The organism is Corynebacterium sp. NML130628 (assembly GCF_001875665.1).
In the GTDB taxonomy this organism is placed as follows: domain Bacteria; phylum Actinomycetota; class Actinomycetes; order Mycobacteriales; family Mycobacteriaceae; genus Corynebacterium.
The window spans coordinates 57,489-108,448 of sequence record NZ_MLAL01000036.1 but is presented as its reverse complement, the minus strand read 5'-3'; the positions used below and the strand labels follow the sequence as shown (position 1 = coordinate 108,448).

47 protein-coding genes and 2 tRNA genes (1 of these 49 only partly in view) are annotated in these 50,960 nt (G+C 55.4%); 15 read left to right on the top strand and 34 right to left on the bottom strand.

Annotated features, from left to right (window positions below; translation table 11 throughout):
* Positions 1-721: 721 nt before the first annotated feature.
* Entirely contained in the window at positions 722-2,101 is a 1,380-nt protein-coding gene (locus tag BJP07_RS09350) for a GntP family permease (protein WP_071567199.1), read from the bottom strand.
* A gap of 191 nt (positions 2,102-2,292) precedes the next feature.
* On the opposite strand from BJP07_RS09350, the gene BJP07_RS09345 reads away from it, so the two are divergent.
* Positions 2,293-2,820 carry a gluconokinase gene (locus tag BJP07_RS09345; protein ID WP_071567198.1) on the top strand — a complete coding sequence of 176 codons (528 nt, stop codon included), beginning with the start codon at positions 2,293-2,295 and terminating at the stop codon, positions 2,818-2,820.
* A gap of 43 nt (positions 2,821-2,863) precedes the next feature.
* Here the strand turns inward: BJP07_RS09345 and tyrS are convergent, their stop codons facing one another.
* From tyrS to uvrA, 14 genes are all read right to left on the bottom strand, one after another.
* On the bottom strand, positions 2,864-4,132 hold the full coding sequence (gene tyrS, locus BJP07_RS09340) for a tyrosine--tRNA ligase (protein ID WP_071567197.1): 1,269 nt from the start codon (positions 4,130-4,132) through the stop codon (positions 2,864-2,866).
* Positions 4,133-4,174: 42 nt separating this feature from the next.
* Positions 4,175-4,351, bottom strand: a complete 177-nt coding sequence (locus tag BJP07_RS09335) for a Trm112 family protein (protein WP_071567214.1) — start codon at positions 4,349-4,351, stop codon at positions 4,175-4,177.
* Between the two features lie 101 nt (positions 4,352-4,452).
* The gene (argH, locus tag BJP07_RS09330) at positions 4,453-5,886 is read right to left on the bottom strand and encodes an argininosuccinate lyase (RefSeq protein WP_071567196.1); all 1,434 of its coding nucleotides are present in this window, start codon (positions 5,884-5,886) and stop codon (positions 4,453-4,455) included.
* Positions 5,887-5,904: 18 nt separating this feature from the next.
* Entirely contained in the window at positions 5,905-7,104 is a 1,200-nt protein-coding gene (locus BJP07_RS09325) for an argininosuccinate synthase (protein WP_071567195.1), read from the bottom strand.
* Between the two features lie 95 nt (positions 7,105-7,199).
* Entirely contained in the window at positions 7,200-7,685 is a 486-nt protein-coding gene (locus BJP07_RS09320; protein ID WP_071567194.1) for an arginine repressor, read from the bottom strand.
* Positions 7,685-8,632 (bottom strand): ornithine carbamoyltransferase, encoded by a 948-nt coding sequence (gene argF / locus BJP07_RS09315; RefSeq protein WP_071567193.1) that lies wholly within the window; start codon positions 8,630-8,632, stop codon positions 7,685-7,687. The genes BJP07_RS09320 and argF overlap by 1 nt, the downstream gene beginning before the upstream one ends.
* Positions 8,633-8,741: 109 nt before the next feature.
* Complete coding sequence (locus BJP07_RS09310) at positions 8,742-9,875, bottom strand: bifunctional ornithine acetyltransferase/N-acetylglutamate synthase (RefSeq protein ID WP_071567192.1); 1,134 nt, start codon at positions 9,873-9,875, stop codon at positions 8,742-8,744.
* 160 nt (positions 9,876-10,035) lie between these two features.
* The gene (gene pheT, locus BJP07_RS09305; protein WP_071567191.1) at positions 10,036-12,543 is read right to left on the bottom strand and encodes a phenylalanine--tRNA ligase subunit beta; all 2,508 of its coding nucleotides are present in this window, start codon (positions 12,541-12,543) and stop codon (positions 10,036-10,038) included.
* 14 nt (positions 12,544-12,557) lie between these two features.
* Positions 12,558-13,604, bottom strand: a complete 1,047-nt coding sequence (gene pheS / locus BJP07_RS09300) for a phenylalanine--tRNA ligase subunit alpha (protein WP_071567190.1) — start codon at positions 13,602-13,604, stop codon at positions 12,558-12,560.
* 91 nt (positions 13,605-13,695) lie between these two features.
* Entirely contained in the window at positions 13,696-14,517 is an 822-nt protein-coding gene (locus tag BJP07_RS09295) for an RNA methyltransferase (RefSeq protein ID WP_071567213.1), read from the bottom strand.
* Between the two features lie 88 nt (positions 14,518-14,605).
* On the bottom strand, positions 14,606-14,992 hold the full coding sequence (gene rplT / locus BJP07_RS09290; protein WP_071567189.1) for a 50S ribosomal protein L20: 387 nt from the start codon (positions 14,990-14,992) through the stop codon (positions 14,606-14,608).
* Between the two features lie 53 nt (positions 14,993-15,045).
* A complete protein-coding gene (rpmI, locus tag BJP07_RS09285) occupies positions 15,046-15,240 on the bottom strand; it encodes a 50S ribosomal protein L35 (RefSeq protein WP_070362525.1) in 195 nt (64 codons plus the stop codon).
* A gap of 31 nt (positions 15,241-15,271) precedes the next feature.
* Complete coding sequence (infC, locus tag BJP07_RS09280; protein ID WP_083428436.1) at positions 15,272-15,820, bottom strand: translation initiation factor IF-3; 549 nt, start codon at positions 15,818-15,820, stop codon at positions 15,272-15,274.
* A gap of 270 nt (positions 15,821-16,090) precedes the next feature.
* A complete protein-coding gene (gene uvrA / locus BJP07_RS09275) occupies positions 16,091-18,943 on the bottom strand; it encodes an excinuclease ABC subunit UvrA (RefSeq protein WP_071567187.1) in 2,853 nt (950 codons plus the stop codon).
* A 106-nt stretch (positions 18,944-19,049) separates the two neighbouring features.
* Between uvrA and BJP07_RS09270 the strand changes: the two genes are divergently transcribed.
* From BJP07_RS09270 to BJP07_RS09260, 3 genes are all read left to right on the top strand, one after another.
* The gene (locus BJP07_RS09270; RefSeq protein ID WP_071567212.1) at positions 19,050-19,661 is read left to right on the top strand and encodes an MBL fold metallo-hydrolase; all 612 of its coding nucleotides are present in this window, start codon (positions 19,050-19,052) and stop codon (positions 19,659-19,661) included.
* An 82-nt stretch (positions 19,662-19,743) separates the two neighbouring features.
* Positions 19,744-20,784: a DoxX family protein gene (locus BJP07_RS09265; RefSeq protein ID WP_071567186.1), complete on the top strand. Its 1,041-nt coding sequence runs from the start codon at positions 19,744-19,746 to the stop codon at positions 20,782-20,784.
* A gap of 82 nt (positions 20,785-20,866) precedes the next feature.
* Positions 20,867-23,050 (top strand): UvrD-helicase domain-containing protein, encoded by a 2,184-nt coding sequence (locus BJP07_RS09260; protein WP_083584187.1) that lies wholly within the window; start codon positions 20,867-20,869, stop codon positions 23,048-23,050.
* A gap of 47 nt (positions 23,051-23,097) precedes the next feature.
* Here the strand turns inward: BJP07_RS09260 and BJP07_RS09255 are convergent, their stop codons facing one another.
* The 7 genes from BJP07_RS09255 to BJP07_RS09225 form a co-directional block, all read right to left on the bottom strand.
* Positions 23,098-23,541 (bottom strand): universal stress protein, encoded by a 444-nt coding sequence (locus BJP07_RS09255; protein WP_071567184.1) that lies wholly within the window; start codon positions 23,539-23,541, stop codon positions 23,098-23,100.
* Positions 23,542-23,649: 108 nt separating this feature from the next.
* Positions 23,650-24,108: a universal stress protein gene (locus BJP07_RS09250; protein WP_071567183.1), complete on the bottom strand. Its 459-nt coding sequence runs from the start codon at positions 24,106-24,108 to the stop codon at positions 23,650-23,652.
* An 18-nt stretch (positions 24,109-24,126) separates the two neighbouring features.
* The gene (gene uvrB / locus BJP07_RS09245) at positions 24,127-26,226 is read right to left on the bottom strand and encodes an excinuclease ABC subunit UvrB (RefSeq protein ID WP_071567182.1); all 2,100 of its coding nucleotides are present in this window, start codon (positions 26,224-26,226) and stop codon (positions 24,127-24,129) included.
* Positions 26,227-26,269: 43 nt separating this feature from the next.
* Positions 26,270-26,872: a dephospho-CoA kinase gene (gene coaE / locus BJP07_RS09240; protein ID WP_071567181.1), complete on the bottom strand. Its 603-nt coding sequence runs from the start codon at positions 26,870-26,872 to the stop codon at positions 26,270-26,272.
* Between the two features lie 68 nt (positions 26,873-26,940).
* Entirely contained in the window at positions 26,941-28,404 is a 1,464-nt protein-coding gene (gene rpsA / locus BJP07_RS09235; protein WP_071567180.1) for a 30S ribosomal protein S1, read from the bottom strand.
* Positions 28,405-29,048: 644 nt separating this feature from the next.
* Positions 29,049-31,718 (bottom strand): DNA polymerase I, encoded by a 2,670-nt coding sequence (gene polA, locus BJP07_RS09230; protein WP_071567179.1) that lies wholly within the window; start codon positions 31,716-31,718, stop codon positions 29,049-29,051.
* 41 nt (positions 31,719-31,759) lie between these two features.
* Positions 31,760-31,833 (bottom strand) — tRNA-Leu (locus tag BJP07_RS09225).
* Positions 31,834-31,976: 143 nt separating this feature from the next.
* On the opposite strand from BJP07_RS09225, the gene BJP07_RS09220 reads away from it, so the two are divergent.
* The 3 genes from BJP07_RS09220 (at position 31,977) to BJP07_RS09210 (ending at position 33,623) form a co-directional block, all read left to right on the top strand.
* Entirely contained in the window at positions 31,977-32,726 is a 750-nt protein-coding gene (locus BJP07_RS09220) for a sulfite exporter TauE/SafE family protein (RefSeq protein ID WP_255365971.1), read from the top strand.
* A 142-nt stretch (positions 32,727-32,868) separates the two neighbouring features.
* A complete protein-coding gene (locus tag BJP07_RS09215) occupies positions 32,869-33,267 on the top strand; it encodes a TetR/AcrR family transcriptional regulator (RefSeq protein ID WP_071567178.1) in 399 nt (132 codons plus the stop codon).
* Positions 33,264-33,623, top strand: coding sequence for a hypothetical protein (locus BJP07_RS09210; protein ID WP_071567177.1), 360 nt, complete (start codon positions 33,264-33,266; stop codon positions 33,621-33,623). The genes BJP07_RS09215 and BJP07_RS09210 overlap by 4 nt, the downstream gene beginning before the upstream one ends.
* A 135-nt stretch (positions 33,624-33,758) precedes the next feature.
* On the opposite strand, the gene BJP07_RS09205 is transcribed toward BJP07_RS09210, so the two are convergent.
* The 3 genes from BJP07_RS09205 to BJP07_RS09195 form a co-directional block, all read right to left on the bottom strand.
* A tRNA-Leu gene (locus BJP07_RS09205) sits at positions 33,759-33,832 on the bottom strand.
* A gap of 57 nt (positions 33,833-33,889) precedes the next feature.
* On the bottom strand, positions 33,890-34,147 hold the full coding sequence (locus tag BJP07_RS09200; RefSeq protein ID WP_071567176.1) for a HypC/HybG/HupF family hydrogenase formation chaperone: 258 nt from the start codon (positions 34,145-34,147) through the stop codon (positions 33,890-33,892).
* Positions 34,148-34,154: 7 nt separating this feature from the next.
* Positions 34,155-35,279 (bottom strand): hypothetical protein, encoded by a 1,125-nt coding sequence (locus BJP07_RS09195; RefSeq protein WP_071567175.1) that lies wholly within the window; start codon positions 35,277-35,279, stop codon positions 34,155-34,157.
* A gap of 52 nt (positions 35,280-35,331) precedes the next feature.
* Between BJP07_RS09195 and BJP07_RS09190 the strand changes: the two genes are divergently transcribed.
* Positions 35,332-35,667 (top strand): hydrogenase maturation nickel metallochaperone HypA, encoded by a 336-nt coding sequence (locus BJP07_RS09190; protein WP_071567210.1) that lies wholly within the window; start codon positions 35,332-35,334, stop codon positions 35,665-35,667.
* On the opposite strand, the gene BJP07_RS09185 is transcribed toward BJP07_RS09190, so the two are convergent.
* From BJP07_RS09185 to BJP07_RS09160, 6 genes are all read right to left on the bottom strand, one after another.
* Positions 35,645-36,196 (bottom strand): HyaD/HybD family hydrogenase maturation endopeptidase, encoded by a 552-nt coding sequence (locus BJP07_RS09185; RefSeq protein WP_083584186.1) that lies wholly within the window; start codon positions 36,194-36,196, stop codon positions 35,645-35,647. The two genes, BJP07_RS09190 and BJP07_RS09185, sit on opposite strands and share 23 nt — an antisense overlap.
* A 3-nt stretch (positions 36,197-36,199) precedes the next feature.
* Complete coding sequence (gene cybH, locus BJP07_RS09180; RefSeq protein ID WP_083584185.1) at positions 36,200-37,432, bottom strand: Ni/Fe-hydrogenase, b-type cytochrome subunit; 1,233 nt, start codon at positions 37,430-37,432, stop codon at positions 36,200-36,202.
* Positions 37,429-39,168, bottom strand: a complete 1,740-nt coding sequence (locus BJP07_RS09175) for a nickel-dependent hydrogenase large subunit (RefSeq protein WP_071567174.1) — start codon at positions 39,166-39,168, stop codon at positions 37,429-37,431. The genes cybH and BJP07_RS09175 overlap by 4 nt, the downstream gene beginning before the upstream one ends.
* 38 nt (positions 39,169-39,206) lie before the next feature.
* Positions 39,207-40,451 carry a hydrogenase small subunit gene (locus BJP07_RS09170; RefSeq protein WP_071567173.1) on the bottom strand — a complete coding sequence of 415 codons (1,245 nt, stop codon included), beginning with the start codon at positions 40,449-40,451 and terminating at the stop codon, positions 39,207-39,209.
* A 169-nt stretch (positions 40,452-40,620) separates the two neighbouring features.
* Positions 40,621-41,439, bottom strand: a complete 819-nt coding sequence (gene hypB / locus BJP07_RS09165; protein ID WP_071567172.1) for a hydrogenase nickel incorporation protein HypB — start codon at positions 41,437-41,439, stop codon at positions 40,621-40,623.
* Positions 41,440-41,456: 17 nt separating this feature from the next.
* On the bottom strand, positions 41,457-41,801 hold the full coding sequence (locus tag BJP07_RS09160) for a hydrogenase maturation nickel metallochaperone HypA (RefSeq protein WP_071567171.1): 345 nt from the start codon (positions 41,799-41,801) through the stop codon (positions 41,457-41,459).
* Positions 41,802-41,848: 47 nt separating this feature from the next.
* Between BJP07_RS09160 and hypF the strand changes: the two genes are divergently transcribed.
* Complete coding sequence (gene hypF / locus BJP07_RS09155; RefSeq protein WP_071567170.1) at positions 41,849-44,149, top strand: carbamoyltransferase HypF; 2,301 nt, start codon at positions 41,849-41,851, stop codon at positions 44,147-44,149.
* Positions 44,150-44,186: 37 nt separating this feature from the next.
* On the opposite strand, the gene hypE is transcribed toward hypF, so the two are convergent.
* A complete protein-coding gene (gene hypE, locus BJP07_RS09150; RefSeq protein WP_071567169.1) occupies positions 44,187-45,281 on the bottom strand; it encodes a hydrogenase expression/formation protein HypE in 1,095 nt (364 codons plus the stop codon).
* 215 nt (positions 45,282-45,496) lie between these two features.
* On the opposite strand from hypE, the gene BJP07_RS09145 reads away from it, so the two are divergent.
* The 6 genes from BJP07_RS09145 to BJP07_RS09120 all read left to right on the top strand — a co-directional run bounded on the left by BJP07_RS09145 (position 45,497) and on the right by BJP07_RS09120 (position 50,271).
* Entirely contained in the window at positions 45,497-45,766 is a 270-nt protein-coding gene (locus tag BJP07_RS09145; RefSeq protein WP_071567168.1) for a HypC/HybG/HupF family hydrogenase formation chaperone, read from the top strand.
* A gap of 27 nt (positions 45,767-45,793) precedes the next feature.
* Positions 45,794-46,933 carry a hydrogenase formation protein HypD gene (gene hypD, locus BJP07_RS09140; RefSeq protein ID WP_071567167.1) on the top strand — a complete coding sequence of 380 codons (1,140 nt, stop codon included), beginning with the start codon at positions 45,794-45,796 and terminating at the stop codon, positions 46,931-46,933.
* A gap of 87 nt (positions 46,934-47,020) precedes the next feature.
* Entirely contained in the window at positions 47,021-47,575 is a 555-nt protein-coding gene (locus BJP07_RS09135; protein ID WP_071567166.1) for a hypothetical protein, read from the top strand.
* An 87-nt stretch (positions 47,576-47,662) separates the two neighbouring features.
* Positions 47,663-48,529, top strand: coding sequence for an ABC transporter substrate-binding protein (locus BJP07_RS09130; RefSeq protein ID WP_071567207.1), 867 nt, complete (start codon positions 47,663-47,665; stop codon positions 48,527-48,529).
* A gap of 6 nt (positions 48,530-48,535) precedes the next feature.
* Positions 48,536-49,477, top strand: coding sequence for an amino acid ABC transporter permease (locus BJP07_RS09125; RefSeq protein WP_369822350.1), 942 nt, complete (start codon positions 48,536-48,538; stop codon positions 49,475-49,477).
* A 2-nt stretch (positions 49,478-49,479) separates the two neighbouring features.
* Positions 49,480-50,271, top strand: a complete 792-nt coding sequence (locus tag BJP07_RS09120) for an amino acid ABC transporter ATP-binding protein (RefSeq protein ID WP_071567165.1) — start codon at positions 49,480-49,482, stop codon at positions 50,269-50,271.
* A gap of 52 nt (positions 50,272-50,323) precedes the next feature.
* On the opposite strand, the gene coaD is transcribed toward BJP07_RS09120, so the two are convergent.
* Positions 50,324-50,833, bottom strand: coding sequence for a pantetheine-phosphate adenylyltransferase (gene coaD, locus BJP07_RS09115; RefSeq protein ID WP_071567164.1), 510 nt, complete (start codon positions 50,831-50,833; stop codon positions 50,324-50,326).
* 3 nt (positions 50,834-50,836) lie between these two features.
* A protein-coding gene (locus BJP07_RS09110; protein WP_071567163.1) for an RsmD family RNA methyltransferase crosses the window boundary here: on the bottom strand, positions 50,837-50,960 show its final stretch. Its footprint extends 461 nt past the window's final position; 124 of the gene's 585 nt are visible here — the last part of the coding sequence; the start codon falls outside the window, past its right edge — the gene reads right to left on this strand; its stop codon occupies positions 50,837-50,839.

Here is a 50,960-nt window from a genome sequence, read left to right as displayed (position 1 = left end):
GCATGTGTTAAGCACGCCGCCAGCGTTCATCCTGAGCCAGGATCAAACTCTCCACAAAAATATTTCAGAAAGAAACAAGGCCGTGAAAAGCCCGAAAACCTAACCAAAAACAAACCAACCACCAACACAACAGTCAATGGTCTGGCAAAATCCTAAAATTACAAAAATAAAGATACAAACAAACCGGTCCCAACCCGACGGGGCAAAAACAGGACCAGTGGCAACCACATCAACAAAACAGTCAACATGACCATGCAATCTGCACCAAAACTAGTGACACCCAATCATAGGTTCAAGCATCACCACCGGCACACACCACTATCGTGGCACACAGCACGCAACCAACGTCAATGCAATCAAAAAAATAAAAAGTACATTGGCACACTATCGAGTTCTCAAACAACAACCGCACACCCGAACACACCACCAAACACAGTGGCGCATTCAAAGCGACGAAGATTGACACTAACAAAACATTCTCAACAACGCAAACTAGCGCCGCATCACAGAACTTATTTCATTATGTCGGCCAGCGGTAGTTTTCCTAACCGCCATCTCACCAACATACTCTCTACAGAGTCTGTCCGGCGGGGCGTTGTCGGTCTCGCTGACTCACATAAAGTTACACACACACCAACAACAACACAAATTTGCAGGTTAATAGGGTGTTTAGAGAGGTGTATCCGGAACCATGTAGCTCTCTACTACACCTCTCCGCTCGTTAGAAGATCACGAAGATGAGGAGCGCGACCAGGAACGCCGCAACCGACTCGATCGTCTGCTGTAAAGTCCACGTCTTCAGCGTTGTCTTCACATCCATGCCGAAGAGTCGGCCAACCAACCAGAATCCGGAGTCGTTAACCAACGAGCAGCACACTGAACCCGCTGCGCACGCCAAGGTAATTGCGACAATCTGAATATCGGAATAGCCGCCAGCCAATACCGCGGGAGCCATCAATCCAGCGGCTGTTGTCAACGCCACTGTTGCGGAGCCCTGTGCAACACGCATGATCACTGCCACTAAGTAAACCGCAAGGATCACTGGTACCCCGAGTCCCTGCATAAGTTCTGCAATTGCATCTCCGATACCTGAGGCGCGAAGTACACCGCCATACATTCCTCCGGCACCAGTGATAAACACGACGGAGGCAATTGGGCCCAATGCAGAATCAACAAGCTTCTCCAACGCTGTGCCGGACACGCCACGTGATGTTCCCAGAACAGGCAGAGCGACGAGCACCGACACCAAAAGCGCAATGCCCGATTTGCCGACGAATGTGAATGCTTGTGCCCAAGATTCCTCACCGGTGATAGCGCCGTATTTTGCAGCAAAGTCGACACCGGTGTTCAGGAAAATCAACAGCATCGGCAGCAGCAAAATCATGATGACGGTGCTCGTCTTTGGCAGCGCTTTCACGTCGCTATCATCCGAGTTAAATACGGCGTTTGCCACCGAAGTGAAAGGAAATTTCTTCGCGCAATATTTGCCCCACAGAAGACCAGAAACGTAGAACGTTGGAATCGCGACCATCAGGCCGAAGATAATTAACAGTCCAAGATTCGTGTTAAAGAAGGTTGAGGCTGCAACCGGGCCCGGGTGCGGCGGCACGAATACGTGCATCACAGAAAACGCTGCGACGGTCGGAATGGCGTACAGCAAAATTGGACCGCCTATACGAGCGGCGACAGCGAAGATGATAGGCAGCAAGACGACGAGACCAGCGTCGAAAAACATCGGAAAACCGAGAAGCAACGAAGCAACTCCAAGCGCCAATGGTGCGCGCCGTTCACCGAATTTATCAATCATCGAGTTTGCGAGGACCCGTGCTCCACCCGAGTACTCAATCAGCTTGCCGAGCATTGCACCTAGTCCGACGAGAATGCCGACATCTCCGAGTGTTGAGCGGAATCCGCCCATGACGACATCGTAAAGCTCTCCTGTCGGAATTCCTGCCGCGATAGCGGTGAGAACAGAAACAAGAATTAGTGTGACGAACGCATGGACTTTGAATTGAATGATTAAGAGGAGGATGAGGGCGATACCGGCTGCAGCAATCCCCATTAAGGGGGCGGCTGACAGCGTCTGTTCCCAAGTTTCCATGAGCTTTCCTGCCTTTTCTTCAGCGAGGCTTCGAGACCGCGTTGCTCCCGCAAAATGACGAGGACGCAACACGAAAAACTGGTTATAACGTTAGAATACACATACTTCGACGACCTGCAGCGCACTGGCATAAAGTCGTTACGGGACGCGCGCGGACTACCCCCGAAAGCGAATCTAGAAGGAGAGAAGGCATGTCTAACGCTGAACAACTACCCCCGGCACACCTCGTTTTGATGGGCGTGAGCGGATGTGGCAAGACGACTATTGCCAAAGTGCTTGCAAAGGACTTCGGGTTCGAACTTGGAGAAGCAGACGACTTTCATCCAGCTGAGAACATCGAAAAGATGGCTAACGGTCAGCCTCTCACCGACGAGGATCGGTGGCCTTGGTTGGAGATACTCACGAACTGGCTTCAACGCCAAGATCAAGCAGGAAAACGCACAGTCATTACTTGTTCCGCATTGAAACGCGCCTACCGCCACGAGCTACAGCGCTCCAACGCCCCTCTCGTTTTCGTACACTTAAATGGAACACGCGAGCAGCTGCTTCAGCGTCTTCGCGCCCGGACGAACCATTTCATGCCAGCAACGATGCTGGATCCACAACTCAACACCCTAGAACCGCTCCAAGCAGACGAGAAAGGATTCGTTGTGGGTATCGACGACTCCCCGACGAATATTGCAATAACGATCATGGAAAAGCTAAACGCGGCCGCATAGGCGCTCCGCCTGCAACCGCGTTTTCATTTCTTGACAGCGCATATTAGACGCGTTTTACCCCCGCGAAGGTCTTCTTTCCGCGGCGGAGCACAAGCCACGTGCCATGCAAGAAATCGCTCTCAGTCGGCACCCAGGTCTCGTCTGTCACACGCTCATTATTGGCGTAAATACCGCCTTCTTTGAGGGATCTACGAGCGGCACCCTTCGAGTCCGCCAATCCGGTGCCTACCAGCATGTCCACAATGCTGATCTCGCCGCCAGTAGGAACCTCAAATACATTGGTCTCTTCCACTGCACTTGCAAGTGTGCGCTCATCAAGCTCGGCCAAATCAGCCTTGCCGAAAAGCGCCTGGGAGGCCAGCTCAACGGCTTCGCGAGCCGCACGACCATGCACGAGGTCTGTCATCTCCTGCGCTAAGCGCTTCTGCGCCTCGCGTTTAAACGGCCGCTCTTCAACCTCAACCGCCAGCGCGTCGAGTTCCTCCTTATCCAGGAAAGTGAACCAACGGAGGTAACGCAACACGTCAGCATCCGCAGCATTGACGAAGTATTGGTACCAGGTGTATGGGCTTGTCATTTCAGGATCGAGCCACAGTGAGCCACCGCCCGTCGATTTGCCGAATTTCTTGCCTTCGGAGTCCGTCACCAGCGGGACTGTCATTGCATGTACGCGTTCGGAGTCCATGCGACGGTTGAGATCGACGCCCGCTACCAAGTTGCCCCATTGATCGCCACCGCCAACCTGAAGAACGCAGTTATGGGTTCGACGTAGTTGGACAAAGTCGTGTGCCTGTAACAGCATGTACGAAAATTCGGTGAAGGAAATGCCATCATTTTCGAGACGACGCTTCACGGTGTCACGACTCAGCATCGTGGAGAGGGAAAAGTGCTTGCCCACGTCGCGAAGAAACTCGATGACTTTCCAATCTTTGATCCAGTCATTGTTGTTCAGCAGGAGCGCACCGTTGTCCCCCTCGAAGTCAACGAACTTCGACAACTGGTTACCGATACGCTCCGCCCAGTCGGCAACAGTGTCATCCGAGTTCATGGTTCGCTCGCCAACGTCACGCGGATCGCCAATCTTGCCCGTGGCTCCGCCCGCAAGCACAATCGGGCGGTGCCCTGCGAGCTGGAACCTCCGCAACATGAGCAGCGGCACGAGGTGTCCAGCGTGCAGCGAGGGCCCCGTCGGATCAAAACCACAGTACAGAGTAATAGGAGTCTGCGTTTCCTCACGTAGCGCATCCAGGTCTGTGTGCTGATTAATCAGACCGCGCCACTCAAGCTCATCAACAATGTTCGCGTTCGTCATGAAAAACCTTTCGGAGAGTCGTTTATCCCAGCGTTGTGATTCTTAATTATTTGTATAGGGAATCGCTTCGTCGATCAGGAGGACAGGAATGCCCTCGTCAATTCGATAGGCGACGCCAAGGCGCTCATTCACCAGCAACTGTTCGTCTTCCTTATACTCAAGTGGCCCTTTGTCTTGCGGACACACCAGTACATCAAGAAGTTTGGGGTCAAGACTCATGGATTCGAGCTTACCCCACAGTTGCAGTCTGCTTATCGACGCCACCACCGCAAAAGTAAAACGCCCACCACCAGGTGGGCGTTCCGACTGCGTCAACGGCGTTACCCGCGCACAGGCGTCTCCGCCCAAGCACGATACTTACGGTTCGTCGCCGCCACGCGCTCACGTTGTTCTTCTACCCGTGGTCGCGCGGTTCCGCCACGAGTGTCGCGAGAGCTCACGGCCCCTTCGATAGTGAGCACCGAGCGAACATCGGCGTTAAGCCGTGGGTCCACGCTCGCCAACTCCTCGTCTGTCAAGTCAATAAGGTTGACTCCGCGGGATTCAGCGATACGGACGCACGCCCCAGACGCCTCATGGGCCTCGCGGAATGGCACGCCTTGGCGCACCATCCACTCTGCCAAGTCAGTTGCCAACGTAAATCCAGCAGGCGCAATTTCTCGCATTCGCTCCCCGTGAAACTTCAACGTGGAAACCAGTCCCGTGAACGCTGGCAAGAGAATGTTGAGCTGGCTCACGGAATCGATCACTGGCTCTTTGTCTTCCTGCAGGTCACGGTTGTACGCAAGAGGCTGCGCCTTGAGTGTCGACAGCAAACCGGTGAGGTTACCAATCAAACGACCCGACTTACCGCGAGCAAGCTCGGCCACATCCGGATTCTTCTTCTGGGGCATGATGGAAGAACCTGTCGACCACGCATCGTCCAAGGTGACGTAACCGAACTCAGGCGTTGACCACGCGATGATCTCTTCTGCAAATCGCGAAATATCTACTGCGACCTGCGCCAAAATATACGCTGCCTCGGACGCAAAATCTCTCGATGAGGTGCCGTCGAGGGAGTTATCCGCGGCTTCAAAGAAGCCGAGCTCATCGGCAATCGCCTCTGGGTCAAGGTGAAGCGAGGAACCGGCCAGCGCGCCGGACCCATACGGTGAGACAGCCAATCGTTTGTCTGCGTCCTGAATTCGCTCAAGATCACGAAGCAGGGGGTGCGCATGGGCCAACAGCGAATGCGCTAAAAGGATTGGCTGGGCCGCCTGGAAATGGGTCTTGCCAGGCATGATGATGTCAGGGTGAGCAGCTGCTTGATCCACGAGTGCATCAACAAGGTCCGTGATGTGAAGCGCAACGCCGCGCAATGCATCGCGCACCCACATGCGGAACATGGTTGCCACTTGATCATTCCGCGAGCGTCCTGCACGCAGCCGGCCACCGACCTCTGGGCCCACCCTGTCAATCAGGCCACGCTCCATTGCTCCGTGAACGTCTTCGTCGGTCGGCTCCGGGACAAATGCGCCACTTGCAACGTCCCGTCCAAGCTGCTCTAGCCCCTCGAGCATTGTGCTCAGGTCTTCGTCTGAAAGCAGGCCCGCCTTGTGCAACACTTTTGCGTGAGCCTTCGATGCCAGCACATCATATGGCGCGAGCACCCAGTCGAAGTGCGTCGATACGCTCAGCGCGAACATTGCCTCCGAGGGGCCGCCAGCAAATCGGCCGCCCCACAACGCGCCTTCATTTGTCTTATGCTGCTGCATTACAACCGATGCTCCTTATTATTTCGCTTCGCGGTCGCGCTTGTTAGCAATCTGCGATGACAAGCCGTGCAGACGAACAAAGCCCTTTGCATAGGTTTGGTCGAAGGTGTCACCAGTGTCGTACGTCGCAAGGTTGAAATCGTACAAAGAGTGGTTCGAGCGACGCCCATTAACAACCGCCTTGCCGGCGTGCATTTCCATGCGAATATCCCCGGTGACGTGCTCCTGAGTCGACTCAATGAACGCATCCAACGAGCGCTTCAACGGAGCGAACCAGAGGCCGTCATACACTTCCTCCGACCAACGCGCATCAATCACGCGCTTGTAACGGGCGAGTTCGCGTTCGATGGTGACATCCTCGAGAGCCTTATGCGCTGTGATCAATGCAATTGCGCCAGGCGCCTCGTAGATCTCGCGAGACTTGATACCGACCAAACGGTCTTCGACCATATCGAGTCGGCCGATACCCTGAGCGCCTGCGCGACGGTTCATTTCTTCGATCGCTTCCAGCATCGTGACTGGACGACCGTCGATAGCGACTGGCTTGCCACCCTCGAACGAGATGATCACTTCATCTGGAGCATTGCCCATTGAGGGGCTTTCCGTGTATGCGTACAGATCCTTCGTCGGGGCGTTCCAGAGGTCTTCCAAGAATCCAGTCTCGACCGCACGACCCCAGACATTCTGGTCAATCGAAAACGGCGACGCTGCAGACTGCTCAATCGGTAGGTCCTTACCCTCTGCATATGCAATCGCTTTATCGCGAGTCCACGCAAAGTCACGAGCGGGAGCAACAATCTCCAAATCAGGATCTTGGTTCAGGAACCCGACCTCAAAACGAACCTGGTCATTGCCTTTGCCTGTGCAACCATGCGAAACGTGAGTGCCACCGTGCTCCTGTGCAGCCTTCACGAGATGCTTGACAATCAGCGGGCGTGAAATCGCTGACACCAACGGGTACTCGCCCATGTACATGCCGTTTGCCTTGATCGTCGGAAGGCAGTATTCCTCCGCGAATTCTTCTTTCGCGTCGATAACGATGGATTCCACCGCACCGCAGTCCAATGCGCGCTGGCGTACCGACTGCATATCTTCTCCGCCCTGTCCAAGGTCAAGGGCGACAGCGATTACTTCGCCGTCGAGCATTTCTCCGAGGTATGAAATTGCAACAGAAGTATCGAGTCCGCCTGAATATGCGAGTACAACACGGTTAGTCATGGGATAAAGCTCCTTGCGCTTCTAGATAATATTCTGCACTGAGATACATACTATACCCTGTGCAGGTTTTGGTTTTAGTTGGGCACTACTTGCACCTATGTTGAGCGCCCAAATAGTTGCTCGGCTAAATCACTGCCTGTAAGCGGATCTCTTGCGAGGACAAAGATTGTGTCGTCACCAGCAATGCAGCCTACGACCTGCTCCAATCCAACGCGATCAATGTAACTAGCCAGGTACTGTGCAGCACCGGGCGGTGTCCGTAATACAGCCATGTTCGCAGAGTGATCGACAGAAACGACGAGCTCCTCAATCATTCGCCGTAGCTTCTCGCGAGGGCCTGTGTGCAGCGTGTCCAGTGCTTCAGCTTCGGAGTGCACTGTGTAATATGCACGGCCTCCGTCGTTGGGGCGCACTTTTTTCGCACCAAGCTCGTCAAGATCGCGCGACAGTGTCGCTTGCGTAATCTCGATACCTTCGTCTTGCAAAAGTTTGGACAGCTGAATTTGCGAAGACACTCGTGTGCTCACAAGTATCTCGAGAATCCGAGCTTGTCGCGCGGTCCTTGAGACAGTTTGGGTCATTATTGGTGCTCCAACAGCCAGGTCAACAACGCTTTTTGGGCGTGTAGACGATTTTCAGCTTCATCGAAGACCCGCGACTGCGGCCCATCGATAACCTCCGCGGTCACTTCGTTGTCACGGTACGCCGGTAGGCAGTGCAGGAATATCGCATTATTACCGGCCATTTGCATAATTGCACTATTTACTTGGTATGGCAAGAACGGAGTGCGACGGTCCTTTCCGTCCTCCTCCATCCCCATCGACACCCATGTATCAGTGATGACGACGTCGGCCCCGGCGACGGCTGCAATATCGCTGGTAACCGTAACCGTCGCACCTGTTTGGGTAGCACGGTCGCGCGCTCGATCAATGAATCGCTGCTCCGGTTGGAACTCGGGGGGCGCAATAATCGTGACGTCTACCCCCGCTGTTGCAAAGCCGATCATATAAGAATTCGCCATATTGTTAGCGCCATCTCCCAGATAGACTGCCTTCAACCCCCGAAGGCCCGCTGGTCCTTGTTCTGGACAAAAATTCTCGATAATCGTCTGCAGATCTGCAAGGATCTGGCATGGATGCAAATCATCTGAAAGTGCATTCACAATCGGTACTCGCGATGTTTCAGCCATTTGGTGCAGGTTATCGTGGCCGTAGGTCCTCCATACGATTGCTTCGACGTATCGGGACAGCACCGCTGCTGTGTCTTGATACGACTCCCCCTTGCCCATCTGCGCGTTCTGCGTCTCCACAACGATTGCGTGCCCACCTAGCTGTGCAATACCGGTATCGAATGAGAACCGGGTTCGAGTCGAAGTCTTATCGAAAAGCACCGCCACCGATTTTGGGCCTTCAAGGGGCCGGTACCCATACGCGTCATTCTTCATCTTGGCTGCGAGCGAGAGGACTTCGGCCTGCTCTTCCGGTGTCAGGTTATCGTCTGCAAAAAAGTGCCTAACTGAGTTCACCATACTGTCTACTTCCTATTTCTGCGTTTTGCTCACTGCAAAATATGCGGACTTCCTCCCATTGTATTTTCTATCCTCGTAAGAAGTTTGCTTTTCGACGTCCACTTCCCCGCTACACGGGCTCCAGCAGTGTACGGACAGTAGCTGTACCGCTACCTCGCGTCCCGAGGTCAACAGTCACCGACAAATGAGACCCAACTTCAATATCTTGGCGCAGTGAGTCTTCTTTGCCTTCCCCGCAAAGCTGTGTCCCGTTTACGTAAATCGCCAAAGATTCTTCCGAGCCGACACATACCCCCGCCTTCCCTGCGATCGCAAGCGCACGTGGCCACGCAATTGAAGTACCAAGGAGCGACCGACGGAAGCGCTCGTCACCAGCAATCGCCATGGCTGCTTGGCTAGCTTCATCGTGATTTGCAGCGCCGACGACGGTAAGCGTGAGGCTCTTTGCTACTCCTTTTGGATCAGTCAGCAGCTGGCCCAACAACGTTTGACATACCTCGAGTACTGCTTCATCGAGCTGCGTTTGATTCGGGGTAACCCCGCTTGCGCCTGACGCGAGTAACAGCACCGTGTCGTTCGTCAACGGAGATTTCGACCGATCTAGCGTGCTAAACGTGCTTTCCAACGCTCTGCGCAACGCCTTATCAAGTGAAAAAGCGGGCACCAACGCGTCTGTAGTGAGGCAGACAATCACCGCATCCAGAGCCTCTGACAAAGTGCCAGTCCCTTGCACAATGCCTCCCACGCTCCAATCTCCGCAGTTCACCCCGGCTTGATTTACTAGTTCAGCAGATGAAGAAACTACGGACGATATCGCTGCGGCATGTGTAGTGCTACTCCCCAAGTTCGATACAAGATTCGATATTCCTGTCCGAACCTGATCCATTGGCAAGGGCTGCGCAAACTGCCCTTTTGCGCACACAGCGACCCGCTCACTTGGGACTCCAGCTGCTTGAGCCACCCGATCCTGAATCTCTCGCGTGTCGGCAGTCCCATTGGCACCGTTGAACGCATTGGCGTTTCCCGAGTACAACACGACGGCGTTAACCGCATGTGAACGCATGACCTCTCGGGTCGCCCGCACGGAGGGAGCACACAGTGGATTATTTGGCAATACTGCTGCTGCGTTCCAAGCTGGGCCCTGATTTACTAGCAACACCATGGCCCCACCATGTTCGCTTGGCTTCAGATCGGCGCTTGCAGCCACAAATCCTTTTGGGGTGAGAACGGTCTGATACGACATGATTGCAAGGCTCCTTCAGACTGTGGGTGCGAGTGTCTACGACGCTCTATCCTGCCAGATTAAGCCCACATTAGTCCCGATATCATTTGGTTCTACTTCTTAAACGCAAACAGGCAAGACAACGCATGTAGCGTTGTCTTGCCTGTTCTTAGCTAACTGCCTATGCCCTCATCGTTGCATTGAACTCCTGCTTCGCGGCCTCTGCCGCAGCGAGCCGTCCTTCGGATGCTTCGTCTTCAGTAAGCGTACGGTCGATAGCTCGGAACAAGAGACCGAATGCGAGTGACTTCTTGCTTTCGCCGAGAGACTCGGAACGATAGACATCAAACAGCGTGACCGTTTCCAGCAACGGACCAGCGTGCTCTGCCACAACCTGTCGGACACTTTCTGCCGGTGTGGACTCATCGACGACCAGCGCGAGGTCCTGGTGCACTGCCGGATACGCCGATAACTTTGGGGCAGGCAGCTGAGGAGTTTGAGGCAATGCCGAAAGGTCCATCTCCATTGCGCATGTTCGCGCCGGCAAACCGTTCTCTTCGAGGAGCTGCGGGTGCAGTTCGCCTGCGTGACCCACAACTTGGCCTTCCACCAGCAACTCCGCACAACGTCCCGGGTGCCACGGAAGATACTCTGCTGCGCGGGCTTCGAGTTCCACCCCGGCCGTCCTAGCCACAATCTGAGCAGATTCAATTGCATCCGCCCACGTGTATGCCCGCGCTTCGCCCCAAGGACCTTCGACTTCCGCGCTTCCAACACCAACGGTGGCTACGTGAAGTGGCTGCTTCGGAAGCGAATTGACAACATCGGCCAAGGTTTTTTCATCTGGCCGATGCTCAACGCTTGGCATTGGTGTTTCGACTTCCCCGCCTATAGCCACCTGCGCAACTGAGTAGATTGACACGTCGTGCTGTCCGCGAGCGACATTTTTCGTGACTGCTTCAAGCATCGCTGGAAGAAGCGTCGTAGCTAATTCCGCATAGTCACTATCCAGCGGATTTTGAACCGACACTGTGTTACGGCGAGCGTCATCCTTGCTCAAGCCCCAGGCATCGAAAATATTTGAGGCCATAAAAGGAGTCGGAATGATCTCTGCATACCCTGAGTAAGCGAGTGCATGGGTCACGGCCCTGCGGCGCTTTTGCGATGCAGTGAGGCCACGCCCGCCCTTCGGCGTCGGAAGGATAGATGGAATCGCGTCAAGCCCCTCGAGGCGCACAATCTCTTCCACAAGCTCAACTGGGACAGTGAGGTCATTGCGCCACGAAGACGGTGTCACGATGAAATTGTCACCACTCGGCTCGACATCACATCCAACTTCATGCAAGCGCTTCGTAACAGTCTCATCGGTGTATTCGACGCCAACCAGCGCGGATGGGAACGTCTTCGGCATGGTGATCACGGCGCGTGGCTTCACGTCACCCACCAATGTACGTCCGTCGGAAACCTTTCCGCCTGCAAAGCTGGAGAGCAGCGCGCAGGCAATATCCAGTGAGACCTCTACCAGTGCGGGATCGACACCTCGCTCAAAACGACGGGAAGCTTCAGAACTCAATTTGTGGTGGCGTGCAGTACGAGCAACAGTCAACTCATCCCACGTGGCTGCTTCAAAGTAGACATCCGTCGTTGTGTCTGAGATCTCCGAGACAGTACCCCCCATCACGCCTGCTAGAGACTGGATGCCGGAGTCGTCGGAAATGACCACATCGGACGCACGCAGCGTTCGTGTCGCATGGTCCAGCGTCTCGAAACTCGTGCCCTCCTCCGCATTGTGAATTCGAAGCGCACCAGAGATTTTGCTGGCGTCAAAAGCATGCATTGGCTGCCCAAGAAGGAGCATGACGAAATTCGTGACGTCAGTGGCGCCATTCACTGGGCGAATGCCGCTGAGCATGAGCTCGCGCTGCATCCAGAAAGGCGACGATGCCTTTGGGTCGATGCCTTCCACCTTGCGCAGCCCAAAACGTTTCGTCTTGGTGTCTGGTTCCACGGCGACATCGATAAGAGAACCTGCTGGTGCAGGCACTGTCGAAATTTCAATTCCAGCTAATCCGGGCTCCTGAGCAGGATCAGCGAAAGAGATGTCAAAAGCCGAAGCGAGCTCTCGCATCAAACCTCGCGCAGACAATGCGTAACCGCGGTCAGGTGTAACGTTGACTTCAAAGATGGTGTCGTTGAGATCCAAGACCTCCCGTGCGTCAGTGCCTGGAACGCCAGCGTCGTCGCTAAGTGTGATGATGCCAGCGCTTTTCGCAGTTAGTCCAAGCTCTGCGGCCGAGGCCATCATCCCGTTTGAGATGTGGCCGTAAGTTTCACGTGCAGAAATGGCGAAGTCACCCGGAAGGACGCATCCCGGGAGAGCGACGACAACGGTGTCGCCAACGGCGAAGTTGCGTGCGCCACAGATAATGCCCTGAGGTTCACCAGTGCCATTCGCCTGCCCTACGTCGATCTGACAGTACCGAATAGGCTTCTTGAACTCCGTCAACTCCTCAATCTCGAGAACCTTACCGAGGACCAACGGGCCCTCAGTCTTCTCAATTGGGGCGTAGCCTTCTGTCTCAAAACCAACACGGACAAAGCCCGCATCCATCTCTTCATCAGTGACGGACCAGCCAGTATTGCCTGCGTGTTGTAGAAGATTGGTAAGGAAACTCTTGGAAATCAGCATGTTATAAACTCCTTTTACGCCTGCACACCGAATGGGACGGTGAAACGAATATCGCCTTCGACCATGTCGCGCATATCTGACAATCCGTTTCGGAACTGAAGTGTGCGTTCAAGGCCCATCCCGAAAGCGAAGCCGGAGTAAACATCCGGATCAACACCAACCGCACGTAACACGTTCGGGTTCACCATGCCGCAGCCACCCCATTCAATCCAGCCGGCGCCACCCTTCTTATTCGGGAACCAAACGTCTACCTCGGCGGAAGGTTCAGTAAACGGGAAGTAGTTGGTGCGCATACGGGTCTTCGTTTCGGGGCCGAAAAGCGTCTTTGCGAGGTGGTCAAGTGTGCCTCGCAGGTGTGCCATCGTAAGTCCCTTATCGACGGCAAGTCCCTCGATCTGGTGAAACACCGGGGTGTGTGTCGCGTCAAGTTCGTCTGTGCGGAACACTCTGCCAGGACAAGCAATGTACACAGGCACATCGCGGTCGAGCATCGTGCGCACCTGTACAGGCGAAGTATGCGTACGCATGACCTGGCGTGATCCTGGCTTACCGACGTAGAACGTATCTTGCAGTGTTCGCGCTGGATGGTCCGGGATGAAGTTGAGTGCGTCGAAATTGAAATACTCTGCCTCAACCTCGGGGCCTTCAGCGATCTCCCACCCCATACCGATGAAAATATCTGCGATCTGCTCACTCAAGGTCGTGATCGGGTGCATCGCGCCAGTATGCGAACGCTTAGTAGGCAGCGTAACATCAACCGCTTCTGCCTTCAGTTGCGCTTCTCGGTACTCAGCTACACGGACCGCATGAAGCTTCGCGTACGCTTTCTCAACACGCCCGCGGGCCATATTCACAGCCCTACCTGCATCCTTACGGTCCTGCTTGGGCAGCGTACCGAGTGCGCGACGCGCTTGCGGGATATACGCCTGATCCCCTAGGTGCTGCTTGTGAGCCTCCTCTAATGCTTTCAGATCCGCAGCTGCCTCGAAATCCGCAATCGCTGCCTCTGCTGCCGCATTAAGTTGCTCTTCTGAGAGTTCAATACCACTATTGCTCGACACACCCGGTCCTTCCGATTACACCTTGATATAAGTTCTAAAGCTGTTAAAACGAAACTAAGCATACCTGCCACGTCCGACATGACGCATATGGCTAATGCTCTAGTCGCGACATCCTTGTTTTGGCCGATTCCCATAAGCACATTGCTGATGCTGTTGCAAGGTTTAGCGATTCCGCAGACCCTTGGATCGGAATCGATACGCGTGCATCTGCACCGCCCGAGATTTCAGATGGCAAACCGTGAGCCTCGTTGCCGAAGAGCCAAGCAGTCGGAGCGGAAAGCATTTCGCTCGCGTTCTCGAGGGACACCTCACCGTCGATAGTCGTTGCGACAGTCTGAAGCCCAGCTGCTTTCAATTGCCCGAGGACGTCTTTTATGTTGCGTTCGCGTGCGACCGGCAGATGGAATAACGATCCTGCCGATGCCCGAACTGCTTTACCAGATTCCGGATCGACGCAGTCTCCAGCAAAAATGACGGCGTCGGCGCCGCACACATCAGCGATTCGGATCATCGTGCCAGCGTTGCCGGGGTCATTTGTATCAACACCAACAACAACAAACGAAGGCTTCCCCCGAAGCGCAGCTCCAACAGACCACAATACGGGCTTGCAAACAGCAAAAATCCCAGTAGTGGTTACCGTATCGCTGAGATGTCCCGCAGCGAGGTCAGTGATCGCATGAACGTAAACGTCCATGTACTCCGCTGTAATAATAACCTCGGCGAACGTCTCCGCTGCTCGTTCGGTGACAAACAAATCGGTCACCGCACCAGTCGCGACGGCAGCCTCGACGCTGTTCACCCCTTCCACCAGGAAACGGTTCGCCTTCTTCCTTCCCCTTGCACGAAGCAGCTTCGCCGCCTGCACGACCCGAGGGGTTCGTTCGGTGAAAGGCTGTGAAAAGTCAAGTGCCACGAAAGTCCTCATTTCTGAATGTAAAAACCCGCCGCCAAGCATTCATGCTTGCCGACGGGTTCGTTCCCAGTTCAACGACTAGGTAAAGTTATGCTGCATCAACTGGTGCATTCACGTCAGTTGGCAACGCATTCTTAGCGATCTCGCAGATAGCGGAGAACGCTGCAAAGTCGTTCACGGCCAGCTCAGCGAGGATCTTGCGGTCCACCTCGACCTCAGCCAGCTTCAGGCCGTGGATAAGGCGGTTATAGGTGATGTCGTTCATGCGAGCTGCTGCGTTGATACGCTGGATCCAAAGCTTGCGGAACTCGCCCTTGCGCTTACGGCGGTCGCGGTAAGCGTAGGTCTGAGAGTGCAACCACTGTTCCTTCGCCTTACGGTAAAGGCGGGAGCGCTGGCCACGGTAGCCCTTGGCAGACTTCAGAATCGCGCGACGCTTCTTCTTGGCATTAACTGAACGCTTGACACGTGCCATGAGTCAATACTTCCTTTTCTTTCGTTCACCGGTTGTTTTAACTTGGGCAGTGCTTAGGACATGCCGAGGAGGCGCTTCATGCGCTTCACGTCGTTCTTAGCCACATCGGTCGTACCCGAGAGCTTGCGACGACGCTTCGAAGACAGCTTCTCGTTCAGGTGGCGCTTACCAGCCTGCTCACGACGCAGCTTGCCCTTGCCGTTGACCTTAATGCGCTTTGCGGTGCCCTTGTGGGTCTTCTGCTTCATGTTGAAAGCCCTTCAGAGTTGAAAACTTAATCTACTTTTTGCCCTTGCGAGCAGGTCCGAAAACCATCGTCATGTTTCGCCCGTCCTGCTTTGGGCGGGACTCCACTACACCTACTTCTTGAATGTCTTCTGCGAGACGCTCAAGAAGTCGGTAGCCGAGTTCCGGACGCGACTGCTCACGGCCACGGAACATGATGGTGACTTTGACCTTGTTGCCCTTCTCTAGGAAGCGCTCCACATTGTTTTTCTTCGTCTGGTAGTCGTGCTCATCAATCTTGGGGCGGAACTTTTGTTCCTTCACCACGGTCTGTTGCTGGTTCTTTCGGGCCTCGCGGGCCTTCTGATCCTGTTCATATTTGTACTTGCCGTAGTCCATGATCTTCGCCACAGGCGGTTTGGCCTTTGGCGCAACTTCGACGAGGTCGAGATCGGCCTCGTAAGCCAGTTTCCGAGCATCGTCGGTACGGACGATCCCTACCTGCTCGCCGGACGGGCCGACAAGGCGGACTTCCGGGACGCGGATACGATCGTTAATCCGAGCTTCAGCGCTGATGAGAACTCCTAAAACATAGAAACCAATGTGTGATCGCTACCAGACCACCAGTGATTCTGCGCAAAAGCACAAAACCCGCGCTACGAAAATAACGCGGGAGCTTTTCCATAGGCAGCGACAGCCTAGCTAACGCCACCTTGACCCGTATCCTGATCATTACTGACCGGCATGGGGTGGGATTCACTCCACTTGTGGCCCAGGCACCTTGGTAAAGAATGCTCTGGGCGGTAGTGGGTGATAGTTTATTGCATGTTTGCCATTCATGCAAATCGCTCATTAATGCGCGACCTAGAAGACCTACACGAGAATTTCTTTCAGGAACGCACCAGTGTGCGATGCGCGATTACGAGATACCTCTTCCGGAGTGCCCTGGGCGACAACTGTCCCGCCACCCGATCCACCCTCAGGCCCCATATCGATGACCCAGTCAGCGGATTTGATCACATCGAGGTTGTGTTCGATGACCAGTACAGTGTTGCCCTTGTCAACCAAGCCATTCAACACAAGCATGAGTTTGCGGATGTCCTCAAAGTGAAGCCCGGTTGTTGGCTCGTCCAGGATGTAAATCGTCCGGCCATTCGTACGTTTCTGAAGTTCAGCTGCGAGTTTTACTCGTTGCGCTTCCCCACCGGACAACGTCGTCGCAGCCTGTCCTAGTCGTACATAGCCCAGACCGACGTCGACGAGTGTGTTGAGGTATCGATGGATCGATTGAATCGGTTCAAAGAACAGGGCGGCTTCAGAAATCGGCATATCCAGTACTTCCGCAATGTTCTTCCCCTTGTACCGGACCTCCAGGGTTTCACGGTTGTAACGCGCTCCCTGGCAGACCTCACAAGGCACATAGACGTCGGGCAGGAAGTTCATCTCAATTTTGATGGTGCCATCGCCACGGCACGCCTCACAGCGTCCGCCCTTCACGTTAAAAGAAAATCGACCAGCCTTGTAACCACGCACCTTAGCCTCTTGTGTTTCGGCGAAGAGATTTCGGATCTTGTCGAACACACCGGTGTACGTGGCCGGATTCGAACGGGGGGTGCGACCGATTGGGCTCTGGTCTACCTGGACTAACTTGTCCAAGTGATCAAGTCCACTGACTTTCTTCACCCGTCCGGGAACTTGGCGCGCCCCGTTGAGCTCATTTTGAAGTGTTTTGGCAAGGATCTGGTTTACCAGCGTTGACTTTCCCGAGCCAGAAACTCCGGTGACGGCCACCAACACGCCAAGTGGAACATCCACCGACACATTGTTGAGATTGTTCTCCCTGGCGCCTTCGATTCGAAGCATACGAGCAGGGTCTACTGGCCTGCGTTGCTGTGGAACTTCAATTTTCTTCCTACCCGCGAGATAATCGCCTGTGATCGAATTTTTCACGTCGAGGATGCCCTCAGGCTCACCCTGATATACGACTTCGCCGCCGTATTCACCAGCGAATGGACCGATATCTACGAGCCAATCCGCTTCACGGATTGTTTCTTCATCATGCTCGACAACCACCAGGGTGTTGCCAAGGTCCCGCAGCTTTTTCAGCGTCTTAATGAGTCGTTGGTTATCACGCTGGTGCAAACCGATAGACGGCTCGTCAAGCACATACAGGACCCCCGCGAGGCCAGATCCGATTTGCGTGGCTAGGCGTATACGCTGCGCCTCACCACCAGACAACGTGCCCGCCGACCTCGCAAGTGAAAGGTAGTTCAGTCCAACGTCCAGCAAAAAGTGCAGGCGGGCCTGAATCTCGCGCAGCACTGCACCAGCGATCATCTCTTCCCGGTAGCCGAGCACGAGATTGTCGAGGTATTCAGACGCATCCTCAATGCTCAGTTCCGTCAACCCCGCGATAGAGCGTTCTCCGTGAGTCGTGGAATCAAGGCGGACGGAAAGGATCTCGGGTTTAAGTCGCGCTCCGTGACAGGAAGGGCACGGCACTTCTCGTGTATAGGCGAGCAACCTGTCCTTTTGGGTATCGCTTTCCGCTTGCTCGAGTTTGCGCTCCAAGTACCCGATCACGCCCTCGTAAGCTGCGGTAAATGAACGCTGCCTGCCGTAGCGGTTCTTATAACTGACGCTGATTTTAGTCTTGGAGCCGTTTACCAGGTGCTTCTGTTGGGTCTTCGTCAGCGAGCTGAACGGGGCGTGCGCATCGAAATCTTCTTCTTTCGCGAGCGCCTCAATCAGCTTTACAAAGTACCGCTTGTTCGGACTGGAGTTCCATGGTTGGAACGCATCAACCGCGGGGGCATCAGGGTCTGGTATGACGAGCTCTTCGTCAATCTTCTTCTGAGTTCCGAGGCCGTCGCAGGTTGGGCACGCGCCAAAAGGCGAGTTAAAGGAAAAAGCGCGCGGCTCGTACTCTTCAACGTTAAGTTTATGTCCGTTTGGGCAGGCCATCTTCTCGGAGAAGATTTGGATCCGATCAGGGTTGTCCTCATCGAAATCAACGAACTCAAAGCCTACGAGGCCGTCGGCAAGCTTGAGTGCAGTTTCGACTGAATCGGTGAGGCGCTGCTTCTGACTCTGTTTGACTTGAAGGCGGTCGACCACGACCGAGATCGTGTGCTTAATCTGCTTTTCTAGCTTTGGCGGGACGCTGAGTTGAAACAGCTCTCCGTCAACATCCACGCGGGAGTAGCCCTGGGACGCCAAATCTTTGAAGAGGTCGACGAACTCACCTTTACGTTTCCTCACTATCGGGGCGAGGACTTGGAACTTAAGCCCCTCTTCCATTCCAAGCACGCGGTCCACGATCTGTTGCGGTGTCTGGCGTTCGATCACGGCGTCGCACTGCGGGCAGTGAGGCGTGCCGGCTCGCGAGTAAAGAAGGCGCAGATAGTCGTAAATTTCCGTGATGGTGCCGACTGTTGAGCGCGGGTTTCGGTTCGTCGACTTCTGGTCAATCGAGACGGCAGGCGAAAGTCCATCGATGTAGTCAACATCAGGTTTGTCCATCTGTCCCAGGAACATCCGGGCGTAGGACGAAAGGGACTCTACGTATCGCCGCTGCCCCTCCGCAAAGATGGTATCGAACGCGAGTGAGGACTTACCTGACCCCGATAACCCGGTAAATACGGCCATCTTGTCCCTGGGCAGAGACACATCGACGCCCTTCAAATTGTGTTCTCTTGCCCCACGTACGACGAGACGGTCAGCCACCTAGATACCTCTTCCAGAAGATCTTTCTATTTGTTCCGAACATACCAGCGTATACAAATTTCCTACTCGGCGATGTGTTGGAACACAATTAGCTAGGGTGGGCGACATGGATTCAGCAACACGCCCTTTAACACTGCACCACATCTCCGTTGGGTCGATGGATAACAACTGCTACCTTGTATGTTCTGGTGACCAAGGATTGCTTATCGACGCCGCTGACGACGCACCTGCGATCCTCACTATGGCCGAGCAGGCCGGGGTGCGCATCACGGACGTGCTCACCACACACCGTCACCACGACCATGTGCGCGCGCTAGAGGCTGTCCTGGCAGCAACCGGTGCGACACACTGGGCGCCATTCCTTGAAGTGCCCGCGTTGCCGGCTCCCGTCGATCGTGAATTGAACGACGGCGACACCCTTGCATTCGCAGGCCATGAATTCCCTGTGACGATTCTGCGAGGGCATACCCCTGGTGGAGCTGCTGTGCGTGTCGATATCGATGGAGTTCCTAATCTTTTTGTTGGAGACTCCCTTTTCCCTGGTGGTCTTGGGAAAACGAACTCCGAAGGTGACTTTGTTCGACTCTTCAGAGATGTGACAGAAAAGCTCTTCAACGTATACCCAGATGAAACAATCGTGTGGCCCGGCCACGGTAAATCCACTACGCTTGGTGCAGAGCGTCCGAGCCTAGATGTTTGGTGGAACCGTCGCTGGTAGAGGTGTGAACCGAATATCGGACGTCACATAACACGTATATGCAGCGACTGATACGTTGCCAAGAGAAATGAGGAATGCATTCATGATTAGAAAACTCGCAAGGCCAATGCTCGCGTCCGTATACATCATCGATGGTGTACAGACCCTGCGTGATCCAAACGTCAATAAAGAAAGCACGAAGGCGCTTCTCGAGAAGGTCCGGGGTGCGGTCCCGAGTGAGTACCGCGGTTTAGTACCGAACGACCCAAAGACGGCAGCGCAGGTTGTTGGCGGCATTAAAGCAGGCGCGGGCAGCCTGTTCGCTATCGGCAAACTGCCTCGTACATCCGCCGCGCTGCTCGCTGCGACTGCGATCCCGTCGATCATCGGCCGCAACGCTTTCTGGGAGGCTGACGAATCCAGCGAGAAGCAGCGTCGCCAAACCGGTGCACTGACCGACATCGCTCTCGCCGGTGGTGTGCTCCTCGCAACTGTAGACACTGCTGGGAAGCCCGGTCTCCAGTGGCGTGCACAGCAGGCTGCTCGCACTGCTAAGAAGAACGTACAGCAGGCGCTTCCTACCCAGTCTGAGACGGAGAAGGCCCTAGGCAAGGCAAGCAACTGGATCTCTGATACTGCAGATCAGGTCGTCGACTACGTTGACGATAACAAAGACGACTGGAAGAAGCAGGCCTCAAAGTTCGCAGGTCAGGCCTCTGACGCTGCAGAAGGTTTTTGGCAAGACGCGCGCAAGCAGACGTCTTCGTTCTTGTCTGATGCAGGTGACTGGATCGAGGAAGTTTCCGATAATGCAGAAAGCACCTATAAGGATCTGAAGCCAAGCAAGCTTCAGCAGTTCAAGGCGAAGCGGAAGGTCAACAGTGTCGTTGGGGACCTTCAAGACAAACTGGAAAGCCTCGAGCCCAGCAAGCTCGACCAGCTCAAGGCAAAGCGCAAGGTCAAGAAGAGCGCGGCGAAGCTGCAGGATCGTGCACAAGGTGCCGTTGATTCGCTGCAGGACGCGTTCGACAACCTTGATGTCGCACCATCGAAGTGCCAGCAGTGGAAGTGGAAGCGCAAGGCTAAGAAAGCCGAGAAGCGCGCAAACAATCTGGTAAAGAAGGCACAGAAGAAGCTTAGCTAAGCTTACTTTCTGCCGTATACCCCGTGACCACGTTGTTGTGGTTACGGGGTCGCTTTCACTTTATAAGGAGAAGGTTTTCACGGTGTCAGAACAAGAGGTTGCTCGCGAACAGCACTACGTCAATGGTCTGTTTTCGCGCTTGGACGACGAAGTATCAAAGGCACAGGCAAAGCTTGCAGCCGTGCAGCGCGATGTAGACCCAGACAACCCGGATTCTGATGCGCTTGTTCGGCGTGAGACCAAGTATCACGGTCTAAATGCCAAACTCGATGCTCTGAATCTCGCTGAAGTCGGCCTAGTGTTTGGTCGGATTGACGTCGAAGACACCGCTCCGGAGAACCCCGTTTCAGATAACGTCGATCTTGATCGGCGATACATTGGCCGCATGGGCATCGACGCTCCCGAAGACCAGTACCGCACGTTGCTCATCGATTGGCGAGCACCAATGGCCCGTCCGTTTTACCTCGCGACGACGGCGCACCCATCTGGGGTGCAAACCCGCCGAAATATCCGGATGCGGGGGCGCACTGTGGAATCAATCGATGATGAGGTGCTTTCGGGCACGATTACCGGAGATGAGGCTTCGGGCGTCGGTTCCGAAGCTGCGTTGCGTCGTGCTATGAACCGGCCACGTACCGCTCACATGAAGTCGATCGTGGAGACGATCCAGCGCGAGCAAGATGCCGTAATCCGTGACGCGACACGTGGAGTCATGGTTGTCGAGGGCGGACCAGGAACGGGAAAAACGGCAGTAGCTTTGCACCGCGTCGCGTACCTGCTGTACACCTGGAGAGCACAGTTGGCTAAGACCGGTGTCTTGATTCTCGGGCCAAACTCCGTATTTTTGGACTACATTTCGCGCGTCCTTCCCGAGCTCGGCGAGACAGGAGTGGTGCTCTCCACGGTTTCAGATCTCGTCCCTGGTTTTACTCCTGCAGGCAGCGAATCTATTGCTGCTAAGGAGGTAAAAGGCTCCGCTGAGATGGTCACGATTTTGAAGCGTGCGGTCCAAGCGTATGAGACGGTGCCTAAGCAAGAGATTTTGCTTTCGGTGGAAAATGTTCCCGTCGCGGCAACACCTGCCATGATAAAGTCCGCTCGAACTAAGGCGCGTAGATCACGTCGCCCTCACAACGAGGCACAAGCCATCTTCGCTGAGCGTCTTTGCGAGCAGCTCGCGCGGGCACTCGCGGAGACAATTGGCGCAGATCCGCTTGGTGGTGCAAATCTCCTATCAGCTGCGGACGTTGATCAGCTCCATGATGACCTTGCGGACGATCCGCAGGTCCACCAACTTATTGACGCCTACTTCCCCACTCTCTCTCCACGAGCGGTACTGCGAAACCTGCTTGAGGATCGGGCAGCGATTGAGGCCGTCGCATACGACTACGACGAATACACACAAGATGCGCTGTACCGTGAACCAGGCGCCCCTGAGTCATTTTCGGATGCGGCCTTGCTCGACGAGCTCACTGTGCTCATTGGCGGTTCGCCGGATAGTGACTACGCAGAAGAGGATGAGAAATGGCAACAGCAGGTTGCCGAAGCCGAAGACGCGTTGGATGTGTTGGCGTCGTCAGAGTCGACTGACAATGACGACGACCAGTTTGAGGCTGAGATTCTTTCCGCATCGGACGTCATCGATGCGGAAACACTTGCCCAGCGACAGGCTGACACGGATATTCGTTCAACAGCCGAACGAGCACGCGCGGACCGAACGTGGGCATACGGGCACGTGATCGTGGATGAAGCCCAGGAGCTTTCCCCCATGGAGTGGCGAATGGTGTTCCGACGCTGCCCCTCCAAATGGATGACGTTGGTCGGAGACACCGCCCAAACGTCCGCGCCAGCGGGTTCCGATGACTGGTCGACGACACTGGAGCCGTTCGTGGGCTCGCGCTTCCGTACACATACGCTCAGCGTCAACTATCGAACGCCATCGGAGGTGATGGACCATGCCGCAAACGTTCTCCATGTCATCGATCCTGATGCTCTAGTGCCTGAAAGCATTCGAAGTACTGGGCATCCGGTCAAATTCTTCCCCTCAGGCACAAAGCCGACATCCGTCGCAACATACGAAGATGGACGTACAACGATGATTATCGACAACTCAAATATTGGCGAGATGAAGGGACTCGAGTTCGACCACGTTGTACTCGTCGAACCTCAAGAGATTGTCGACGCCTCACCACAGGGCTGGCAAGATCTTTACGTCGCCATGACTCGAGCGACACAAAGCCTCACGATTATTGGCGATCTTGCATAGAAAAACCTCCGGCAACTCATATGGCCGGAGGTTTTTGGGGATCAGTGTTAGCTGACGGTATGCACAATCATCACGTCGCAGTCTGATTGACGCGCAACATCTGCAGGAACAGACCCTAGTAGGCGGCCGGTCAGCGAGTTGATGCCGCGGTTACCCACCACCAACAGTTCCGCGTTGTTGTCACGGACAATCGCCATGAGTGCCTCTACTGGAGTACCCGGGCGTGTAGCTGTTTGTACATCCTTCGCCCCATGTTGGCGTGCATGCTCTGCCGCTGCTTCGAGGTTAGCCAGTGCGTCTTGGTCACCGAGGATAGTGACTGAGTCCTGACGTAGGCTCTTCGTCGCATCGGCTTCTGTTTCGTAATACGCGGTACCGATCACAAGGGTCGCGCCGAATACGGTCGCCATCTTCGCGGCGCGTTCGACTGCGAGCAAAGACGATTTGGACCCGTCGGATCCTACGACGATGGTCTTGTAGTAAGTGGCCATAGCTGTATTCTTGAGACCTTTCCTGGTTCAACTCTTGCTCGCTGGAATAGCGACGGCGCCAACGAGCACGGTCTAAATTATAGTACCTGGTTCTCGCTCAAAAGGGCGTTAGTCGTGCCCCTCAGCTCGCGTATCGACGAGCATGACGTCGACTGGAGCCTTCTTCGCCACGTTACCTGGGATGTTGCCGAAAATTCGACCGGCGAGCGAGCGCATTCCCTTATTGCCAACTACGAGGAGATCAACGCTGTATTCCTTGACGGATTCCAGCAAAACATTCGCAGGCTGACCGCCACTCGACACCAAATTAATCTCTGGCGCTTCTTCTTCAACGGCGATCGCCTTCGCGCGCCGCAAAATATCCTCGGCACCGGATTCCGTAACGATGTCGATCTTGCTGAGCTCCGCATTGGTCGCATTGAGCATCGAACCAGACGCTGTGTAATGCGCGCAGATCACGGTGAGTTTCGCGCCATAGACACGAGCAAGGCTCGCTGCAGCACGTACTGCAACAAGCGAAGTGGGTGAGCCGTCAGTGCCGACTGCAATCGACTTATAGGTATGCATAGATTCCTCGGACCTTTCTTAGTTGCCTGTATCTTTCATACCACGAAGTTCCTTGCGAAGATCAGCGATTTCATCGCGTAGTCTGCCGGCCAGCTCAAACTTGAGTTCTCGGGCTGCTGCACCCATCTGCTTAGTCAGGTCATCGATGAGAGCTTGTACCTGATCAGAGGCCATTGTCGACACGTCTGGTTTCTCCACCATTGCGGCGTCTGCTGCAACTCCATGCTTTTCTTCGTTGTCGGCGTTCTCATATACCTGATCCAGAATGTCAGCGATTTTCTTCCGCAGCGGCTGTGGATCGATCCCATGCTCTTTGTTGTACGCTAACTGAATTTCTCGACGCCGCTCCGTCTCACTAATGGCAGCCTCCATCGACTCCGTCATCTGGTCGGCATACATGATAACTTCACCAGAAACGTTTCGGGCTGCACGCCCAATTGTCTGAATCAGCGACTTCGTCGAACGCAAGAATCCTTCTTTGTCAGCGTCAAGTATGGCGACAAGGGATACCTCCGGAAGGTCAAGGCCCTCTCGGAGCAGGTTGATGCCGACGAGGACGTCGAACTCCCCAAGCCGCAATTGGCGGAGCAGTTCGACGCGCTGCAATGTATCAATATCAGAGTGGAGATAGCGCACTTTCACGCCATTATCCAGCAGGTAATCGGTGAGGTCTTCCGCCATGCGCTTTGTCAAGGTTGTAACCAGCACACGTTCGTTCTTCCCAACACGAACTCGAATTTCGTCAATCAGGTCATCAATCTGCCCCTTTGTCGGCTTCACAGTGACCTTTGGGTCGACCAATCCTGTCGGTCGAATCACCTGCTCGACGAACTCACCATGCGCTGCCTCAAGCTCGTAGTCGCCCGGCGTGGCCGACATGTACACGGTCTGCCCAACGCGAGCTTCGAACTCGTCGAAGGTGAGAGGGCGGTTATCGACGGCACTCGGCAACCGGAATCCGAATTCCACGAGGTTGCGTTTCCTCGACATGTCCCCCTCAAACATGCCACCGATTTGAGGGACAGTCACGTGGGACTCATCGATAATCGTGAGGAAGTCCTCCGGGAAGTAGTCGATAAGCGTCGCTGGCGCCGAACCTGCCTCACGGCCGTCCATGTGGCGAGAATAGTTCTCGATACCAGAGCAGAAACCAACTTGTTGGATCATCTCGAGGTCGTATTCGGTACGCATCCGAAGCCGCTGAGCTTCCAACAGCTTTCCGCGGTTCTCCAGGTCTTCAAGACGGTCTGCAAGCTCTTCCTTGATAGATTCGATCGCCTTTTCCATGCGCTCATCCGTAGCCACGTAGTGCGTCGCGGGAAAGATCCGCAACTCATCTTCTTGACTCAGTACATCCCCGGTCAGCGGGTGGATGTAGTACAGGCTGTCAATCTCATCCCCGAAAAACTCGACCCGGACGGCAACTTCTTCATACGCAGGAATGATATCTACGACATCGCCTTTTACTCGGAACGTTCCGCGTTTGAAGTCGATGTCGTTACGTTCATATTGGATATCCACGAGCAATCTGAGGAAGCGGTCACGCTCGACCTCTTCGCCAACGCGAAGCACAACCGACCGATCGAGGTAGGACTGAGGCGTACCCAGACCATAGATGCATGAAACCGAAGACACTACGACCACGTCACGGCGCGATAACAATGCAGACGTTGCTGAGTGCCGCAGTCGCTCTACATCATCATTAATCGAGGAGTCCTTTTCGATGTACGTATCCGTTTGAGCGATGTACGCCTCAGGCTGGTAATAGTCGTAATACGAGACAAAGTATTCAACCGCGTTATTTGGAAGCAGCTGTCGAAGCTCATTTGCCAGCTGCGCTGCGAGCGTCTTATTCGGAGCCATCACCAGTGTTGGTCGCTGCTGCTTCTCTATCAGCCATGCAGCCGTCGCTGACTTTCCCGTACCGGTGGCACCCATCAGCACGACGTCCTCTTCCCCACGGCTGAGGCGCTCATCAAGCTCGGTGATCGCCTTTGGCTGGTCACCAGAGGGCTCGAACTCTGAGACGACCTCGAATGGTTTCTCACGTCGCTCGATCTCGCCAACCGGCCTAAACTCCGAATGCGCCAGGACTGGGTGCTCTGCTGCAAATGCCATGCAGCTCAGTCTAATGACTCAGCGTAATTCCTCAATGTTGACATCAAAACAGGGAGCGCTCAATATGGGCCACAAGAGCATCGACTTGTGGAGAAAGCTCTGACAGAGGTCCGTTGTTGTCTATGACGTAATCTGCGGCCGCGAGTCGTTCGGCGTCGGTGATCTGTCGCGCTATGCGAGACCGGGCGTCTTCTTCCGTAAGACCTCGGAAATTCACCAGCCTTTTGACACGCTCTTCTTCATCCACGTCAACCACGACCGTGAAGTCCATCGCGCGGTGAAGACGGAGTTCAATGAGCAGTGGCATGTCGTACACCGCGACGTTCGCTCCAGCGGCTTCAGCAGCATCAAACTGGCGCATTGATTCTTTGCGTATCGCTGGGTGAGTAATCGCGTTAAGCTTCTGCGTTTGCGCCTCTGAACCGAATGCCCGTTGCGCCAGCAGCTTGCGGTTCAAAACGCCTGAAGCGTCCAGCAGGTCGTCACCGAAGACGGCAGCCACTTCCCTCAACGCAGCGCTACCCGGCTGCAAAATATCACGTGCAATGCGGTCTGCATCAACGATAACGAAGCCGTGGTCACGCAATAACGAAGCAACGGATGATTTTCCGCTGCCAATTCCGCCAGTGAGTCCTATTCTCAGCATGCGTCACATAATAGGCGAAAACCCCTTCCTGGGATTCCAGGAAGGGGTCGTCGATTAACTAGTAAAGACTAGTTGCCAGCGAGCTTGTCGCGAAGTGCTGCGAGCTGCTCATCAGATGCCAACGAGCCACCTGCGCTTGCGGTCTCTTCCGCTGCCGGAGCTGCAGCGTTGGACTGCGAGGAGTAGTTGGCCTGGTCGCCTGCCTGCTCTGCTGCCTCTGCGGCAGCAGCGCGATGGCGCTCGATCTGGGCGGTGTGTGCCTGGAAACGACGCTCTGCCTCGGCGTAGCGGGCCTCCCACTCCTGACGAGCCTCGTCGAAGCCCTCCATCCACTCGTTGGTCTCCGGATCGAAACCCTCTGGGAAGATGTAGTTGCCCTGCTCATCGTAGGAGTCAGCCATGCCGTAGCGGGACGGATCGAACTCTTCGTTGTAGTCCTCGTCGGCCTGCTTGAGCGACAGGGAGATACGGCGGCGGTCGAGATCGATGTCGATGACCTTGACCATGACCTCTTCACCGACGTTAACAACCTGGTCCGGGACCTCGACGTGGCGCTGTGCCAGCTCCGAGATGTGCACCAGGCCCTCGATGCCCTCTTCGACGCGAACGAACGCACCGAATGGGACGAGCTTGGTGACCTTGCCCGGAACGATCTGACCAACAGCGTGGGTACGTGCGAACACGCGCCATGGGTCCTCCTGGGTCGCCTTCAGCGACAGGGACACGCGCTCACGATCCAGATCGACGTCGAGAACCTCAACGGTGACCTCGTCACCAACGGTGACAACCTCAGATGGGTGGTCAATGTGCTTCCAAGACAGCTCGGAAACGTGAACCAGGCCGTCTACGCCACCAAGGTCCACGAAGGCACCGAAGTTGACGATGGAGGAAACGACACCCTTGCGGACCTGACCCTTCTGCAGCTGGTGCAGGAAGTCGGAACGAACAGCGGACTGCGTCTCTTCGAGGTAAGCACGACGGGACAGGACCACGTTGTTGCGGTGCTTGTCGAGCTCGATAATCTTCGCTTCGAGCTCCTGCCCGATGTATGGATCCAGGTCACGTACGCGACGCATCTCAACGAGAGACGCCGGCAGGAAGCCGCGGAGACCGATGTCGAGGATGAGACCACCCTTGACAACCTCGATGACCGTACCAGTGACTGGCTCGTCGTTCTTCTGCAGCTCCTCGATGGTGCCCCAAGCGCGCTCGTACTGAGCACGCTTCTTGGAGAGCAGGAGGCGCCCTTCCTTGTCCTCCTTGGTAAGGACAAGCGCGTCGATCTCGTCGCCAACCTGGACAACCTCGTCCGGGTCAACGTCGTGCTTGATCGAAAGCTCGCGGGTAGGGATTACACCCTCAGTCTTGTAGCCAATGTCAAGGAGAACCTCATCGTGATCAACCTTGACTACGGTGCCGGAGACGATGTCACCATCATTGAAGTACTTGATGGTTGCGTCTACAGCGGCGAGAAATTCCTCAGGTCCGCCGATATCGTTAATTGCGACCTGTGGTGCGTTGGATGTGCGCATAAGTTAAATGTGCTCCGAAATAGAAATAGGAGATCGTATTTGGACAGGGGCATATCATCTCTTCCATACAGTGAAAGATCCCGCAATATAAGCTCGCCATGCCCTCCTATTACGACACCACGTACTTTATTGCCCAGATATGCTTGTGCAAGAATATCGCCTTTGGCCAGCTCACGCAAATACCAACTTCCAAACAAACCCCTCATGGGCGCCACCGGGGAAGCAGCTTAAGTAGCGTCACAACGATGAACTTAGAACACGGCAAGTCGGCCCCAAGCCAACCCTCGCGCCAACTATTTCCATATCCGCAGGTCAAATGAACTTAACCTCAGCCATCACCCCATAAATTAGTCATTCTTTCGTTTGCTGTAGTCCATTTTTTGGCATTTCTCTTACGCTACACACAGACGTCTGTTAGTGTTTTCATTGCCACGAACAAGGCGCAGCAGCGAAGGATCCGGCCAATCTGGAGCTGTGAAACCTCGCGAGGTAAACCGTGGCACCGCTTCTCGGGGGAACTCGGGGGAAGAAGCGGGTATATGGGGGATCGGTAGTCCCAGACGAATTGAGTAGGAGGCTCTGGGGCTACCGCCGAGGCTATAGAGCGGAATCATGGGGGCCGCTCTATAGCCTCACCCCTTCCCCTAGTGGCCAGCATCCTGCCAATTATCCCCGTATCCCGTAGAGACCTCAAGGGGCACGCTCAACTCGATAGCCCGATCCATTTCCTGCTCGATGATCTCACGCACCTTTGTAAGCTCACCAGGAGCGACTTCGACCACCAACTCATCATGGACCTGCAGTAGCACGCGGGATTCGTATCCAGCTAGCGCCCGGTCAACGTGAATCATCGCAACCTTGATGATATCCGCAGCCGTGCCCTGAATAGGAGCATTCAATGCTGCTCGTTCAGCATTCTCTCGTGCGACGCGGTTGTCATTGTTGAGTTCAGGCAGATAGCGGCGCCGCCCAAACACAGTAGCGGTGTAGCCGTCCTTTCGGGCTTTATCTACAACCGAATCCAAGTAGTGTTTGACCCCGCCGAAACGGCGGAAGTAGCTTTCCATGATTTCCTTGGCTTCGCCCGGCGAAATTGAAAGCTGCGAGGCTAGGCCGTATGCGGAAAGGCCGTAAACCAAACCATACGACATCGCCTTGACCCTACGGCGAAGCTCCGGCGTCACAGCATCGATAGCGACGTCAAAAACTTGGGAGCCAACATAGTTATGCAGGTCCTCTCCGTCCTTGTATGCGGAGATAAGGCCCTCATCCCCAGACAAGTGCGCCATCACTCGCATCTCAATCTGCGAGTAGTCAGCGGTCAGCAGATACTCGTACTCCCTACCAACCGTGAATGCCGCTCGAATCTTTTGGCCTGTCTCTGTGCGGACAGGAATATTCTGGAGGTTTGGATCAGTGGAACTCAGACGGCCCGTTGAGGTGACGGTTTGGTTAAACGTCGTGTGAATTCGGCCATCGCTGTGCACAGATTTAATAAGGCCCTCGATCGTGGACTTCATCTTCTGGTACTCACGGTGTGCAAGAAGATAGTCGAGGAACGGATGCGGATTCTTCTCCGCAAGCGCCTCGATTTCTTTAGCGGCCGTCGAGTAGCCAGTCTTTGTCTTTTTTGTTTTCGGAAGGTCGAGTTTCTCGAAAAGAACGACGGAAAGCTGCTTCGGGCTTGAGAGGTTGAGATCGGGCTCGTCGACAAGCGTGCGTGCCTCCCCTTCCACCTGTGCAACCTTGTCAGTGAATTCTTTACGGAGCTCCTCAAGTGCACTGACATCAATCGCTACACCGGTGTCTTCCATTCGAGCCAAAATCGGCACGAGCGGCAGTTCCAGGTCGGCGTATAGTGCGTACGAGTCGATTTCGCTAAGCTCCTGAGCCAGATGTTCCGCGAGTTCCAGCACAGCTACAGCTGCATCAACCTGAGAAGTCTGATCCAGCAAACTCAGTTGCTCCTGCCCCACCTCCAGCTGGCGCTGTAAGTGGCGCTGGTACACGTCTGCTAGCGCGTAGGTCCGCTGGCCCGGACGAAGCAAATAAGCAGCGATCGCGGTGTCATGTGCTATTTCCGCCAGCGTGATGCCTATGCCCCGCAACATGTGGTACATCGCTTTTCCATTGTGGAGGTACTTGGGGTCATCTGACTCCAGCCAGTCTTTCAGCGCCGCATCCTCTTCAGAGGTTAACTCGGCTGTTTCGCGTTGGATGCCGTGTCGCTGCTTATCGACGATCCCAATCGCCGTCGCATCGCCGTTTGCCGGAGTGGGATTGCCATCCACGTATAGCGCCAAACCTTGCCCCCTACGTGCAGCAATCCAGGAATCCAACGGTTCCTCGTCAATCACAACGTCTGGAAGCTCCACAGGCAGATCTTCTTCGACGTCTCCCTCTGTCGGAAGTGCAGCTAGCACACGCTCGCGCAGGTTCGTGCCAAACTCTAAGGAATCAAAACGCTTTGCAATGGCTCCGATATCTACGGTACGTAACTCTAAATCTGCAGGAGTAACAGGCAGCTCCACGTCAGTAACCATCTGCGTCAGTTCACGATTCAGCTGCACCTGCTCAATACGGTCTCGGAAGTTTTGCCCGGCGACTCCCTTGATTTCATCCGCGTGATCAACAAGTTCCGCAAGTGAACCGTATTGCGTAATCCACTTTGTCGCTGTCTTCTCCCCAACCTTCGGAACCGAAGGGAGGTTATCAGACGGGTCTCCTCGAAGTGCAGCAAAGTCGGGGTATTGTGCGGGGGTCAGCCCGTACTTCTCTACAACCTTGTCCGGGGTAAATCGTGTCATCGTCGAGACACCCCGCATCGGATACAACAACGTCGTGGAGTCATCTACCAGCTGTAGGTAGTCACGGTCACCCGAAACCAGGACTATTTCGAAGTCTTGTTCTTTACGAGCTTGGTGAACCAGTGTCGCCACAATGTCGTCGGCTTCAAAATTCTCTTTCGACAAACTGATGATTCCGAGGTCCTCGAGGCACTCCTCAATCAGCGGGACCTGCCCCTTAAACTCAGGCGGAGTAGATTCGCGCTGGGCTTTATACTCCGGAAAGCGCTCCGTTCGAAACGTCTTGCGCCCAACATCGAAGGCGACACCAATATGCGTTGGTGCTTCCTGCGCCACAACGTTAGCGAACATCGACAAGAAGCCGTACACCGCGTTGGTTGTTTGTCCTCCGGTCGTCGAAAAGTTTTCAGCAGGCAGAGCATAAAACGCTCGAAATGCCATGGAATGTCCGTCAATGAGCAATAACCGTTTCTTCACGGCACCTAGTGTAGACGTACGCCCCGACATGACGACTCAAACAAGAAAACCCGGCTCGTGGCCGGGTGTTGTGCCCCAGGTGAGACTCGAACTCACACTGGACGGGTTTTGAATCCGTTGCCTCTGCCAATTGGGCTACTGGGGCAATGTCGGAAAGTATATCGCAGGCAGGCGCTCGAGCGTGAATCGCACCTTGATATCGCCTAAATCGCGAGGTCACTGCAAGTATCCACGATTTGTCAGGTAGGGTAATGAGCGCTGTACGAGCAGCAGACGCAGGAGGGCGCAGTGACAACAGTTTTGATCGGGATCTTCCTGGCTGTATTCGCTGGAGCTGCTCTACAGCGAATTTCAGGAATGGGCCTCGGCCTTATCGCGGCACCCGCGTTATCTGTCCTCCTCGGACCAGTCTCTGGCGTGTTGATGGTCAACGTACTCGCCACCGTCAACGCGATAGCCAACACCTATTCCATGCGCGGGCAAGTGGACTGGAAACGTTTCGCCCCTATCGCTGGAGCTCTTGTTTTGGGAGCCGTACCCGGAGCGTTCCTCATTCGCGCCGTTTCAACCAGCTTACTTCTGATCATTGTTGGTGTTCTATTGTTGATCGCGCTCGGTACGGTGACATTGGGAAAACGCTACGTACCGAATATTGAAGGCACCGTACCTTCCATTATCGCAGGTGCAGTAGGTGGTTTCATGAACACGCTGGCAGGTGTGGCTGGCCCATCAATCACCGTGTACGCCCACGCGGCGCGCTGGCCCAAGGAAATCTACGCGGCTACACTCCAGCCAATCTTCCTGGTCAGTGGCGCCCTCTCTTTCGCCATTAAGGAAATCACTGGTGCAGCAAACCTCTCCGCGGTTACTCCTGAGACGTGGGTGGTTGGCATTGTTGCGATGGTGTTGGGCATCGTCGTTGGTACCCGTGTGGCACCACGAGTGCCGGTACAACTGGGGTACCAAATCGCACTCACTCTGGCGGTGTTCGGCGGGTTCACCGCGCTCGTACGCGGGCTGCTTGGCCCAGGAGCGTAGCCCACAAACCAATGCAATTGCGCGCTGGAGCCCGAGCCGCACAGCCCCCCATTTACTTCCTACCCTAAGCACCACAATCACTAAGCTGACATGCGGTAAGACTTTCTCCGAGTTATGGACATTTCATTCCAGAACGATTAGTATGAAAGACATGGGTAGGCCACGAGAGTTTAATGAAGATGAAGTAGTTCGTAAGGCGATAGAGCTTTTTGGCAAACAGGGATTCACAGCACTGTCTGTTGACACAACCCTTTCGCACCTTGGATTAAATCGTTCAAGCTTCTACAAGATTTTCGGCTCCAAGCACGGCCTTCTGAAAACCGCGTTGGAGGCAGTATGCCAAGGCGCGAAGACCGGCGAAGTGACACGCGAAGCCAAGAGCCTCGTCGTAGTCACGCTCGTGGAAGTAGCACCCATAAGCCAAGAACTACGCCCCCTCATCCTCGAAGCAAACTCTCTTTGCTTCGAGGGAGACCCTGCGGCACTTGGAGAGCACCTGCTAGACCGCGCAAGCGGTACACCCAAAGGAGAAACACGATGAGAAACAACAATCTCAAGTTCACCGACGCAGCCCTCGTCGTTGAACCACTTGGACTGGACAAGATTTGGTCACTCAAAGGATCCATCGACATCCCATGGCAACATGTACGTGGAGCCACGCACGACCCGGGCATGAAAAACGAGCCCAAGGGATTTCGCTTTCCTGGATTAAGGATGGGAGAAAAGCTGGCGGGAACGTTCCACTCAAATGGTGAAAAACTGTTTTGGAATGTCAGCGGATTCGAAAACACAGTTGTTATCGAGACAAAAGACGAGGAATTCGACCGTCTGGTCGTCACAGTTGATAACCCTGTAACAGCCGTCGAACGCATCAACGGTCTGGCCTCAGCAAAGTAGGACTATTAGCGGATGCATAACAAGGGAAAAATATTCGCTAACTGTTGAAAGAGACGCGGTGGAGGGATTGAAGGCAGCCGCATCTAGGCGAGTACGGGGTCGGGGTCGGAGAAAAGATTCCGACCCCGCTCATTGTGCCCCAGGTGAGACTCGAACTCACACTGGACGGGTTTTGAATCCGTTGCCTCTGCCAATTGGGCTACTAGGGCGTGCCTGCTCAATATAGCGCACAGCACAGCCAGAATAACAATCGGGCGCCGTTGACGTCAGCGCGGGACAGTACCAGGTTGGTTTGGCAAAAGGTCAAACTCATCAATCGCTTCAAACGACGCCCGGGCGTCATCCTCCGAGATAACGTCCATCGCGAACCCATTTTGGATGAGTACCCACTGCCCCACCTCAGCGTCTGGCAAGTATGCGAAGCAACACGGGCGTTTCTCGCCTTTTACATCAATAGCCCCCATTGGCATTGGGCTTGACAGGTCGCCAGTGCTGAGCACTTTCGCTGGAACTCCAAGGCACATCGCTGATTCATTTCCTTTCAATGTTGATGTTCATGGCACCCTCCGGTGCTGAGGTGCACGGCAGGCAAGGGTCTGCGCTACGGATGGCTTCCTCCATCTCGGCGGGAGTCGACGCCTGTGTCAGCATCCGAGCAAGCCATCCTTCATTTTGCGCAGTGGGACTCAAGATCTGGCAATCGACAAGATTGCCATCTTCCACAGTGTATCGATGCACCAGCAAGCCTCGAGGACCGTCAACGATGCCCGTTGCGGTGCCATCGCGCAGTGAATTGTCGACGTCAACCGGCTTCGCCAACAGATCCGGATCCTGCAACAGCTGCTCGATGTCGTCCAATACCGACCTCACGAGCGCAAACTGGGCATCGCGCGCGCTCAGATGAGGGAAACGCGCAACTGGGCCTACCCGGTAGTCGCGCCAATGGCCGTCGATAAACACCTGGGGCCGCGGAGTAATGGACCCGGGGTGTTGCTCTCGAACGTGGTCATAGAAATCGTGGGCTGGAAACAGGTGAAGATCGCCCCCATAACGTGCAGCGATAAAGCCGCCGAGGGGATCTACTGTGCCGTCGGCATTACAGGCGAAGAGGTCGGCAAGCTCCGACGGCTTCTGTTCCACAGACTCAACCGGTTGGGACGGCAAGAGGCCACGGATCGTCGAAACGCCCTTGGCTGCACTCTTGACCGCATCAACATCTGCGTGAATGTGCACTCCCCCGGGAACCGCAACGTCAGGAAAATGCCCCGGGCAACCGGCAGCACGTAGCACCAGCTTCGCAAACTTGCGCAGCTCTAACCCGTGATCAGGCAGCAGGCGTGGTGCGAGGGTGTCGATCACTGAACCTGCATGGAGGAGACGTCGGAGCTGTGTCGCCTGCGTGCTCATCGAATGGCGCGGTTTAACAAGTTGGTCAAGCGCTCGCATCCCCGCCAAATGGTGTGTCACCGGGCACAGCCCGCAAAGACGCGTCACGATAGTTGGTACTTCGCTCGCAGGCTTACCCAACAGCAGCTTGTCTACACGCGGCACGCCGGCGATATCGAAGCGTGCAGTGCGCTCATCTCCCTCACCTTCGACAATGACTGTCGCAGCAAGTGGATCGATGACTGCGTCAAGAAATAATTTCTCTGACATGTTCAATGCTCCTTACTCGCTTTGCCCGCACCAAATGAACATAATGGGGGGTATGCATGAATTGAGTCTACTTCGCGGGGTAATCGATGCGGTCAACGAGTCAGTCCCCGACCGCAATGTCCTCGCAATAGGAATGAAAGTAGGTACCCGATCCGGGGTTGATGTCTACGCCCTTCGACAAGCATGGGACCTGGCCCGTGTCGACACAACCTGCGAAACCGCTCGGCTCGACCTCGACATCATCCCTGCTGCTGTCTGGTGCCCCCAGTGCGAAGACACCGTCGAGATCGACGAATACTTCGCGCTCCGTTGCCCGAAATGCGACACCCCCACCGCTGATTTGCGTGGGGGTGACGAATTCCAAGTTACTTGGGTTGATGTTGAGTAGCGTCAGACGTCCACTGTTCGAGCAACTGACGAGCTCGCTGCACTGCTTCCGGTATCGCAGCTTTAATCTCATCGCTGAGCGACGTCCTGAACTCGACGTCGCGAGCGGTGATACCCACGACCGCCACGTTCGCGGGTTCCTGTCCTGTGAGACGAGCTGCGCTTAGCAGATCCAGAAGCCCAACCTGGTGCGGCGACAACTGCTGCTGCAAGAGGCGGGGTATTTGGTCCCCAATCAGAACCTCCACGTCACCCGGCTGTCCTTGCTTAAGCCCATCGAGCACCAACAGGTAGTCGGCGTCCTGCACCATAGGCAAGATCTCCATCCCCGATGTTCCACCGTAAATGAAGTTCACGCCCGGAACTGGCTCCGCTTCAAGTTCTCGAAGAATAGCCAGGCCGACTGCGTCGTCTGCCATAATCTCGTTTCCAATACCGATGACGTTAATGGTGACTCCCTCAAGGGTCACTAACTCGCGCGTCGGTACAGGGACATCTGGCGCAGGGCGCACTTTTCTCGTGACTGTCATGCCTTACTCGACCTCAGGACCGTCAACCGGCTTCGTGCCCTGTGGCAACCAAACACCACCGTTAATCATCGCAGACAGACCGCCGTGACGCTCGGTCGCATCAGCGCGGAACACAAGGTAGACATGCAAGATAACGAATGCCCAAATGATGAACATGATGAGCGCGTGGACCAGACGGAAGTACGGAATACCGATCCACTCCACAGGTGCAGACATCAGCCGCCAGAACCAGCTTTCCTGCTTAGCTAGGCCGAAGAGTGCGAGACCAGAGTAAATCTGCACCATACACAGAGCGTAAATCCCCGTGTACGCGGTCTGCTGCAGACCGTTGTGCCCAACACGTGGCGGTGGCTCATTGGTGAGGAGCAGATAGTACTTCGTCTGTTCCCACATCAACTTGAGGTCATCCTGACTTCGCACCGGCCAGAGCGCCCGCCACTTCATTTGTCGTGTCTGGGCGAAAACCATGATGGCAAGCCGCCAGATAGACAGCGCGATCCAAGCAAAGGCAGCAACGAAGTGAATCAGACGATTCCAGCCCATGAGCATTCCTGCATCATGTGCGTTCGAAGGACCGAAGAAAGGATCCATGATGAAGTAGCCCGTAATCGTCATAATGATGATCAGCAGCATGTTAATCCAGTGCTGCCAACGTAGAGCGACCGGCCACATCTCGATACGGGTGTAGCCACCCTTAGACACCGGGCGAGGACGAACATGGTCGCCAATACCGAAGGCTATGTAGCCCTTCAGAACAAACTCACCCGTGGTGTCACCATCTACTGGCGCCACGGCGACGCCCATGCAACGGTTGCCGAACTTCGAAACCGTGTCGACGTTTTGCATCATCGTCTTCATCTCATGCTTATCCCATGCAGATGCTTGGATTACTGATGCAAGGTCGCCGCGCATGACCGCTACGTCTTTGCGCTCCCCGAGCAGCTTTGCGTTACGCACAACCGAGAGCGAGTACTTTCGACTCGGCGTCGCAGGGCTAAAGCTTTCCACGGTGCCATATACATAGTCCGGGTCAACGGCACGCAGCAAAGCTTGGTCTACTGGATCAGGAGAGTTCGCGGGCTGCGAAGATGCTAAGCGCAACAGGGTCTCAGCACCGATGTCATCAATCGGACGAGATTCTGTGACGCTCAACACCAAGTTCTTGTCCGGTGTGATCTTGCGCGTGGCCGGTGTATTCTCCGAGCCCACAGATGCACGATTTAGCTGGGTGCTCATTGGGTAATCACCTTCACAAGTTCATTACCTTCTGTGTCCAGCAGGTGGACTGCACAGGACATACAAGGGTCAAACGAGTGGATCGTACGAAGCACCTCGAGCGGTTCTTCTGGGTTCGCAAGCGGGTGCTTACCGTTCGCCAGCGACTCCTCGTATGGGCCCATCTTCCCTTCAGGGTCACGGCCACCCGCCAGCCAAGTGGTCGGGACGACAGCTTGGTACCGCTCCGTCTTTCCATCCTTGATCTGGGTCCAGTGGCTGAGGGATCCGCGGGCCACTTCCATCATGCAGAAGCCTTCGGCTTCCTTTGGCCAGGTTGATGGCTCCCACTTGCTCGAGTCGAAAACATCGTAGTCGCGCTTGCGCAGTCCTTCGATGAACTCAGGCAGCAACACGTTGGACATTGCCTCAGAGGTTGTTACTGCTTCCAGAGCGCGTGCCAGTGTGCGACCACCTGTCGAGTTGAGCTGCTCGAGCTTAATGTCAAGCTTCTTGAGCGCATCATCAACGAGACGCTTCGTGCTTGGTTCGTTCTGTGCATACGCGAGAAGGATACGAGCAATCGGGCCAACCTGGATAACATGGCCGTCGTAACGTGGTGCCTTCGACCAGGTGTATTCGTCATTATCGCCGAGCCACTTGTACGGCAGCTTCGGCCCGGTGTAATCAGCGATGGTGTCGCCCTCAAATGGGTGCTTGCCCTCGTTCTTGTCTTCTTGCGCAAACCATGCGGAAGAAACATATTCCTTGAACAAGTCTGGATTGAGCTCGTGCACCTTGGAGTAGTCGCCGTTCAGGAGAACACCTGAAGTGATATCCGTGTGGGTGTACCCCATAGTGCGCTCCATATGGTCGCCGCGAACCGTTGCGCCGGCCATACCGACTGCAAGGAAGTTCGGGGCTGCAGCGCCGATATCGAAGTAGTCCTTGTAGACGCCCATGATCGCCATCGCGTCAGGCAAGTACACACCGTTGATGAACTCGTGGATCTCTGCGACCCAATTCTTGATCTGATCAATAGAAACCTGGTTGACCGTCTCGGACTTATCCTGATCGATCGTGCAGGCCATGCCACCTACCAGGAAGTTCGGGTGCGGGTTCTTACCACCAAAAACGGTGTTGATGCGGATAATGGAACGCTGGAACTGCAGCGCGTCAAGATAGTGCGAGACCGCCATCAAGTTCGCCTCTGGGGGCAGACGATAGTCCTCGTGGTCCCAGTACCCACCGGTGAAGATAGACAGCTGACCAGAGTCAAGAACAGAGTTCAGTGTGTCCTTGACTTGCTGGAACTTGTCAACAGAGTTCAGCTTCCACTTCGAACCAATGGACTTAGCAAACTCGACTGCCTTCTCCGGGTCTGCCTTTGCAGCGGAGACGACGTTTACCCAATCCAGGGCGTGCAGGTGGTAGAAGTGCACAACGTGGTCGTGGATCTCCTGACTTGTCAGGACGAGGTCACGGATAAGCTGCGCTTGCTTCGGGATGTGGCTTCCGATTGCGTCTTCGACAGCGACGACACTCGCAAGGGAGTGCACGCCGGTGCACACACCGCAAATACGGCCAACGAAGGCCCATACGTCGCGAGGGTCTCGACCCTCTACAATCTTTTCGATACCACGAAACATCGTGGTTTCACTCCATGCATTCGTGATGGTGCCGTCTTCGACTTCCATCTCCATGCGGAGGTGACCCTCAATACGCGTCAGCGGGTCTACAACAACTCTTTCAGCCATTTTTAGTTGCTATTCCTTTCAATCGTCGTGAACGCCGCTTACGCGGAAGGGTTGGTCGGCTTGTGATGTCTATCAGCATCTGTGCTCGTTGCAAATGCCTGATCGCCATCTGCCATGAGCGCGGAAATATCTCCCGGCTCATCCTCCTCACCGAAGGCCGCGAGAGGCTGCACCTCACCGCTCTTACGGCGGATGCCGACCTCCTTGACAACACTCAGCGCGCCGTGGACTGCAGTACCAGCCGCTGCGACACCGATCAGGCCGAGGCCAATCTTGCCCGCGGAGGCCTCCTGTCCGAATGCACGAACGTTCGGCAGTTCCTCATAGAACGGCGTGAACCGATCAAAGAAGTGCTTTTCCGTACAACCAATGCAGGGGTGGCCTGCACCGATCGGCCAACCAGACTTGAGGTTCCACTGAATAATCGGGCACGGCGAGAAGGTCGACGGGCCCTTGCAGCCCACCTCGTAGAGGCACCAGCCGTTACGAGCACCTTCGTCGTCAAATGTGCGCACGAACTGGCCAGCGTCGAAGTGTGGACGCTTCGGGCAGGAATCGTGAATGCGCTGATCGTATGCGAAGAGGGGACGCCCTTCCCCATCAACCTTTGGTGGCTCACCATGTGTGAGCAGATAGGTAATGGTCGCAGTAATCACTTCGCCGATTGGCGGGCAGCCAGCTACGTTGATGACAGGCTTGTCCTTAATGATCTCGTCGACACCCACAGCTCCGGTTGGGTTTGGGCGTGCCGCCTGTACGGAGCCATAGACTGCGCAGGCGCCGACGGAGAGAATGACGGTTGCGTTTTCTGCCGCTTCACGAAGGACCTGCTCGGCACTCTTGCCACCGATCTGGCAGTATGCGCCGCCTGCGCCAGTTGGAACGGAGCCGTTCACCACCAAAATGTGCGGTTCCTTGTTCATCTCTTCCAATGCCTGCTCAGCAGCGTGGCCGGAGGCGGCCATCACAAGCTCGTTGTAGTTCATCGACAGTTGGTTGAGCACCAAATCCTCAACCGTAGAGGAACCAGAGCGAAGCACCGACTCCATGCAACCGGTGCACTCCTGTAGCTGAAGCCAAGCAACCATGGGCTTCTTGACGTCACCAAGTGCCTCGGCAATTACTTCTGTCTCTTCAGCGTTTGCGCGTGAGGCAAGCGGCGCGCCCACTGCAAACACCGCAGCCATAGAGCTGCACATCTTCAGAAAGTCTCGACGCTTCACCCCCTTCTTCGACAGGTTTTCCCAAAGTGTTCCACTCTGCCAAGTGTCTTGTAGAAGCATCGATTATTTCCCTCTCATGCGAGGGCCATGTGCCGGGGTCTACTCCGGCCCATACCCCTCAAATGAACGTGTACAGATTCCTTCAGCGGTAAAGCTACATGCTTAACGCATCTATAGGGCCAGGGTATCAAGACATGAATGTAATTCCGGTTTTGAGGAGATAGCAGGGCTAGAAATCTACCCCCGATTGAGAGATGAGCCACTCATTCCACTCATCCAACCCCTCCTCCGTTGTAGTTGAAGTAAGGATTACCTTCACACCTGGATTTACCTTTTCAAGGTTTTTCCTGAATAGGTCAAGATCGAAATTCAGATAAGGGAGCAGGTCAACCTTGTTTACGACAACCACCTCTACGCTCCTAAACATCACTGGGTACTTCAGCGGTTTATCTTCCCCCTCGGTAACTGAGGCAACCATTACCTTATGATGTTCGCCAACTTCAAACTCGGCCGGGCACACCAGGTTGCCAACGTTCTCAATCAGCACCATGTCGATCTCATCGAGTTTTAGCCCTTTGAGCGCGTGTGCAACCATCGGCGCATCGAGGTGGCACTCGCCGCCGAACCCGTTACCCGTATTCAGGAGGCTGACCTGGGCGCCTAGATTCTCCAGACGTTCCGCGTCAATGGCCGTTTCGATGTCTCCCTCTACGATGCCGAAGCGAATCTTGTCCGCGAGCGTTTCCAGAGTTTTACGCAGCAACGTCGTTTTACCTGCCCCAGGTGAACTCATGACGTTTACACAGACGACGCCGTGCTCTTCGAAAGCAGAACGGTTCGCAGCGGCTTTTACGTCATTCTCGGTGAAAATGTCTTCGAGCACCGCAATGCGTTCACGGCCGGTGTCGTACCCTGTGTGATCTCCGTGTTCAGAGTGCTCGGAGTCCGCTCCCACGTGCAGGTGGTCGTGGTCGTGATGGTGTGTGTGATCATGCGAGTGATCGTGGCTGTGAACCGTCCCATCATCGTGGCGATGAAAACGTCCCATTCTTTTAAATCTCCTTCTCAGTTGTCAGATGTCACATCAATGTCTACGACTGCGAATTCCTCGCCCGCGATTACAGACGTCGGGGCGTCGCATTCGTAGCATCGGACATCAAGGTACTCGTTTGGATCCAGCGTCCTTTGGTGGCCGTTTGAGCACTTGATTTTGGCGGGCACCCAATCAATCTTTAGATCTGAGTGCTCCATGGTGCTTCCCTTTGTCACGAATCCCCATGCGTATTCGAGGGATTCTGGCACTACTTGCCGCAGCGCACCGATCTCGAGATGCACCGACAAGACAGTCCGCCCGCCCGACGCACGCTGAACTGCTGACGCTAATTGATGACTCAATGCAACTTCATGCACAGCCCCTAGCCTAGGCGATTATTCAAGAAGTTTGTAGAGTATGCAGCATGGGAGCACAAAGCAGCAGAGTCCACATCTTTCTTGAGGGCATTGTTCAAGGCGTCGGAATGCGCCCGCATGTTGCGCGGGTGGCCCGGCGCTTCGGGCTCACCGGATTTGTAGGAAACAACGAGCGCGGTGTGTTCATCGAGTTCCAAGGCGCCGCGTCAACGCTTCGCCAAGCACAAGAGGCGCTTATCGACGAGCTTCCGCCCCTCGCACACATCTTGGACATCCAAACGTCATCGCTTTCTCCAGTACCGGGCGAGGAATCGTTTCGGATCGTTGCTTCTACCCATGTGGAGGGCGAAAAGACCCTCATTTCCCCAGACATGACTACCTGTGACGCCTGTTTGGCAGACATCGATGACAAAAATAACCGGCGTTACCATTACCCGTTCACGACCTGCACTCACTGCGGCCCTCGACTTTCCATCATCGAGTCGCTTCCCTATGACCGCGCGACAACGACCATGCGGGAATTCCCCATGTGCTCCCAGTGTGAGACGGAGTACACGAACCCGGATGATCGACGCTTTCACGCCCAGCCGATTAGTTGTCCGCACTGTGGACCCACGGTGTGGTGCACGGACTCCAACGGCGCATCCCTCGTCGAAACACGCACAAATGAGCTCGTAGTAGATGTGGCTAAGTTCGACGAGCTCGTGCATACGGTACGCAGCGCGTGGGACTCCGGCGCAATCGTGGCTGTCAAAGGGATTGGCGGGTTTCATCTGATGTGTTCGGCTGAAGACGAAGTTGCCGTCGAAAAGCTCCGCAAGCGCAAGCACCGACCTGACAAACCGCTTGCTGTCCTGGTGCCTGACCTCGACGCGGCCAAGACCATTGCGGTGTTGAACCAAGAGGCCGAGGGGCTTTTAACCTCAGCGTCGCACCCGATTGTGTCCGTCCCGCTTCGCGAGCATTCACTTTGCGAGGGGATCGCACCTGGCTTGCAGGAAGTAGGTCTCATGCTTCCTTACTCGCCTCTCCACCATTTGCTCGTTGATAGGCCGGTGGTTGCGACCTCTGGCAATCTGAGCGGGGAGCCGCTGTGCGTCACCAACGACGATGCACTCCGTAAGCTCTCGCACCTAGCAGATATGTTTGTGCTTCACGATCGCGAGATTTACGTGCCTGTAGAAGACTCCGTCTACGTTGATACGACGCTGGTTCGACGGTCACGAGGACTAGCCCCGGTCCCGCTGTTGCTACGTACCGAAACGCAGCCAACGGTCCTGGCAGTCGGTGGCGAGTTAAAAAATACGGCAACCTTAGCTGTCGGGCGGTACGCGCACATGTCCTCGCACGTGGGCGATATGGGCTCACTCGATGCGCAACGACACTTCGAGCGAATGGTCGATCAGCTTTGTTCAATGCAGGGAGCTCGTCCGGACATCGTTGTCTGCGATATGCACCCCGGTTACCAAACATCGGCGTGGGCACAGCGCTTCGCTCACCACCATGACGTGGAGCTCATCGAGGTCCAGCATCACCACGCTCACGCTCTTTCGCTGTTGACGGAGCATCAAGAATTGTCAACACCAGCCACAATCGCGGCGCTCGATGGCACAGGTTACGGAACCGACGGCACAATATGGGGTGGCGAAATCCTTCACCTCACCGCCGATGGAGAAGCCGAACGACGCTGGCACCTCCCACCATTTTCGCTCGTGGGAGGCGACAAAGCGGTGCGCAACCCGTGGCGAATCGCACGCGGCCTCACACACGACTGGCAACTCGAAAGTCTCTCTCCCCCCACCGAAGTCGATCAGGCTGAGCTCCAACTAGTCGACTCCCAACTCAACAGCAGTTTCGGAACAACGACTACGACCTCGATGGGGCGAGTCTTCGACGCCTTCGCGTCCATCCTTCAAGTCCGTCAATCGGTGAGCTACGAGGCGCAGGCCGCGATGGAGCTTGAAGCATTGGCAAGCACCTCACCGCTTTCACAAGCGGCGGCTATCAGTACAGCCGATACGCTCAGCACGTTCCCTCGACTTGCGCAGTGGGCCGTCAATTCAATGCGGGATGGTTCGTATCCACGCGCAGACATCGCTCGGATCGTCCATGCTGCAATGGCGACGTTGATCGCCGGTGCGCTTATCGACGCCGCCAACGCCTCAGCAACCGAGGTCGTCGGTATCACGGGCGGGTGCGCTGTGAACCGCATCCTCATGGCCGACATACTGCATGTCCTGCAGTGCGAAAGCCCCGCTCTGCGAGTGCTCACTCACCAGAAAGTGCCCGCGACCGACGGCGGGTTAAGTCTCGGCCAGGCTGCAGCAGGGAGGCTGTGGGCGCAGTAGCGCCATGGTACAGAACCTTGCCCGCACCCGAGATCAGTTAACAGATTCGTGGAAGGGGATCCCCTACCAACTTGTCGACCATGCGGGTACCGCCAAAGCCGGTCACAAGCACCACAGCCGCAGCCGGTTCCTCAACAATCGTCCCCACAACTGCTGCCCCTTCGGCACCAGCGGCATGGAGCGCAGCGACCGCTTGCTCCGCCTGATCCTCCGGCACAACGGCCGTGAACGTCCCCTCGTTTGCGACGTACAGGGGATCAATCCCCAGCATGTCACAAGCGGCACGTGTCATCGGCTGCACAGGGATCTTCTCGTCGTGCAGCGCGACTCCGTAGCCGGTTGTCTCCGCAAGTTCATTCATGACAGTAGCCAAGCCACCACGAGTGGCATCGCGCATCCAGCGAGTATTGGGGGCGTCGGCAAGTAGTGCTCGAACAAGGCTTGCTACCTCCCGCGAATCCGACTCGATCGGCGCCTCGATGGCGAGGTCACCGCGAGCCATCATCACCGCCATCCCGTGATCCGCGATTGGCCCGGAAACGATAATCCGGTCACCAGGCTTGACTTGAGTGAAGCCAAGCTCCCTCCCCGCGGGCACGACTCCGATTCCGGCCGTGTTGATATAAATCTTGTCTCCCGCCCCCTTCGGGACCACTTTTGTATCGCCCGTGGCGATCTGTACACCGGCCCGCTCAGCTGCGTCGCGAAGGTCCTGCGCGATCCGGCGAAGCGTCGCTACCTCAAGCCCTTCCTCAAGGATGAAGCCCACCGAAATATATTTCGGCTCCGCACCACCGACTGCCAGATCGTTTACCGTGCCGTTTACTGCAAGATCTGCAATAGATCCACCTGGAAACTCAATTGGATTTACCACGTAGCTATCGGTCGTGAACGCCAACGTGCCGCCTTCAAGGTCCAAGTTCAACAGCGTTGCGTCTTCGCCCTGGGAAAGCAGATCGTTGCCATACTCGTCGAAAAACACCTGTTCCAGCAATGTCGCGCTCGCCTTGCCGCCGGCACCGTGCGCAAGCGTGACATATTCGTCCTTCAGTCGACCGCCACGACGGCGTACCCGAGCGATGTTGTCGTTGACTTTGGTCTCATCAACATTGAGGCGATTCTTAGGCTGCACAACACTTTCCTTTTCTTCTTTCGCAACTAGCCATCACATGGAATTGCTACGAATAGTTCCGAGTGTGGATTCTACCGTTGCCACCTCAGTTTGGGGTGCTCGCATCCCCGAAAGGAGATCACGTTTAGAAAAGCACGAAGGATAGGCGATAATGTAGAACGGAATAAACACGAAAATGTGTGACATTAATCCGAGTGATGGAAGGCTCTGTATTTATGTGTTTGGGAGTTCCAGCGCAGGTTGTCGAAATTAAAGACCCTACCCGCGCCACAGTGAGCATTTCGGGTGTAACCCGTGCGATCTCAACCGACCTTCTCGTTGAAGAAGGCCTCGAAGTCGGTGAATGGGTACTCGTACACGTCGGTTTTGCACTTTCAAAAATTGATGAGAACGAAGCTGCAACGACGCTGCAACAAATTCAACAACTCGGCGCGAACACGTTTGAGGACGAACTCGACTCTTTTACGACTTCAAGAATCGATTAAGCACCCGTTCCGAAGAAAGGACTCCACATGAAATTCGTTGATGAGTTTCGTGACCCGGCTGCAGCCCGCCAGCTGATTGCAACTATTGAGGAACAAGCGAAGCTCCTCGAACGCCCGATTAAACTCATGGAGATTTGCGGCGGGCACACGCACACAATTTACCGCTATGGTCTCGAGAACCTGCTCCCTGACACAATTGACCTCGTCCATGGTCCGGGTTGCCCCGTCTGTGTCATCCCGATGGGCAGAGTCGATGACGCACTCTGGTTAGCAAACCAGCCTGACGTTATCTTGACGACATTCGGCGACATGATGCGTGTGCCCGGTTCCGAAGAGTCGCTGTTGCAAGCTCGCGCACGTGGGTGCGACGTCCGCTTCGTCTACTCCCCTCTCGACTCGCTCAAGATCGCCGAGGAGAATCCAGACAAGCACGTCATCTTCTTCGCGATTGGCTTTGAGACGACGACACCATCGACCGCAGTAACGTTAACCGCAGCTAAGCAGCGAGACATTCCTAACTTTTCTGTCTTTTCTAACCACGTCACCATCGAGCCGCCACTGCGCGCAATCGCCAACGGTGGCGTCACCGAAGTAGACGGCTTCATCGGCCCAGGGCACGTAGCTACTGTGGTTGGCACGAAAGCGTTCGACTTCCTCGCAAAAGAATTCAACCGCCCAGTCTCCGTCTGCGGGTTTGAGCCACTGGATATCCTCCAGGGCGTTGCGCAACTTCTGGAGCAATTTACGTCTGGCGAGATTGCCGCAGGTAAGGCCCGCGTCCAGAACCAGTACGCTCGCGTCGTGCGCCCGGAGGGGAACCCTTCTGCGCAGGCACTGCTGGATCGCGTCTTCGACATCCGTGACGAGTTTGAGTGGCGTGGTCTTGGGGTGCTTCCGCATTCCGGGATGGCAATTTCGGAGGAGTTTGCCAAATGGGATGCCGAGCGAATCTTCGATGTGCCAGGGAACCGAGTCGAAGACCCCGCCGCGTGCGAATGTGGATCGGTGCTCACCGGACACATCAAACCGTGGCAGTGCAAAGTCTTCGGCACAGCGTGCACTCCGGATACCCCGATTGGCACCTGCATGGTTTCGCCTGAAGGCGCCTGTGCCGCATATTACAACTTTGGGAGAATTGACAAGATCACAACTTCTTCCCTCTCCTAACACCGCATACCCCCAGGCCATCGTGGTCTGGGGGTGAATTTCTGCAAACTGTTCGCATGAAGGTGCACGAATGGGTATTATTCACTCATGCGCAAACGTATCACGGCCGCTTTGATCGCGGCTTCCCTCATTACAACGGCTCCGACAGGAAGCCCGTCCGCACTCGCGGAAACCGCAGCGCCTAACGCCCCAACGAAGAGTTCTTCAGGCACCGACGAGGCTACCGGCAAAGACTCCACCGACTCCAAAGGCGAGAAGTCGAGCTTCTTGGATCAAGATCCTGAAAACGATCCTCTCTACATTCCGCCCGAGAAGAATCCTGTGCAGAAGATCTCCAGCTCGGAACTATTCCTGAAGTGGACGGATGGCATGGCAGAAGGCGACGGAAAGGATGTTGTCCAGGGATGGGCGAAGGGGTCGTCGATACCAAGTACCGCAAACCCCGTTGAATGGACTAAGGCTGAAATTCAGGGTTCCTCGAATATGGTTCGCGGGTTATTCACCGGAGATTTCGCTCAAAGTTCGCAGGGGTCAAGCCAGGCAACTGCTCCAGTTCTCCTCGGAATCTTGAGCGTGTTTCTCATTGGACAGACGGTAGAGCTCATCATGCGTGGGCTTCGCACGCCTCCAACCATGCGCTAGAAACAACCCTATAAACAAGGTCGAAAAATAATGAACCAAAACAAACGCTTCGGCAAGGCAGCGAAGGCTGTCAGCGCGTTCTCACTTATGTTGAGCATTGGTCTGCTGAGTGGCTGCGTCACAAACGTCGAGGGCGGCAACCCAGATGGCTGGGAATCAATCGAGCCGGCCGCGGTGCCAGAGATTGCAGCAATGGTCCCTGAAGAGGTTGCGAAAGACGGTAAGTTCTCCATTGGTGCAAACCCACCCTTCGCACCGTTCGAATTTAAAGATTCGCAAGGCAACCTCATCGGTTTGGAGCTTGACCTCGGTCGTGCGCTCGCCTCAATCATGGGTCTCGAGTTTGACCCGCAAGAGATGGATTTCTCTATGATTCTCCCCGCGGTTCAAGCTGGCAGCCTTGACGCCGGCATGTCCGGTTTTACTGACAATGAAGAACGCCGCAAGAGCTTCGACTTCGTGAATTTTCTCTTCGCTGGAATCCAGTGGGCGCAACCCGTCGGGGCGAACGTGGACCCGAAGGACGCCTGCGGCCTCACGGTCGCGGTACAGCGTACAACCGTTTCCGAAACAGACGATGTTCGCCCGAAGAATGATGCGTGCATTGAGGCAGGAAAGCCTCCTATCACGGTCTTGTCCTTCGACACATCCGACAATGCAGCGCTAGCGGCGCTTGTGGGCCGGGCAGACGCCCTCAGCGCTGACTCCCCTGTCACGTCCTGGGCGGTAGAGCGCTCCGACGGCAAACTAGATCTGGTGGGTGAGATGTTCGACGCCGCTCCTTACGGTATCGCAGTACCGAAGGATTCTGAGTTGAGTACCGCTCTCGCCCATGCGATGCAGCATCTCATTGACACCGGCGACTACGAGCGCATTTTGGCGCAGTGGAATGTACGCACCGGCCTGCTCGATACCGCGCTTATTAACGAACAGCCTCTTACAGAATGGAATTAACAAACCATGACTACATCATCTACTAGCATCAGTCGGCCAGCCAGGATTGAAGCCAAACCTTTACGGCATCCGGGGCGTTGGGCGCTTGCGATCCTGCTTGGTGTCCTCGTCGTCTGGTTTGTGATCGGCGCTGCCAAGAACGAAGCCTATGGGTGGGGTACCTACGCGCAGTACCTCTTTGATACCCGGATTGCGGTCGCAGCACTGCACACTATTGCTATTACAGTCCTTGCGATGCTTATCGGCGTGGTTGGCGGTGTGCTTCTCGCTGTGATGCGCATGAGCCCGAACCCAGTGTTCCGGGCCGTGAGTTGGGTATTCCTTTGGATTTTCCGTGGCACCCCGGTCTACGTGCAACTTATGTTCTGGGGCCTGATCGGCGCTATTTACGACTCGATCAATCTCGGTTTTACCCAGATCTCGCTTGACCCGTTCACTTCTTCTGCGTTCGCGCTCGCGGTTGTGGGCCTCGGCCTCAATGAGGCTGCCTACATGGCAGAGATTGTGCGCTCGGGTGTTTCTGCCGTCCCAGAAGGGCAAATTGAGGCATCAAAGTCTCTTGGTATGAGCTGGTCGCAGACCATGACAAGGACAGTGCTTCCACAAGCAATGCGCATCATTATCCCGCCGACAGGCAACGAGTTCATCTCCTTGCTGAAGACGTCTTCGTTGGTGGTTGCGGTTCCTTACTCCCTGGAGTTGTACGGTCGCTCGATGGATATCGCTGCTGCTCTGTTCCAGCCGGTACCGTTGCTCCTGGTTGCAGCGACGTGGTACTTAGTGATTACTTCGATCCTGATGGTTGCGCAACATTACTTGGAGCGGTACTTCGACCGTGGCGCTACCCGCCAGCTCACAGCCCGTCAGTTGGCAAGTTTGGCGGATGCCGAAGGCACAATCCCTAACAACGTTGAGATCATTGAAGCTCCCGAAAGGAACCAACGGTAACCATGGCCGCTACTACTTCTTCTTCCCCTGCCCAGACTCCGATGATTCAAGCGATTGACGTGTGGAAGTCGTTCGGCAACTTGGAGGTACTCAAAGGCATTAATCTCGAGGTCACTCCCGGCTCTGTTACCTGCCTGATCGGCCCCTCGGGTTCCGGTAAGTCCACGTTCCTGCGATGCGTGAACCACCTTGAAAAGGTCACTGCCGGCCGTCTTTACGTCGACGGTGATCTGATTGGTTACCGAGAGAAGAACGGCACGCTCTACGAAATGAGCGAGAAGGATGCTGCTGTGCAGCGCCGCGACATCGGGATGGTGTTTCAGAACTTTAACTTGTTCGGGCACCGCACCGTGTTGGACAACATTATCGAGGCTCCCGTCCATGTGAAGGGTGAGTCTCCGGAGAAGGCGAAGGTCCGCGCTCTGGAGCTCCTACGCATGGTTGGTCTTGAATCGAAAGCTGATGCGTACCCAATCCAGCTTTCGGGTGGTCAGCAACAGCGCGTGGCTATCGCGCGTTCTGTCGCGATGGACCCAAAGCTCATGCTTTTCGACGAGCCCACATCCGCACTTGACCCGGAGCTTGTCGGCGAAGTGTTGCGGGTAATGAAGCAACTCGCCCAAGACGGTATGACGATGCTGGTGGTTACGCACGAAATGGCATTCGCACGCGAGGTCGCCGATCATGTCGCATTTATGGCGGATGGTCAGATCGTCGAATACGGCACTCCGGAGCAGGTGCTCGACAACCCACAGCAGGAACGAACGAAGGCATTCCTGTCGACAATCTTCTAGGTTGGGCATCAACTGGAGCCCGGTAGATCGTGTTGGTGGATCTGCCGGGCTTCTACTTTGCTTCGCGGAGGCGTTCGCTCATCGCCTGCATCACTGCTGGCGGTACAAGTCCCGCGATATCGCCACCGAAGCGAGCGACTTCCTTGCACAGCGAGGACGAGATGTAGCCGTATTTCTCGTCCGTTAGCAAAAAGAACGTCTCTACCCCAGTAAGACGCCGGTTCATCTGTGCCATTGGCAACTCGTACTCATAGTCAAGCGACGACCGCAGGCCTTTCACCAGGGCAGTAATGCCGTGTGCGCTGGTGTAGTCAACCAGCAATCCACCCCAGCTATCTACTCTCACGCTCGGCATATCGGCGACCGCAGACTGAATCAAAGCGACTCGCTCCGACACTGTGAACATGCCGGTTTGCTTCGTCGGGTTACCCGTGACAAGGACGACTACTTCGTCGAAGTGGCGCCTGGCTCGATCGACAATGTCAAGGTGCCCATTTGTAAACGGATCGAACGAGCCCGGACACACAGCGACGTTGAGGTGCTCGGTTGGTGTATTCGCCATAACTTACTCCTCCTGGCTGCCCGAAGGCGCCGCGTACACTGCCATATCAAATCTGGCGATTCCATAGAGCCGCTTCTTCAGCTTCTGCCCCGTTGGGGTGAAGGCGGGCGGCCAAGCGGTCTCGGGG

Excerpts from the sequence above, each read along its gene's own strand:
- BJP07_RS09350 (WP_071567199.1), bottom strand. The coding sequence starts at position 2,101 with ATGGAAACTTGGGAACAGACGCTGTCAGCCGCCCCCTTAATGGGGATT.
- BJP07_RS09345 (WP_071567198.1), top strand. The coding sequence starts at position 2,293 with ATGTCTAACGCTGAACAACTACCCCCGGCACACCTCGTTTTGATGGGC.
- tyrS (WP_071567197.1), bottom strand. The coding sequence starts at position 4,132 with ATGACGAACGCGAACATTGTTGATGAGCTTGAGTGGCGCGGTCTGATT.
- BJP07_RS09335 (WP_071567214.1), bottom strand. The coding sequence starts at position 4,351 with ATGAGTCTTGACCCCAAACTTCTTGATGTACTGGTGTGTCCGCAAGAC.
- argH (WP_071567196.1), bottom strand. The coding sequence starts at position 5,886 with ATGCAGCAGCATAAGACAAATGAAGGCGCGTTGTGGGGCGGCCGATTT.
- BJP07_RS09325 (WP_071567195.1), bottom strand. The coding sequence starts at position 7,104 with ATGACTAACCGTGTTGTACTCGCATATTCAGGCGGACTCGATACTTCT.
- BJP07_RS09320 (WP_071567194.1), bottom strand. The coding sequence starts at position 7,685 with ATGACCCAAACTGTCTCAAGGACCGCGCGACAAGCTCGGATTCTCGAG.
- argF (WP_071567193.1), bottom strand. The coding sequence starts at position 8,632 with ATGGTGAACTCAGTTAGGCACTTTTTTGCAGACGATAACCTGACACCG.
- BJP07_RS09310 (WP_071567192.1), bottom strand. The coding sequence starts at position 9,875 with ATGTCGTATCAGACCGTTCTCACCCCAAAAGGATTTGTGGCTGCAAGC.
- pheT (WP_071567191.1), bottom strand. The coding sequence starts at position 12,543 with ATGCTGATTTCCAAGAGTTTCCTTACCAATCTTCTACAACACGCAGGC.
- rplT (WP_071567189.1), bottom strand. The coding sequence starts at position 14,992 with ATGGCACGTGTCAAGCGTTCAGTTAATGCCAAGAAGAAGCGTCGCGCG.
- rpmI (WP_070362525.1), bottom strand. The coding sequence starts at position 15,240 with ATGAAGCAGAAGACCCACAAGGGCACCGCAAAGCGCATTAAGGTCAAC.
- BJP07_RS09270 (WP_071567212.1), top strand. The coding sequence starts at position 19,050 with ATGGATTCAGCAACACGCCCTTTAACACTGCACCACATCTCCGTTGGG.
- BJP07_RS09265 (WP_071567186.1), top strand. The coding sequence starts at position 19,744 with ATGATTAGAAAACTCGCAAGGCCAATGCTCGCGTCCGTATACATCATC.
- BJP07_RS09255 (WP_071567184.1), bottom strand. The coding sequence starts at position 23,541 with ATGGCCACTTACTACAAGACCATCGTCGTAGGATCCGACGGGTCCAAA.
- BJP07_RS09250 (WP_071567183.1), bottom strand. The coding sequence starts at position 24,108 with ATGCATACCTATAAGTCGATTGCAGTCGGCACTGACGGCTCACCCACT.
- uvrB (WP_071567182.1), bottom strand. The coding sequence starts at position 26,226 with ATGGCATTTGCAGCAGAGCACCCAGTCCTGGCGCATTCGGAGTTTAGG.
- coaE (WP_071567181.1), bottom strand. The coding sequence starts at position 26,872 with ATGCTGAGAATAGGACTCACTGGCGGAATTGGCAGCGGAAAATCATCC.
- rpsA (WP_071567180.1), bottom strand. The coding sequence starts at position 28,404 with ATGCGCACATCCAACGCACCACAGGTCGCAATTAACGATATCGGCGGA.
- polA (WP_071567179.1), bottom strand. The coding sequence starts at position 31,718 with ATGTCGGGGCGTACGTCTACACTAGGTGCCGTGAAGAAACGGTTATTG.
- BJP07_RS09215 (WP_071567178.1), top strand. The coding sequence starts at position 32,869 with ATGAAAGACATGGGTAGGCCACGAGAGTTTAATGAAGATGAAGTAGTT.
- BJP07_RS09210 (WP_071567177.1), top strand. The coding sequence starts at position 33,264 with ATGAGAAACAACAATCTCAAGTTCACCGACGCAGCCCTCGTCGTTGAA.
- BJP07_RS09200 (WP_071567176.1), bottom strand. The coding sequence starts at position 34,147 with ATGTGCCTTGGAGTTCCAGCGAAAGTGCTCAGCACTGGCGACCTGTCA.
- BJP07_RS09195 (WP_071567175.1), bottom strand. The coding sequence starts at position 35,279 with ATGTCAGAGAAATTATTTCTTGACGCAGTCATCGATCCACTTGCTGCG.
- BJP07_RS09190 (WP_071567210.1), top strand. The coding sequence starts at position 35,332 with ATGCATGAATTGAGTCTACTTCGCGGGGTAATCGATGCGGTCAACGAG.
- BJP07_RS09185 (WP_083584186.1), bottom strand. The coding sequence starts at position 36,196 with ATGACAGTCACGAGAAAAGTGCGCCCTGCGCCAGATGTCCCTGTACCG.
- cybH (WP_083584185.1), bottom strand. The coding sequence starts at position 37,432 with ATGAGCACCCAGCTAAATCGTGCATCTGTGGGCTCGGAGAATACACCG.
- BJP07_RS09175 (WP_071567174.1), bottom strand. The coding sequence starts at position 39,168 with ATGGCTGAAAGAGTTGTTGTAGACCCGCTGACGCGTATTGAGGGTCAC.
- BJP07_RS09170 (WP_071567173.1), bottom strand. The coding sequence starts at position 40,451 with ATGCTTCTACAAGACACTTGGCAGAGTGGAACACTTTGGGAAAACCTG.
- hypB (WP_071567172.1), bottom strand. The coding sequence starts at position 41,439 with ATGGGACGTTTTCATCGCCACGATGATGGGACGGTTCACAGCCACGAT.
- hypF (WP_071567170.1), top strand. The coding sequence starts at position 41,849 with ATGGGAGCACAAAGCAGCAGAGTCCACATCTTTCTTGAGGGCATTGTT.
- BJP07_RS09145 (WP_071567168.1), top strand. The coding sequence starts at position 45,497 with ATGTGTTTGGGAGTTCCAGCGCAGGTTGTCGAAATTAAAGACCCTACC.
- hypD (WP_071567167.1), top strand. The coding sequence starts at position 45,794 with ATGAAATTCGTTGATGAGTTTCGTGACCCGGCTGCAGCCCGCCAGCTG.
- BJP07_RS09135 (WP_071567166.1), top strand. The coding sequence starts at position 47,021 with ATGCGCAAACGTATCACGGCCGCTTTGATCGCGGCTTCCCTCATTACA.
- BJP07_RS09130 (WP_071567207.1), top strand. The coding sequence starts at position 47,663 with ATGTTGAGCATTGGTCTGCTGAGTGGCTGCGTCACAAACGTCGAGGGC.
- BJP07_RS09125 (WP_369822350.1), top strand. The coding sequence starts at position 48,536 with ATGACTACATCATCTACTAGCATCAGTCGGCCAGCCAGGATTGAAGCC.
- BJP07_RS09120 (WP_071567165.1), top strand. The coding sequence starts at position 49,480 with ATGGCCGCTACTACTTCTTCTTCCCCTGCCCAGACTCCGATGATTCAA.
- coaD (WP_071567164.1), bottom strand. The coding sequence starts at position 50,833 with ATGGCGAATACACCAACCGAGCACCTCAACGTCGCTGTGTGTCCGGGC.